At 28.6% G+C, this 57,671-nt stretch carries 53 protein-coding genes, 2 pseudogenes and 1 riboswitch (1 of these 56 running past the window's edge); of the genes and pseudogenes, 10 read left to right on the top strand and 45 right to left on the bottom strand.

Annotated elements, in window-relative coordinates; genetic code table 11:
• The 4 genes from pepF to KGF36_RS15870 all read right to left on the bottom strand — a co-directional run.
• Positions 1–1,059, bottom strand: the 5' portion of a protein-coding gene (gene pepF, locus KGF36_RS15885; protein ID WP_227850572.1) for an oligoendopeptidase F. It extends 726 nt beyond the left edge of the window; only the first 1,059 of its 1,785 coding nucleotides appear in the window; its start codon is at positions 1,057–1,059; its stop codon lies off the left edge, out of view.
• A gap of 66 nt (positions 1,060–1,125) precedes the next feature.
• Positions 1,126–1,791 carry an MgtC/SapB family protein gene (locus tag KGF36_RS15880; protein WP_227828304.1) on the bottom strand — a complete coding sequence of 222 codons (666 nt, stop codon included), beginning with the start codon at positions 1,789–1,791 and terminating at the stop codon, positions 1,126–1,128.
• 181 nt (positions 1,792–1,972) lie between these two features.
• Entirely contained in the window at positions 1,973–2,134 is a 162-nt protein-coding gene (locus KGF36_RS15875; RefSeq protein WP_021386276.1) for an aspartyl-phosphate phosphatase Spo0E family protein, read from the bottom strand.
• A gap of 77 nt (positions 2,135–2,211) precedes the next feature.
• Entirely contained in the window at positions 2,212–2,721 is a 510-nt protein-coding gene (locus tag KGF36_RS15870) for a Gx transporter family protein (protein WP_227828303.1), read from the bottom strand.
• A 206-nt stretch (positions 2,722–2,927) separates the two neighbouring features.
• Here KGF36_RS15870 and KGF36_RS15865 point away from each other — a divergent pair, with 206 nt between their 5' ends.
• Both KGF36_RS15865 and feoB read left to right on the top strand, forming a co-directional pair.
• On the top strand, positions 2,928–3,146 hold the full coding sequence (locus KGF36_RS15865; protein ID WP_227433680.1) for a FeoA family protein: 219 nt from the start codon (positions 2,928–2,930) through the stop codon (positions 3,144–3,146).
• Positions 3,147–3,163: 17 nt separating this feature from the next.
• Positions 3,164–5,110, top strand: a complete 1,947-nt coding sequence (gene feoB / locus KGF36_RS15860) for a ferrous iron transport protein B (RefSeq protein ID WP_227850573.1) — start codon at positions 3,164–3,166, stop codon at positions 5,108–5,110.
• A 252-nt stretch (positions 5,111–5,362) separates the two neighbouring features.
• On the opposite strand, the gene proC is transcribed toward feoB, so the two are convergent.
• The 5 genes from proC to KGF36_RS15835 form a co-directional block, all read right to left on the bottom strand.
• Complete coding sequence (gene proC / locus KGF36_RS15855; protein ID WP_227828301.1) at positions 5,363–6,166, bottom strand: pyrroline-5-carboxylate reductase; 804 nt, start codon at positions 6,164–6,166, stop codon at positions 5,363–5,365.
• Between the two features lie 306 nt (positions 6,167–6,472).
• Entirely contained in the window at positions 6,473–8,842 is a 2,370-nt protein-coding gene (gene hypD, locus KGF36_RS15850) for a trans-4-hydroxy-L-proline dehydratase (RefSeq protein WP_227828300.1), read from the bottom strand.
• A 4-nt stretch (positions 8,843–8,846) separates the two neighbouring features.
• On the bottom strand, positions 8,847–9,755 hold the full coding sequence (locus KGF36_RS15845) for a trans-4-hydroxy-L-proline dehydratase activase (protein ID WP_227828299.1): 909 nt from the start codon (positions 9,753–9,755) through the stop codon (positions 8,847–8,849).
• 346 nt (positions 9,756–10,101) lie between these two features.
• Positions 10,102–11,181: a serine protease HtrA gene (htrA, locus tag KGF36_RS15840; protein WP_227828298.1), complete on the bottom strand. Its 1,080-nt coding sequence runs from the start codon at positions 11,179–11,181 to the stop codon at positions 10,102–10,104.
• Between the two features lie 153 nt (positions 11,182–11,334).
• A complete protein-coding gene (locus tag KGF36_RS15835; protein WP_227828297.1) occupies positions 11,335–12,684 on the bottom strand; it encodes a glucose-6-phosphate isomerase in 1,350 nt (449 codons plus the stop codon).
• 453 nt (positions 12,685–13,137) lie between these two features.
• Between KGF36_RS15835 and KGF36_RS15830 the strand changes: the two genes are divergently transcribed.
• Positions 13,138–13,974 (top strand): alpha/beta fold hydrolase, encoded by an 837-nt coding sequence (locus KGF36_RS15830; protein ID WP_227854847.1) that lies wholly within the window; start codon positions 13,138–13,140, stop codon positions 13,972–13,974.
• Positions 13,975–14,154: 180 nt separating this feature from the next.
• On the opposite strand, the gene KGF36_RS15825 is transcribed toward KGF36_RS15830, so the two are convergent.
• The 12 genes from KGF36_RS15825 to KGF36_RS15770 form a co-directional block, all read right to left on the bottom strand.
• Positions 14,155–15,783 carry a Na/Pi cotransporter family protein gene (locus KGF36_RS15825; RefSeq protein ID WP_227828295.1) on the bottom strand — a complete coding sequence of 543 codons (1,629 nt, stop codon included), beginning with the start codon at positions 15,781–15,783 and terminating at the stop codon, positions 14,155–14,157.
• 123 nt (positions 15,784–15,906) lie between these two features.
• Positions 15,907–17,511 (bottom strand): FAD-dependent protein, encoded by a 1,605-nt coding sequence (locus KGF36_RS15820; RefSeq protein ID WP_227854846.1) that lies wholly within the window; start codon positions 17,509–17,511, stop codon positions 15,907–15,909.
• Between the two features lie 47 nt (positions 17,512–17,558).
• Positions 17,559–17,876, bottom strand: a complete 318-nt coding sequence (locus tag KGF36_RS15815) for a hypothetical protein (RefSeq protein WP_227828293.1) — start codon at positions 17,874–17,876, stop codon at positions 17,559–17,561.
• Positions 17,877–17,880: 4 nt separating this feature from the next.
• On the bottom strand, positions 17,881–18,246 hold the full coding sequence (locus tag KGF36_RS15810) for a hypothetical protein (protein WP_227828292.1): 366 nt from the start codon (positions 18,244–18,246) through the stop codon (positions 17,881–17,883).
• Between the two features lie 80 nt (positions 18,247–18,326).
• Positions 18,327–19,367, bottom strand: coding sequence for a YecA family protein (locus KGF36_RS15805; protein WP_227840313.1), 1,041 nt, complete (start codon positions 19,365–19,367; stop codon positions 18,327–18,329).
• Positions 19,368–19,619: 252 nt separating this feature from the next.
• Positions 19,620–20,204 (bottom strand): hypothetical protein, encoded by a 585-nt coding sequence (locus tag KGF36_RS15800; protein ID WP_227828290.1) that lies wholly within the window; start codon positions 20,202–20,204, stop codon positions 19,620–19,622.
• Between the two features lie 14 nt (positions 20,205–20,218).
• Positions 20,219–20,662, bottom strand: coding sequence for a hypothetical protein (locus tag KGF36_RS15795; RefSeq protein WP_227828289.1), 444 nt, complete (start codon positions 20,660–20,662; stop codon positions 20,219–20,221).
• Positions 20,663–21,535 (bottom strand): pilus assembly protein PilM, encoded by an 873-nt coding sequence (locus KGF36_RS15790; protein ID WP_227854845.1) that lies wholly within the window; start codon positions 21,533–21,535, stop codon positions 20,663–20,665.
• A 119-nt stretch (positions 21,536–21,654) separates the two neighbouring features.
• Positions 21,655–22,005 (bottom strand): type II secretion system protein, encoded by a 351-nt coding sequence (locus tag KGF36_RS15785; protein ID WP_227828287.1) that lies wholly within the window; start codon positions 22,003–22,005, stop codon positions 21,655–21,657.
• 52 nt (positions 22,006–22,057) lie between these two features.
• Positions 22,058–23,143 carry a type II secretion system F family protein gene (locus KGF36_RS15780; RefSeq protein ID WP_227828286.1) on the bottom strand — a complete coding sequence of 362 codons (1,086 nt, stop codon included), beginning with the start codon at positions 23,141–23,143 and terminating at the stop codon, positions 22,058–22,060.
• A gap of 151 nt (positions 23,144–23,294) precedes the next feature.
• Complete coding sequence (locus tag KGF36_RS15775; RefSeq protein ID WP_227854844.1) at positions 23,295–24,638, bottom strand: GspE/PulE family protein; 1,344 nt, start codon at positions 24,636–24,638, stop codon at positions 23,295–23,297.
• Positions 24,639–24,666: 28 nt separating this feature from the next.
• Positions 24,667–25,347, bottom strand: a complete 681-nt coding sequence (locus KGF36_RS15770) for a DUF881 domain-containing protein (protein ID WP_227828284.1) — start codon at positions 25,345–25,347, stop codon at positions 24,667–24,669.
• Between the two features lie 467 nt (positions 25,348–25,814).
• Here KGF36_RS15770 and KGF36_RS15765 point away from each other — a divergent pair, with 467 nt between their 5' ends.
• From KGF36_RS15765 to KGF36_RS15755, 3 genes are read left to right on the top strand one after another with little or no spacing between them, the layout of a single operon-like run.
• A complete protein-coding gene (locus tag KGF36_RS15765) occupies positions 25,815–26,198 on the top strand; it encodes a GntR family transcriptional regulator (protein ID WP_227850578.1) in 384 nt (127 codons plus the stop codon).
• A complete protein-coding gene (locus KGF36_RS15760; RefSeq protein ID WP_227828282.1) occupies positions 26,191–27,048 on the top strand; it encodes an ABC transporter ATP-binding protein in 858 nt (285 codons plus the stop codon). The genes KGF36_RS15765 and KGF36_RS15760 overlap by 8 nt, the downstream gene beginning before the upstream one ends.
• Entirely contained in the window at positions 27,045–27,398 is a 354-nt protein-coding gene (locus KGF36_RS15755) for an ABC-2 transporter permease (RefSeq protein ID WP_227854843.1), read from the top strand. The genes KGF36_RS15760 and KGF36_RS15755 overlap by 4 nt, the downstream gene beginning before the upstream one ends.
• A gap of 557 nt (positions 27,399–27,955) precedes the next feature.
• On the opposite strand, the gene KGF36_RS15750 is transcribed toward KGF36_RS15755, so the two are convergent.
• The 4 genes from KGF36_RS15750 to KGF36_RS15735 all read right to left on the bottom strand — a co-directional run bounded on the left by KGF36_RS15750 (position 27,956) and on the right by KGF36_RS15735 (position 31,762).
• A complete protein-coding gene (locus KGF36_RS15750) occupies positions 27,956–29,323 on the bottom strand; it encodes a bifunctional metallophosphatase/5'-nucleotidase (RefSeq protein ID WP_227828280.1) in 1,368 nt (455 codons plus the stop codon).
• A 265-nt stretch (positions 29,324–29,588) separates the two neighbouring features.
• Positions 29,589–30,005, bottom strand: a complete 417-nt coding sequence (locus tag KGF36_RS15745; protein ID WP_227854842.1) for a hypothetical protein — start codon at positions 30,003–30,005, stop codon at positions 29,589–29,591.
• A gap of 9 nt (positions 30,006–30,014) precedes the next feature.
• Entirely contained in the window at positions 30,015–30,371 is a 357-nt protein-coding gene (locus KGF36_RS15740) for an effector binding domain-containing protein (RefSeq protein ID WP_227854894.1), read from the bottom strand.
• Positions 30,372–30,682: 311 nt separating this feature from the next.
• Complete coding sequence (locus KGF36_RS15735) at positions 30,683–31,762, bottom strand: ATP-binding protein (RefSeq protein WP_227828278.1); 1,080 nt, start codon at positions 31,760–31,762, stop codon at positions 30,683–30,685.
• A 276-nt stretch (positions 31,763–32,038) separates the two neighbouring features.
• Positions 32,039–32,154: riboswitch (FMN riboswitch) on the top strand.
• Positions 32,155–32,340: 186 nt separating this feature from the next.
• Between KGF36_RS15735 and KGF36_RS15730 the strand changes: the two genes are divergently transcribed.
• The gene (locus tag KGF36_RS15730; RefSeq protein WP_227828277.1) at positions 32,341–33,714 is read left to right on the top strand and encodes an MFS transporter; all 1,374 of its coding nucleotides are present in this window, start codon (positions 32,341–32,343) and stop codon (positions 33,712–33,714) included.
• 184 nt (positions 33,715–33,898) lie between these two features.
• On the opposite strand, the gene yihA is transcribed toward KGF36_RS15730, so the two are convergent.
• Positions 33,899–34,510, bottom strand: a complete 612-nt coding sequence (gene yihA / locus KGF36_RS15725; RefSeq protein ID WP_009891775.1) for a ribosome biogenesis GTP-binding protein YihA/YsxC — start codon at positions 34,508–34,510, stop codon at positions 33,899–33,901.
• The gene (gene lon, locus KGF36_RS15720) at positions 34,500–36,863 is read right to left on the bottom strand and encodes an endopeptidase La (protein ID WP_227828276.1); all 2,364 of its coding nucleotides are present in this window, start codon (positions 36,861–36,863) and stop codon (positions 34,500–34,502) included. The genes yihA and lon overlap by 11 nt, the downstream gene beginning before the upstream one ends.
• Before the next feature lie 171 nt (positions 36,864–37,034).
• Here lon and KGF36_RS15715 point away from each other — a divergent pair, with 171 nt between their 5' ends.
• Positions 37,035–37,547, top strand: a complete 513-nt coding sequence (locus KGF36_RS15715) for a chromate transporter (RefSeq protein WP_227435756.1) — start codon at positions 37,035–37,037, stop codon at positions 37,545–37,547.
• Complete coding sequence (locus KGF36_RS15710; RefSeq protein WP_227842455.1) at positions 37,535–38,065, top strand: chromate transporter; 531 nt, start codon at positions 37,535–37,537, stop codon at positions 38,063–38,065. Before KGF36_RS15715 ends, KGF36_RS15710 begins: the two co-directional genes overlap by 13 nt.
• A gap of 60 nt (positions 38,066–38,125) precedes the next feature.
• Here KGF36_RS15710 and clpX read toward each other — a convergent pair whose 3' ends face one another.
• From clpX to KGF36_RS15660, 10 genes and pseudogenes are all read right to left on the bottom strand, one after another.
• Positions 38,126–39,376: an ATP-dependent Clp protease ATP-binding subunit ClpX gene (clpX, locus tag KGF36_RS15705; protein WP_227842457.1), complete on the bottom strand. Its 1,251-nt coding sequence runs from the start codon at positions 39,374–39,376 to the stop codon at positions 38,126–38,128.
• An 18-nt stretch (positions 39,377–39,394) separates the two neighbouring features.
• Positions 39,395–39,979, bottom strand: coding sequence for an ATP-dependent Clp endopeptidase proteolytic subunit ClpP (gene clpP, locus KGF36_RS15700; protein ID WP_227435751.1), 585 nt, complete (start codon positions 39,977–39,979; stop codon positions 39,395–39,397).
• A 150-nt stretch (positions 39,980–40,129) separates the two neighbouring features.
• Positions 40,130–41,416, bottom strand: a complete 1,287-nt coding sequence (tig, locus tag KGF36_RS15695; RefSeq protein ID WP_227828274.1) for a trigger factor — start codon at positions 41,414–41,416, stop codon at positions 40,130–40,132.
• A gap of 193 nt (positions 41,417–41,609) precedes the next feature.
• On the bottom strand, positions 41,610–42,080 hold the full coding sequence (locus tag KGF36_RS15690) for a metallophosphoesterase (protein ID WP_227828273.1): 471 nt from the start codon (positions 42,078–42,080) through the stop codon (positions 41,610–41,612).
• A complete protein-coding gene (gene rph, locus KGF36_RS15685) occupies positions 42,080–43,429 on the bottom strand; it encodes a ribonuclease PH (protein WP_227828272.1) in 1,350 nt (449 codons plus the stop codon). The genes KGF36_RS15690 and rph overlap by 1 nt, the downstream gene beginning before the upstream one ends.
• A 155-nt stretch (positions 43,430–43,584) precedes the next feature.
• A complete protein-coding gene (gene ligA, locus KGF36_RS15680) occupies positions 43,585–45,609 on the bottom strand; it encodes an NAD-dependent DNA ligase LigA (protein ID WP_227828271.1) in 2,025 nt (674 codons plus the stop codon).
• A 186-nt stretch (positions 45,610–45,795) separates the two neighbouring features.
• Positions 45,796–46,734: a phosphoglycerate dehydrogenase gene (locus KGF36_RS15675; protein WP_227828270.1), complete on the bottom strand. Its 939-nt coding sequence runs from the start codon at positions 46,732–46,734 to the stop codon at positions 45,796–45,798.
• Positions 46,735–46,930: 196 nt separating this feature from the next.
• Positions 46,931–47,194: pseudogene (locus KGF36_RS15670) on the bottom strand (RNA-guided endonuclease TnpB family protein); the annotation flags it as partial.
• A pseudogene (locus KGF36_RS15665) lies at positions 47,188–47,304 on the bottom strand (transposase); the annotation flags it as partial. The pseudogenes KGF36_RS15665 and KGF36_RS15670, both read right to left, overlap by 7 nt.
• A gap of 174 nt (positions 47,305–47,478) precedes the next feature.
• Entirely contained in the window at positions 47,479–47,901 is a 423-nt protein-coding gene (locus tag KGF36_RS15660) for a DUF3783 domain-containing protein (protein WP_227828269.1), read from the bottom strand.
• 193 nt (positions 47,902–48,094) lie between these two features.
• Here KGF36_RS15660 and KGF36_RS15655 point away from each other — a divergent pair, with 193 nt between their 5' ends.
• On the top strand, positions 48,095–49,378 hold the full coding sequence (locus tag KGF36_RS15655; protein ID WP_227828268.1) for a conjugated bile salt MFS transporter: 1,284 nt from the start codon (positions 48,095–48,097) through the stop codon (positions 49,376–49,378).
• An 83-nt stretch (positions 49,379–49,461) separates the two neighbouring features.
• Here KGF36_RS15655 and KGF36_RS15650 read toward each other — a convergent pair whose 3' ends face one another.
• The 8 genes from KGF36_RS15650 to KGF36_RS15615 form a co-directional block, all read right to left on the bottom strand.
• A complete protein-coding gene (locus KGF36_RS15650; RefSeq protein WP_227828267.1) occupies positions 49,462–49,977 on the bottom strand; it encodes a 4Fe-4S dicluster domain-containing protein in 516 nt (171 codons plus the stop codon).
• The gene (locus KGF36_RS15645; protein ID WP_227828266.1) at positions 49,977–51,353 is read right to left on the bottom strand and encodes a [FeFe] hydrogenase, group A; all 1,377 of its coding nucleotides are present in this window, start codon (positions 51,351–51,353) and stop codon (positions 49,977–49,979) included. Before KGF36_RS15645 ends, KGF36_RS15650 begins: the two co-directional genes overlap by 1 nt.
• A 20-nt stretch (positions 51,354–51,373) precedes the next feature.
• Positions 51,374–51,925 carry a 4Fe-4S dicluster domain-containing protein gene (locus KGF36_RS15640; protein WP_227828265.1) on the bottom strand — a complete coding sequence of 184 codons (552 nt, stop codon included), beginning with the start codon at positions 51,923–51,925 and terminating at the stop codon, positions 51,374–51,376.
• A 36-nt stretch (positions 51,926–51,961) separates the two neighbouring features.
• On the bottom strand, positions 51,962–52,135 hold the full coding sequence (locus KGF36_RS15635) for a hypothetical protein (RefSeq protein ID WP_227828264.1): 174 nt from the start codon (positions 52,133–52,135) through the stop codon (positions 51,962–51,964).
• 11 nt (positions 52,136–52,146) lie between these two features.
• A complete protein-coding gene (gene fdhD / locus KGF36_RS15630) occupies positions 52,147–52,980 on the bottom strand; it encodes a formate dehydrogenase accessory sulfurtransferase FdhD (RefSeq protein WP_227828263.1) in 834 nt (277 codons plus the stop codon).
• Positions 52,981–53,027: 47 nt separating this feature from the next.
• Entirely contained in the window at positions 53,028–55,172 is a 2,145-nt protein-coding gene (gene fdhF, locus KGF36_RS15625) for a formate dehydrogenase subunit alpha (protein ID WP_227828262.1), read from the bottom strand.
• Positions 55,173–55,416: 244 nt separating this feature from the next.
• Positions 55,417–56,475, bottom strand: a complete 1,059-nt coding sequence (locus KGF36_RS15620; RefSeq protein ID WP_227828261.1) for a lysylphosphatidylglycerol synthase transmembrane domain-containing protein — start codon at positions 56,473–56,475, stop codon at positions 55,417–55,419.
• Between the two features lie 196 nt (positions 56,476–56,671).
• Positions 56,672–57,331, bottom strand: coding sequence for a response regulator transcription factor (locus tag KGF36_RS15615; protein ID WP_227828260.1), 660 nt, complete (start codon positions 57,329–57,331; stop codon positions 56,672–56,674).
• Positions 57,332–57,671 lie beyond the last annotated feature (340 nt).

The raw sequence follows: 57,671 nt of genomic DNA, 5'->3' as shown, positions 1-57,671 counted from the left end.
ACCTTCATTATCATATACATCAATCCAACCTTCTTCAAATGCATTTTTTATAACTTTTAAGTATTCTTCGCCTAGAGGATTAAGTGCTTCTAATATAATACTCTGCGCTTTCTCATAAGGTATATCCATATCAAATTTATCAGTTAGAGGAACATATAAGTCATACATGTGTATTTCATTTAATCCTAAGAACTTCTTTTTAAGTTCAACATACTTATTCAAAATAGGAAGACTTTCATCTATTGCTGATATAAGGTTATTATAAACATCTAAGCTTACATCATCTGAAAATAGAGATGCTTCTATTGCTGAATTATATTTTCTAGTTTTTGCATAAAATATCTCTGACTTTATTCCACCATAAAGTGTTGAAGCAAATGTGTTTTTATATTTTCCATAAGTAGAAAATTCTCCTTCAAAGGCTTCTTTCCTAACTCTTCCATTTTTACTTTTTATAAATAAAGAATAGTTTGAATGAGAAAGTTTAACCTTATTACCTTTTTCATCTTCTATCTCAGGAAATTCCATATCTGCATATGCTAACATATCATATACACTTTCTGGAACTGTTGATAATTCAGATGTAGCTGCAAGTATTTCCTCTTCTCTTTCACTCAAAGTATGAGGTTTATCTCTCAATATATCTTTTATATATTTGGTATAAAATGATAACTTCTCATCCTTTAAATATTCATTTAATCTGTCTTCTTCTATAGACAGTATTTCTGGAACTATATAAGAAGTAGCCACTCCTAAATCAGTTGATAGCATTTCTGTCTTAGTGGCTCTTCCTTGATTATCATTGATTCTAGTATCTTCATGTTGTTTCATGTGAGTATATACATATAGATTTTGGATGATTCTAGATGCATTTTCAGAGATACTTAATACTTTGTATAAATTTTCTTTACTCTCAGAAAGTTTACCTTTGTATTCTTTTACTTCTTGAATAAGATTTTTTACTTTACTTATGTCTTTTTCAATGTCTTCTTTAGTAGAGTACATCTTATCTATTTTCCATTTGTATTTTTCTTCTATTGTACTTCTATCAGTTCCCATATTATACACCTCTATTTTAATTCATTTTTATATTTTATTTGCTTTACAAAATATATTGTATATATTTTAGTCCAAATAATCTACATTTATTACTCCTTCTATCATATTTATTTCTTTCATAACATCATGTAAGTGTATTCTCTTATCATAAGATATAAAAAAGTTAACTTTCCAATATTCTTCGCTACGACATTCTATTTCCATATTCCTTACAATAAGTTGATTTTTTTCAAATTTATCATATAAAAAAGGTATTGAATCTAAATTATTTATTTTTAATATCAATACATTTTTTTCTTGGCTAAATAGAAACGTATTTAGTATCCTAAGCACAAATAATGCTATCATTACAAACAACCATCCCAAAATTGCTAGCTCATAATAACCATAACCAACTGCTATACCAATACATGCAGTTGCCCACATACCTGCGGCTGTAGTAAGCCCCTTCACTCCACCTTTGTTCTTTAGAATTGCTCCTGCACCTAAAAAACCAATTCCTGACAGTACTTGAGCAGGCATTCTTGCTGGGTCAGCATTTGTATATAAACTATAGTCAGACAATAACTGGATTGAAGTTATTGAAGTAATACAAGAACCTATTGCTATTAATATATGTGTTCTAAATCCTGCAAACTGCCTTATCTTTTCTCTCTCTAGCCCTATTATGCCTCCTATAACTAATGCTAATAATAATCTTATTGCTATCTCCTTAGTTCCTATATCGCCCATAATATAAAACCTCCCGACCCAATTATAATTTATATCATATAAATAACTTCCACATCACACATCATATCATACAGATAATTTCTATATCAGAGATAATATCTTATATCTTAATATTATTATTAAGATATGAGAAATAGTAATATCTGTTAATTTTTAATACAAAAAAACCCACAACCGTGGGCTATTTGCTTAAGTACATGTATTTATTTATTAATATATCTATTTTCTTACTTGATTCTACGAGCTCTTCTTGAAATATTTCTGGATATTCTATGTATGTATTTATCTCTTCCCTAACTGCTTCAATTTCATTTTTTAACGTTTCTAATTCATTGTTCGCCATAATAATCACCACTATTACAAATTTGTATATTTTTATATACATTTTATCAAACAATATTATATTTTGTCAATATTATGTCAATAAAACTTACTATAAAAATGCTTTAATTTGGGTACTGTATACCTAGATACTAATCCTACAAACATACCCGTTACTAATGATGCCATTAACATAAATGGCAAGTATCCTATAGCAAGTATATTTTCTATTATTAAACTTGCAACTATTAATTGACCTATATTATGCCCTATTGCCCCTAAAATACTTATTCCTATCATTGATAATCCCTTTATTTTACTTGCTAAATACATAAATAAAAGGCTCAAATAAGCTCCTCCTATGCTAAATAAAAGATAAGATAGAGGACCTGCAAATATTGATGACAAAATTACCCTGATAGTAACAATTATAACAGTATCTCTGACACCTAACAACATTAATGAAATTAAAGTTATAATATTACTCAAACCCAATTTTGCTCCTGGAAATATAACTATAAGAGGATTTGGTATATATGTCTCTAACACATATAAGGCTAGACTGTATCCTATCATAAGACCTAAAAATGTCATTTTTCTAGTTTTCATTAAGTTAACTCCTCCAAATTTTATATATCATATTACATTATAATACAAAATATATAAAAACACCTAATTTAGACTAAAATATTCTATAATATATTTAAAATAAATATCAGTAATTTGAACTTGTAATTCCCCCTATAATCCTTGACTTTTTGTATCATACTTGTTACAATTTTAATGATAATGAATTTCATTAGGAGGTGTTAATAATGACTGTTTACGATTTGAAAATAGGAGAAAAAGGACTTATTAATAATATAGATGGAGATATTAAATTATCTAAAAGATTACTTGCACTTGGATGTATAAATAGTACTGAAATAGAAGTTAAAAAGGTTGCCCCATTTGGAGACCCAATTATAATTAGATTTAGAGGATTTGACCTAGCTATTAGAAAATCTGATGCTAAAAATATTTCTTTACAATAATAGAGGAGGAGCTACCCGTGATTAATGTAGCATTATTAGGAAACCCGAATGTTGGTAAGACTACTGTTTTTAACCTGCTTACAGGATCAAATCAGTATGTTGGTAACTGGCCTGGTGTTACTATTGAAAAAAAAGAAGGATTTATTGGGAAAGAAATAAAGGTTGTAGATTTACCTGGTATATATGCAATGGATACTTTCTCAAATGAAGAAAAGGTTTCTAAGTCATATTTAGAAAATGAAGATGTTGATGTAATAGTAAATGTAGTAGATGCTTCTAACTTATCTAGAAATCTCTACTTAACAACTCAACTTATGCAATTTAATAAACCTATAGTTATACTGCTTAACATGTTAGATATTGCAGAATCTAAAGGTGTTAATATAGACGATAAAAAATTAAGTGAAGAACTTGGAGTAATCGTTGTTCCAATCATCGCAAAAAAGAAAGATGGCGTAGAAAAAATAGAAGCAGAAATTAAAGATGCTACTAAAAAATCATTTAAATATCGAACAGACTTTGGAAGTGAAACAGAAACATATAAGAAGTTGGAATCTATCTTATCAAGATGTACAAAGACTACATATACACACAAAAAATCTATCAGTGATAAAATAGACAATATAGTTTTAAATCCTATATTAGCCTATCCTATATTTATTGGTGTATTGTTTCTTTTATTTAAGTTCACCTTTGATTGGGTTGGAGGTCCACTTCAAGAAGGCTTTGCAGGCCTTATAGAGGCTTATATCTCTACACCTGTTAGTGATATGTTAGCTAACTCTAGTCCATGGTTTAAATCACTTATTGTTGATGGTATAATTGGAGGTGTTGGTGGTACTTTACCATTCTTCCCTTTAATATTTACATTATTCTTTGGTATATCTCTATTTGAAGATAGTGGATATATGTCAAGAACAGCATTTTTGATGGATAAGGTTATGAGAAAGGTTGGTCTATCTGGTAAAGCTTTTATACCTATAGTTATGGGTATGGGATGTTCTTCTCCTGCTATAATGGCAACTAGAACACTAGAAAGTGAAAAAGACAGAAGAGTTACAGCTCTTATTGCACCACTTATGACTTGTGGAGCAAAGCTACCTATATATGCATTATTTGTAGCTATATTTTTCCCACACAATGCTGCTTTAGTAACTACATCATTATACTTAGTTGGTATAGTTATGGCAATTGTGGTTGCACTATTTTTAAATAAAACAGCTTTTAAGACAGAAGCTGAACCATTTATATTAGAGTTACCAGAATATAGAATACCTACTATAGATGCACTTATTAAAAATACTTGGAATAAATCAAAAGGATTTTTAATAAGAGTTGTTACTGTAATGTTTGCAATGTCAGTTGTTATTTGGGGACTTTCTTCATTTAATGTATTTGGATTTACAGAAGATATAAATGTAAGCTTTTTAGCTACTATAGGGCATATTATATCTCCTATATTTAAACCTCTTGGTTTTGATGACTGGAGAACTTCAGTTGCTATCTTAAGTGGTCTTGGAGCAAAAGAAATCGTGGTAAACTCTTTGAATATACTATATGGTAATTTGACTGTTGTATTGCCAACAATATTTAATGGCGTTACTGCATATACATTCTTAATATTTACAGCTCTATATACTCCATGTATAGCTGCTCTTGCAACTATGAAAAAAGAATATGGCAATAAGATGATGTTTGCATCATTTGCATATCAATTTATATTAGCATGGATAATGGCTTTTATAGTTAAAAGCATTGGTGGAGTACTATTTATGGGAAATTCAATAATGGAAGCTTTAGTTGGTGGAATAATCATAGTTCTTGCATTTTTAATTTTGTTTAATAAATTTAAATCTACAAAAAATGGAAGTAGCTGTAGTGGATGTTCTGGTTGCTCTGGATGTCCAGGTTCTAATTCTTGCTCAATAGATGAAGATGATAACAAAAAAAGTAGTATACATTAATATATAGATATCTTATATTTAAAAGTAAATAAATTATGGTATTATCTTCTAAAGGATAGATTCATAAGAAAATTTTTTGGAATAATTAACGGTATAGCATAATTAAGTGCTATACCGTTTTTATTTTAAAGTTATAAAATTTATAAAAAAGCTGTATTCTTCTAACTAATTTAGACTAACATTTTCATTTTCGTCTAGGCAAATTTCTATTGCTTCAAGCTAATGCGAAAAAACGTATATATCTAAAATCAATTATTTGCTCATATCTTTAGATTTATCTACACAAGCAACAATAGATTTTATAACTGCTGATCTAAATCCTTCTTCTTCTAACACTCTAACTGCTTCTATAGTAGTTCCTGCTGGAGAACAAACCATATCTTTTAATTCACCTGGATGTTTTCCAGTTTCAAGAACCATCTTAGCAGAGCCCATAACGGCTTGAGATGCAAATTTATAAGCTTGCTGTCTTGGCATACCAGCTAGTACTGCTGCGTCTGCAATAGCTTCTATAAACATAAATACATATGCAGGAGAAGAACCGCTAATACCTGTAACCGTATCCATTAAATATTCTGCTACTATTTCTGCTTCTCCAAATGATTCAAATAGAGCTTTAATCATATTCAATTCTTCATCAGTTACATTTGCATTTTTACAAAGAGCTGACATACCTTCTCCAACAAGTGCTGGAGTATTTGGCATTACTCTTACTATCTTTTTATCTGAACCTATAATGCTTTCAAGAGTTTCTATAGTTTTTCCTGCTGCTATTGATACTATTATTTTACTTGCATCTATTAATTCTTTAAGTGGAGCTAAAGCTTTTTCACATATATTAGGCTTAAGTGCTACTATCACTACATCTGAATTTGCAACAGCTACCTTTGAATCAGTTGTAGTATTTATTCCAAATTGTTCTTTTACTTTATCTAAAGCAACTTGACTTAAGTCTGATACAGTTATATCTTCTGCTTTTACTAATCCTGATTTTACTATACCACCTATCATTGCACTTCCCATATTTCCTGAACCAATAAATCCTAAAGTTTTCATATCAAATCTCCTCTTTTTCTATTAGTTTTTATTTTAAAGTAGCTAAATTTACAATATTTTAACTGCTTAAAATTATCTTAGTTATTATAAAATATAATTTTATTATGATTATTATAAATTACTTATTTAATATAGTTTATTAAATATAAATTTAACGATTTTTTCATTAAACTCAACGAGCTAACTTCCCATCCAGAAAGTTAGCTCAGAATTAATCTAAAATTTTTTAAAATGTTATCTAGTAATATATATACTATTATACCAGTTACATTTTTATATAGTAAGAAGTTTCATTTACAAACAATCCTAGAATGTTTGCTCAGTTCTACCTATTATCTCATCTTGTAATGTTCTACTTAAATTATTGAAATGGTCACTATATCCTGCAACTCTAACTATTAAGTCTTTGTAATCTTGAGGATTCTTTTGAGCCTCCAGTAATACATTTTTATCAAATACATTGAATTGTATATGATGTCCATCCATATTAAAGTATGCTCTTACCAGATTAGCCATATTGTCTAATCCTTTTTCACCTTGCACTACTGATGGCGCAAATCTTTGATTTAACAATGTTCCACCAGTTTTTATGTGGTCCATCTTAGCACAAGATTTTATAACTGCTGTAGGTCCATTAGTATCTCCACCTTTTTCTGGAGAGATTCCTTCTGAAACTGGTTTTGCACAAAGTCTACCATTTGCACTTGCTCCCATAATTTCTCCAAAGTATACATGGCAAGTAGTTGGCAACATATCTACTCTATATTCTCCACCACAAACAGTTGGTCTACCAGTTACTTCATTGTAATATGCATTAAATATTTCTTCCATTATTCCATCAGCATAATCATCATCATTTCCATACTTAGGAGTTTTATTTGCAACTATGTTAAGTATAGCTTCATATCCTTCAAAATTAGAATCAAGTGCCTTAAGTAATGTATCCATATCAAATTTTTTCTTGTCAAATACATTATATTTTATTGCTGTTAAACTATCTGTTATAGTTCCTATACCAACACCTTGTATATATCTAGTATTATATCTTGCTCCGCCTCTTTGATAGTCTTTGCCTTTTGCTATACAATCATCAACTATTGTAGACATAAGTGGACAAGGCATATGTTTTGCGCATATATTTTCTATTACAGCATTTCCTTGTATTTTTATATCAATCATATAATGTAACTGCTTTTTAAATGCATCAAATAATTCTTCATAAGATTTAAAATCTCTAGGGTCTCCAGTTTTAATACCTATTTGCTTTTTAGCAATTGGGTCATAACCGTTATTTAATGTTAATTCAAGTATTTTTGGAATGTTCATATATCCAGTTAAAACATATGCTTCCTTACCAAAACATCCAGTTTCAACACAACCACTAGTTCCTCCAAGTCTTGCATCTTCTATAGTTTTACCAGCTTCCATAAGCTCTTGAACTATTGCTTCAGTATTATAAAATGCTGGTTGACCCCATCCTTTTCTTGATATTTCACACGCTCTCTTTAAGAATTTTTGAGGAGTCTTTTTACTTATTTGAACATTTGAACTAGGTTGTATTAATTTCATTTCATCCATAACATCAAGTATTATATAACTAACTTCATTAACACCATCTTGACCATCTGGATTTATTCCACCAGTATTTATGTTTGCAAAGTCTGTATATGTGCTACTCTCTTTTAATGTTATACCAACTTTTGGTGGTGCTGGTTGATTGTTAAATTTAACCCATAAACATTCAAGTAATTCTTGTGCTTTTTCTCTATCTAATATTCCATTTTCTACATCTCTTTCATAGAAAGGATTTAAATGTTGGTCTAGTCTTCCTGGAGTAAATGCATCCCATATATTAAGCTCAGTAGTAACCCCTATATGAACAAACCAGTACATTTGTATAGCTTGATGATAAGTTTCTGGCTTATGAGCTGGTACAACATCACAAGTTTCAGCAATTAACAATAGGTCTTTTTTCTTAGCTTCATCAGTTTCTTCTTCTGCCATTTTTCTTGCCTTTTCAGCATATCTCTTTCCTAATATAACCATTGCATCACAAGCGATTGCCATAGCTTCTAAATCAGCTTTTTTGTTGTATGCATCTAAGTCATTAAGGAAATCTAATTCTTTTAGTCTTACTTCTATATCTTTCTTTAAATCTAAAAATCCTTTTTTATATATTGTATCTCCACAAACTGTGTGTCCTGGAGCTCTTTGTTCCATAAACTCTGTAAACATACCTGCTTCATATGCTGCTAACCATTCAGGTGTCATAGCATTTATTATCTTATCTCTTGTTTGTCTCTTTTTCCAGAAAGGTATTATTTCCTCTTGATGTATTTTTCTAGATTCTTCAGACACACTAAAATTTATTATGTCTCTATTATGCATTACTTCTAAATCTTCCATTGTATGACAACAAATTTCTGGATATGTTGGTGCTCCATTAGGTGAATCTCCTTTTTCGCCTACTATTAATTCTCCATCATTTATACTAAGAGTTCTATTTTCAATGTAATGTTTAAATGATAAAGCACGAAGTACAGGAATTTCTACACTTCCTTCATATTTTTTATAAGCTTCTGTCATAAGTACTGCTCTTTCAATAGATATGTGTGGTTCTGCATTAACACTTTCTTCTCTTAATTTTTTAGTTCTTTCAAAAGTTCCTCTTGACATTTTATTACCCCCCAATCTTAGTATTGAAATTACTTGCTTCAAACAGCCTTTTTATTTCTTCTAATTTTTCTTCAGTAGGTCTTTGTAACTCTTCTCCTTCATATTTTTTATAAATTTTATCATACTTATGTTTACCAATATTATGATATGGAAGAAGACTTACATCTTTTATATTCAAAGGCTTTAAAAATTCTATCATTTTTTTAACCTCTAAATTTTCATCATCTACATTTACTCCTACAATTAATGGTATTCTTATATTTATATTAGCACCTGATTCACTCAAAAGTTTAACATTTTTAAGTATTAAATCATTTGATTTTCCTGTAAATTTTATATGTTTTTCCTCATCAATAAGTTTAATATCGTATAAGAACAAATCTGCATATTTAGCAACTCTTTCATAATTTTCTGACTTTGCATATCCACAAGTATCAATTGCTACATGAATTCCCTTTGATTTACACATGTTTATTACTCCACAAATAAAATCCATGTCTTGAGCCATTACTTCTCCACCTGATAAAGTTACTCCTCCACCTGATTCTTCATAGAAAATTCTATCTTTTTCTATCTCTTTAACCAGTTCTTTAACAGAATACTCTTGACCAACTATTTCTCTAGCATTGTTTATACAATAATCTAAACAAGTTTCACAAAACTCACATTTATCTTGGTCTAGACATATTTTCGTTTCACCTTTGTAAATTGCTTTGTGAGGACATATATTTACACATGCTTCACATCTTGAACATCTCTCTTCATTATACAAAACTTGTTTTGTATATGTTTGACTTTCTGGATTATGACACCAAACACATTCAAGTGGGCATCCTTTAAAAAAAACTGTACTTCTTATCCCTGGACCATCATGTATACTACATTTTTGTAAATTTATAACTAATGGATTCATAATTTTTTCACCCCTAAAGAATATCCATTTCATTTTTTTCATCTTTATGTAATTCATCTTCATAGGTCATTTCTATGAAAAGCATTTCTACAATTACATAATACTATATTTGTTATTATTTTGTCTATATTTTTTTAGTAATATTAAAAATTTTTATTTTATTATGATATTTATATTGATTTTATAAATTAAATTTAAATATTTATTAATTTTATTTTTATAAGTAAATATAGATAATCTCTATAAACAATATGTTATTTTAATTAATTTAGATATATATACTATAAAAATTAAATAAAAATAGAGACTACACTTTACCATGTAGTCTCTGTTTCTCTAGTCACATTTAGAATTTTACATTTATTGTTACTGCTTTTCCGCCTCTATTTAATGTAAGTTTTGTGCTAGCACCTTTTGAGAAAGTATATAACTTTTTATTAAGGTCATTCATACCAGTTATATCTGCATCTCCTACTTTAGTTATAATATCCCCTACTTTTACTCCTGCTTTTTCTGCTGATGAACCAGATATCACTTCTGCAACATATACTCCTTTGTCAGTACTTAATTTTGTACCTGTAGCTGCTTCATAATTTGATACATCTGTTCCTTTTATACCTAAAGTTACTTTTTCATATTTTCCAGTTTTTATTACTTCTTCAACTATGCTTTTAGCTGTATTGATTGGTATCGCAAATCCTAACCCTTCTGCTTGAGAAGCTTTTGCTGTATTTATACCGATTACTTGACCTTTTTGATTTAACAATGGCCCTCCACTATTTCCTGCATTTATACTTGCATCAGTTTGTAATAATCCTGTCATATTAGTTTTTTCTGTTTGTATAGTTCTATCTAATCCACTTATTATCCCTTGAGTAACTGTCTTTTGGAAGTCTAGTCCAAGTGGGTTACCTATTGCTATTGATATATCTCCAACCTTTACTTTATCACTATCTGCAAATTCAGCTGGTGTTAATCCAGTTTTATCAACTTTAACTATAGCCAAATCAAGTTGTTGGTCAAACCATACCACTTTACCTGATGTTGTTGAACCATCATTAAATAAAACATTAACACTAGTTGCTTGACCATCTGATATAACATGAGAATTAGTAAGTATATATCCATTTGAATCTACTATAATCCCAGTTCCTACTCCTTGTGTTTCAGTTGGTATTGCAAACATATTACTAGTATCGACACTAGTTGTCGTAATACCTACAACAGATGGTGTTGCCTTTTCTGCAACTGCTTGATAAATATTTTGGCTCTTTCCATCATCATTTACAACTATAGGTGTAGAACTTCCTGTAGATTTACTACCTAAATTATCTTTAACTAAAATTATTGTTAGTAAACTACTAAGTATTGAACTTATTATAGCGACTAATATTACTAAACTTATACCTTTCTTTCTTCTTGACATCTCACACCACTCCCTATCTAATATAATATAAATTATCAAAATATATTTTTCCCAATTTTCCATAAAAAAATGAAATCATCTATTTTGAGTAAACTCTCTTTCGATGATTTCATTATATTATTCTAATCTTAATTAAACCTTAACTATCTAAAATTATTTAAGTCTTTTTTCTAATTCTTCTTTTTCCTTTTCATAACCTGGTTTTCCTAGCAAAGCAAACATATTTTTCTTGTATGCTTCTACTCCTGGTTGGTCAAATGGATTAACTCCTAGTAAATATCCACTTATTCCACAAGCTTTTTCAAAGAAATACACTAAGTATCCAAAATTATACTCATCTAATTGAGGTATATTTATTACTAAGTTAGGCACTTTTCCATCAGTATGTGCTAATAAAGTCCCTTCAAAAGCTTTATGATTTACAAAATCTACAGTTTTGCCTGCTAAATAATTTAAACCATCTAAATCTACTTCTTCTGAATTTATAGTTATATTTCTCTTAGAACTTTCAACATTAAGTACTGTTTCAAATAAAAGTCTTTTTCCATCTTGAATATATTGTCCCATAGAATGTAAATCTGTTGAAAAATCTACAGAAGCAGGGAATAAGCCTTTATTTTCTTTTCCTTCACTTTCTCCATAAAGTTGTTTCCACCACTCACTCACATAATGTAGTTGAGGTTCATAGTTAACCAATAACTCTACATCTTTTCCTTTTCTATGTAAAATTGTTCTAGCTACAGCATATTTATAACTGTCATTATTTTTTAAGTCAGAATTTTGAAATGCTTCACGAGCATCATTTGCACCATTCATCATGGCATCAATATCAAGTCCTGCAGCTGCAATAGGAAGTAATCCAACAGCTGTCAATACAGAAAAACGACCACCTACATCATCTGGTATTACAAAAGTCTCATACCCTTCTTCTGTAGCTAATTGTCTAAGTGCACCTTTACTTGAATCTGTTGTTGCATATATTCTCTTTCTAGCTTCTTCTTTTCCATATTTTTTTTCTAGATAATTTTTAAATATTCTAAAAGCAAGAGCTGGCTCTGTAGTAGTACCTGATTTAGATATTACATTTACAGAAACATCTTTACCTTCAATTACATCTAGTAAATCCATAATATATGTTGAACTTATATTATGACCTACAAAATATACTTCAGGAGCATTTCTTTGCTCTTTTTTAAGCCCATTTCTAAAAGAATGACTTACCATGTCTATAGCAGCTCTTGAACCCAAATAAGAGCCTCCTATACCGATTACTAAAAGAACCTCTGAGTCAGACTTTATCTTTTCAGCAGATTTTTTTATTCTAGCAAACTCTTCCTTATCATAATTTTTAGGAAGGTCTATCCATCCTAAAAAAGTATTTCCTAAACCAGTTTTATTATGTAACATATCATGTGCCACATCTACATACGGCTGCATGACATCTATTTCTTTTTGGCAAAAAAATTCCGTAGCTTTACTATAATCAAAATTTATTTTTCCCATTTAAATCCCTCTTTTCAGCATATGCGTTTTACAGAGATTATAACACAAAATCTAGGTGTTTTTTTAAAAAGTTTGCCACAAAATAATACATATATCCTCAAGCATTATTAGGAAATCGATTCTTCTAAATATTACAACTATTTGCCAATTATAAAATTTTAATTAAATAAAATTATACCAAATATAGGTTTTATCTCACTTTCAAACTTCCTTTTAGATGCACATGACTCCCAAATACTGGATGGATAAGGTATTTGTCATCTATTACAACATATTCTTTAAATGATTTTTAGATGTTATATCTTCAAATACCTATCTGGATTTCATAAAGAATTAAAATACACTACAGTAAGGATTGACAAAAAATAATGTTTTGTTTAAACTGATTGAAATATGCTTTATACATACTCAATAGGTAAATGTAAATAAACTTAAGTTGGAGGTACAGTTCTCATGAAAAAATTTATTGAAATAAATGGTAAGAAGAATTTTATATATTCATATGGTCAAGGTTCCATTACTTTAGTGCTTTTATCAGGTTCAGGCATACCTTTCCCAAATTTTGAATATATGTCTTTAGCAAAAACGTTAGCAAAAACCTATCGAGTGATTGGAATCGAAAAACTGGGCTACGGACATAGTGATTTATCTGAGAATAACCGAAATATAAATGTTGTTGTTCATGAGTACAGATGCATACTACAAGAGTTAGGAATAAAAACACCTATTGTACTAGTAGCACATAGTGTGGGATTTTTAGAGGCTCTCCGTTGGGGACAGCAAAATCCTTCTGAAATTGCTGGTATTATTGGTATTGATCCCGCAACACCAGAATGCTATAATAGAGACTTTAACATAGATGAAGCTACAAATAAACTAATAGAGCTATCAAATGATGAACACCTCAGAAAAGTAACAACCAACGCTTTAATAGAGCAATTAGTAGAAGAACATTGTATTCCATTAATAGAAAAGAAAGAGCTTGAAAACGTGTTATATCATAATCTTGCCAATCAAAATTGGATTAGTGAAGCCAAAAATTTAAGAAATACGATTGCTCTAATAGAAAGGGACAATCCATATTTACAGATTCCAATGCTTTTCTTTATATCAAATGGAGAAGGAACTGGGATAGAAAAACAGAGTTGGATAAACCATCCTTTACAATATTTAAATAATATTAAAATTGCTCAATATGAATTATTTGATTATCCACATAATCTATATAAATTTGTATATAAAGAAATTGCTGAAATATCAGAGAAATTTCTTTCAAAGTATTTAGTTTAGAAAACTAGAATCCTATTTACTTAGGTTGATTAAAATATGGTAAACAATAAACAGTTATACAATAAAGATGATTGGATTTTCAGTAATTAATCAATAAAAAATAAACTCTAAACTATCATCTAGAGTTTATTTTTTGTTTATTCTTTATTTTAATTCTTACATCATTTTAAGATATTATTTTTAATCCTTTCCTAACCTTTTAGCTATAACTTGTTGTGCTATGTTGACAGCATGGTCAGAAATTCTCTCTAGATTACTTATTACATCTAAATAGATAACACCATTCTCTATACTACATAAGTTATTATTCAATCTATACATATGATTAGCTCTACAAGATTTCTCCATTATATCAACTTGCTCTTCAATTTTTATAACTTTATAAGCCAAGTCTACATTATCAGTTCTCATTGATTCTAAGGCATAAGTATATGATGAAACGACTTTATTGTACATAATATCAAGTTCAGATTGTCCTTCTTTAGAGAAAGAAATATTTGAATCTATTGCAACTTGAGATAATTCAGCTATATTTTTAGCATGGTCACCAATTCTTTCTATATCATTAACTGTATTAAATAAGGTATCCACAACTTCTCTGGAATGATCATCTAAAGGTGCTTTTGAAAGTTTAAGCAAGTAATTTAAAATAGCTTTTTGTAAATCATTTATTAACTTTTCACGTCTGTATGTTTTATCTATTTTTTCAGTTGAATGTTCTACTAACGCTTCCATAGATGCATTTAAACTTTCCTTAGCTTTTTCTCCCATACGAAGTGCTTCTTTTATCGTATTAGCAAGAGCTATAGAAGGAGTTTCTATCATTCTATCATCTATATATTTAATAGTCTTAGCTTCATCTTCATCTGCGTCACCAGCTTTATCAGGAACAAGCTTAATTGCTAGTTTTATGATAATCTTTGTAAATGGTAGAAGTATTAAGACAGATATAATATTAAACAATGTGTGTGTATTAGCTATTTGTCTTGCAACATTACTTGGGTCCCAACTTGTAACTAAATTTACAATTGGTTTATTCAACAACACTAAGAATATTACTGTTCCCAAAACATTGAAGATTAAATGCATCATAGCTGCTCTTCGTGCATTTTTATTAGCACCAATACTTGATAACAATGAAGTTACACATGTACCAATATTTTGACCATAAAGAATTGGTAATGCTGCTGCCAATGGGATTAAACCTTCTGCTGCTAATGCAACCAACATACCCATAGATGCACTTGAACTCTGTATTATTGCTGTAATACCAAACCCTAATAATAATCCAAGTAGTGGATAATTACCAAATGTAACAAGTAAATCAGTGAATCCTTGATAGTCTTTTAATGGCTCAACTGCCATTTTCATAAAATCCATACCTGTAAATAATATCCCAAAACCTATAAGTATTTCAGCTATATTTTTTATTCTAGGTTTATTTCCAAATAAATAAAGTATAATACCTATACCTAATGCTACTGGAGCCATTCCAGTTAAATCAAAAGATACTAATTGGGCTGTAACAGTAGTACCTATATTAGCACCCATTATAACCCCTATTGCTTGTTTTAAAGTCATTATTCCTGCATTTACAAAACCAACAACCATTACAGTAGTAGCACTTGAACTTTGTATTACTGCTGTAACTCCTGTACCTACTAAAACTCCCATAAATAGATTACTAGTAAGTAATTTTATTATCTTTTTTAATTTTGTCCCAGCAGATTTTTGTAGACCTTCTCCCATAAGGTTCATACCATATAAGAACAGCCCTAATCCACCCATTAGACTTATTATAATGTTCAAATTATTTCCTCCTTGTAAAGAGATTACTATATTTAAAAATTTTATAACCTATTGTATTTTATCAAATTATAGGAGTAGTAATGTTAAATTCATGTTAAATATTAAAAAATCATTAAATTTATGTTAAATTTTTATGCTATTAGCATATTTTTGTATTATTTTTTCTGAACATTTTATACCATCGACTGCCGCTGTGACTATTCCACCTGCATATCCAGCACCTTCACCACAAGGATATAAATTTTTAACACTTATTGATTCCAAACTGTTTTCATCTCTTACTATTCTTATTGGTGATGATGACCTAGTTTCTACACCAGTTAAAACTGCATCATGCATTGCAAATCCATTTAATTTTTTATCAAGAGAGATAAATGTTTCTCTCATAGTTTCTATCACAAAACTAGGCAAACATTCATTCAAATTTGTAAGCTTATATCCAGGTTTATATGATGGTTCAACACTTCCTAAATTTTCAGAAATCTTATTATTAATAAAATCTCCAACAAGTTGAACTGGAGCATTGTAATTTTTACCACCTAATTCAAAAGCTAATTTCTCATATTTTTGCTGAAAATGAACTCCTGCTAGTGGATTATCACTATCAAAATCTTCAGGAAGTACATTTACTAGAAATGCGCTATTAGCGTTTATTTTATCTCTTGCATGTTCACTCATTCCATTTGTAACTATTTCAAAATCATTTGATGCAGATGCTATGACACTGCCTCCTGGGCACATACAAAAAGTATATGCTGTTCTTCCATTTGAGACATGCTCTATAAGTCTATAATCAGCAGCTCCTAATCGAGGATGATTATAAAATTCCTTATACTGTGCTTTATTTATCAGGTCTTGAGGATGTTCAATTCTAGCTCCTATTGCAAATGGTTTCTGAATTATTTTTACACCTCTTGAATGCAACATCTCATAAGTATCTCTTGCACTATGCCCAACAGCTAATATAACTGCATCTGTATCTATTTTTTCGCTATCATTTACAATTACAGATTGTATAGAATTATTTAATACAACTATATCTGTCACTTTTGAATCAAATTTAACTTGTCCACCTAGATTTATTATTTCATTTCTTATATTTTTAACTACACTTTTTAATATATCTGTACCAACATGTGGCTTATGTGAATATAATATTTCATCTGGTGCTCCAAACTGAACTAATTCTTCTAGCACTTTTCTACATCGTATATCTTTTATTCTAGTTGTGAGTTTCCCATCTGAAAAAGTTCCTGCTCCACCTTCTCCAAATTGAACATTTGAATTATTTTTAAACTTTCTAGTTGTCCAAAAATCACTTATATCCTTAGTTCTACTATCAACATCAAGACCTCTTTCAAGTAGAATTGGTTCATAACCCATTTGAGCCAAAATAAGCCCTGCAAATAAGCCAGCTGGTCCACTTCCAATTACTAAAGGTCTATTATTTAATTTTTTATTACCCATAGCTACATTTACATATTTTACATCTTTTATCTTTGTTACATCTTTTATTTTTGAGCTTAGTATTTTACTTTCATCTCTAACTTCTACATCTACAGAATAAACAAATTCCATCTTTCCTTTTTTTCTAGCGTCTATAGATTCTTTATATATGCTGTATTTTATTAAATTTTTTTCTTTTATTCTTAACTTCTTAAGTACAATATCTTTTAATAAAGATATATCTTTATCGATTCCAAGTTTTATATTAGATACCCTTAACATATTGTTTTCCTCTCTTAGATTGTAATATAAAAAAGCTAGGGTTACTCCTAGCTTTCTACAAATATAACTTCTATATTCTCTTTTACTAGATTTTCTACCCAAATCTCGTCTAGCACAAATTTCTTTATTTTGTCTACAATAAGTTCTTTATCCAAATCCTTTTTTAGATTTTTCACTAAAACCATCGCTTCAACCGATTTATTCAATCTTTCAACGTATAAAGAATTCACTTTAATTAATATAACCCTTAATTCACATATATATAACTCTTCACTACCTAAAGTGATTTCATCATCGTATTTATATATACTAAATTCATATATGTTTTCATATGGTGTTATATTTTCTATCCCAATAAACTCCATTAACTTATCCTCTTTTAGTTATAAGACCTCTTATAACTTTCATGTTATTAAATACTTTTTCTAAGAAGTTTTCTGCTTCTTCATTATCCAAAAGATTTATTTCAAGATTTTCATTTTCTACAATATCTTTAGATTTGCAGTACTCTTTAGCAACTTCTATTAGTTCATTTTTTCTATCCATAGGTAAATCGAACTCTTTATAGTCTATTATTATATATTGTTTAGTATCAGGTGATACACCATTATTATATCCTATTTCTATATGATAAATAACTGCATATATTTCTTCTCCGTCGTATACAGGTACTGCTGGGTTAGATTTTATAAAGTTTGTTGATACAGCAATTGCATTTCCTAAACTAAGACTCATTATTAATACCTCTTTCTACACATTATACATATATTATACTATAGATTCTTTATCTATGACTTAAAGCTTTTTATAATTAATTAAGATATTTTTAAATCTTTGTATCTTTTTCCTAATGTACTAGAGCTTATATCATATTTTTTTGATATTTGTACTTGAGTTATAGCTTGTCCTGCTTCTTTCTTAACATAGTATTCGACCGCAGCTGCCCAACCACTTTCAGCTCCTTTTATATTTTCATGACTTTTCTTATATTCATTCCAGAACTCTATACATGCATCTATATTTTCTTTTTCCACATTTTCTTTAAGAGTATCTAAAACCTTACATTCTACTTCAGCTAATTCACCTTCTGAATTAACTTTTTTATTATTATTCCTATCTCTTTCTCTTTTTAAATATTCAGCTATACTTGGGTCTAAAAGCTGTTGTATATATTTATATAATACATGTGTATGATAAATTAAGAACGTCTTCATATCTTTATATAAGTCTTCATATTGATTGAATAAATTCATAACATCATTTAAAATTATATCTTTAACTTCATTTGATATACTTATAGTTACATCTATTAATATATTAGTTCCTTCAACATCAATTATTCTAGCTATCATACAGCTTCCGATTTTAAAGCTTCTTAGAAGTTTTACATCTTCTGTGTAAAGTTCTTTCCCACTTAAACAATCTCTTAAAACTATTTTTCCTGTAGAAATTTCTTTTACTTCGTAAATGCTTACATAGGATTCAAACAAACTTTTTAATATTGCAATTTCTGATTGACTTAGGTTTGCACCATTCTCTTCAAGAAATCCAACCGTCATGACCTTTTTATTTTCCATTATGTGGTCTTGTATTAAATACGTATTAAAAAATCTTTCAAACTTTTCATTTACATTATCATTTTGCATTATATAAAACATTTCTTTAGCTTTTTCACATTCATCTTTGAATCTATCATGTCTTGAATAATCATATAATTTTGAATATAAATCTGTATATTGCTTTTGTGAAAGTTCAGTTTTTCTGCTTGCTCTTTCTGAAACAATATCTTTATTTAAACAACATTTCTTGTATTTTTTGCCACTTCCACAAGGGCATAGCTCATTTCTCCCTAACAATATGACTTCCACTCCCTTATTATTAAATTAAAGTACAATTTGTTATTATACCATTTTTTTATCAATCAATCTATAGTATAAGCAAATATTATCTCAAATTTACTTATATTTTGGTACAATATATTCACTTTAATTAGGATTTCGATAAAATCACTAACAATCCCTCTTACAGAAATGGATTATCGTAAAACTAATTCTTCTATAAAGTTTTATGAATTGATAATAGTTTTTTACTTTATCTATTCTTTTTTGTTATGTGACTCTAATTGTCATTTTACATTCTACAAGATTGCTTTTTTCTTGTTTATATTCATTTGAAAGATTTTTGACCTCAAGATTACTTGTTTTTAATTTATTAATTTCTATTTTTTCAATTTTATTATGTAACTTTAAGTTCTTCATTACACCTTCAAGTTTCAACACATTTTCAAGTTCCCCATTAACTTTTACTTCTAAATTAGTTTGTTTTTTATTGTAGTTGTCTAAGCTACTTTCTTGATTGATATATTCCACACTTACAATATCTCTCAATTCATTTTCTACTAATAATACTATATCTTTATTTGTTTTTTTATCTAAAAATGAATTATTAAAATTATTTTTTAATTCTGTATTGCTATCTAATTCAACATTTTTTACATATCTATTATCTTTATGCTTTTTATCCTTCATTTTATAATTATCTTGTCGTTTTATTTCATTCACTATATTTTGTTTTTCTTTCTTCAAATTAGTTAGGTTCTCTTCTAGAGGTCTGGACATTACATTAACTACTAATACAATAATTAATATTAGCAATATTTTTATCAGATTTTTTTCTCTCTTATTTAATTTCAAAATTAATCACCTGTCTAACTTTTTATTCTAAATTTATAACATTCTCCATCTCTTATAATGCTGTCTATGTAGTAATATTTTATGTAATTTATTTTTCTTAAATCATCTAAAATATCTAGATTATCACACACGCCTTCCATCTCCATTTTATTTTTATCTATAGATATTTTAGTAATGTTATCTGTTCCAACTATTTTATATATTTTTTTTATTTCATCAAGCTTTATTCTAGAAAACTTTTCTTTTGTTTTTTCCAGCTTTGGTACAGTATATTTCGATTCATTTATGGGTTTATTGTGACTTATATAATTTTCTAATTCATTTATAGATTTCATATACATAAACATTTTTAATGAAACACATGTTAAAATTAAGATTATCGTTATTTTATAGATTTTATTATATTGCTTAGTTTCTTTAAATCCATTTAAAAAATTTATTGTTTTATAAGCTTTCATTTAAATAATCATCCCTATACTACTTATATAAATTATACTAGTATCTCTTAAATCCTTATCAAAATTATTTTCCACCCTTACTTTATTTTTTAATTTCAATGGATTTACTTCAGCAATTTTTTCTGTGTCTTTAAGATACTCATCTATAAAACAATTTTCTATGCCATAATAGTAAATATATTTAAATCTACTTATTAATTTTTTTACTGAGTCATATGATTTTATTTCTTTTGATAATAGATATGTTTCTTCTATTTTTTTGTTTTTTGTTATGTTTATAATAAATTGATTCCTTTTACATTCTATAAATACTCCATCTTCTATAAAATTATCTATTAGATTTAAACTTATAAGTTTTTGTAGTATATCAAAATTTATGTTTATAGCTTTTGGGTTCATATTTAGATTTTCTGAAATGATTTTAATTACTTGTATAATATTTTTAGGAAAAAGAATTACTTGTATATTTAACTTATCATTACTAGAGTTTATAATTTTATATTTTATTGAATAGTTATTTATATTTATTGGAATATATTGGGTTATCTCAAATTCTATCATGTTTAATATATCTCTTTTTTTCTTAGTATTCAATATCTCAATATTTCTAATAACTATATCTTGAGTCTGAATATTAAAGTGCAAATTTTTGTATGATTTTTTTAGGTTATTTATATCATCTTTTACTAATTTAACTACGTTTTCTACATAACTAGTTTTTTCAATCTCATCACTGTCATTTTTAATATTAAAACCAATTTCTTTTATACTAGATTTATCGATAAAGATTTTTTTATAGTTTTTTCTTAAAAATACAGCCCTTATATAATCATCATTTATTTCTAAAGTCAAAAATTTTTTAATTATAACCATCTCCTTCTTAAGTAATAATAACTTGTATATTTTTTAATTAAACTTAATATATTTACATTTACAATTGAATACTAAAAATATCTTTATAATTTGATACTAAAAACGTATAAAAACAAATATTATCTTGGATAAAATTGTTTTGAATTTACATTTACACTTATATCTGTACCATTATCACTTATAACAAGTTCAAACTTACCTGATGTACTTTGAGGAACTGGAACAGTATTTAAATAACCTTTTTCTTTAAGTGATTCTACGCTTAGAGATTCTGCTATATTTTCATCATCATTAATAGCCATACTAGCTGCAGTTACTATATTAGCTGCATTTGTATAGTCTGCATTCATCTTGGCACTTTCTTGAACTTTACCATATTTAACTAATGCTATACTAGATATAACCCCTAAAATTGTTACTACTACAATCATTTCAACAAGTGTAAACCCTTTTCGTTTTTTATTTATCAATTAAATTTTCTCTCCTTTTTAAAAGTTTTATTTAGTAAAATTTATTTTTATATTAGAAACTAGTAATTGCATCAAACATAGGAATAACCATTGATAAAATAAAAACTCCAACAATCAATCCCATAAATACAATTATTACAGGCTCTACAAATTTCATTATTTGCTCTATTTTATTATTTAATTCATTTTCATAAAATCTGTTTATTACATCTAGACTCTTATCTAGCTTTCCACTTTCTTCACCTGTATTTGCCATTGAAACAAATAACTTAGGAAAAATATTTGCTAGATTCAAAGACTTACCTATACTATTTCCTTTTTTTATATAATTATTAGAAATCTCTAGTCTCTCATAAATGAATTCATTATCTATGACACTTGCTGACATGTCTATTGCATCCACTATTTGTATGCCACTACTAAGTAAAATAGACAACGCTCTTGAAAATCTGGTTGTAGCTACTAATTGATTAATGCCTTTTAAAAAAGGTATTTTGAATTTAAATGAATTAATTAATTTTTTTAGATTATTATTCATTATAAAAAAATAAATAGTTCCTATTAAAATCAATATAAAACTAAGTATTAAATAACCTAGATAATTTGTAACTATCATAGAAATTCCTATTAAAATCTTAGTTATGAAAGGTGGTTCAATCCCATTACTGGCAAAAACCACCTGAAAATTTGGTATCACAAATATAAAGATAAATATTATTGATATTATTGATAATATGATAAGTATCATTGGATAGATTAAAATAGTTATTATTTTTGTTTTTAATTTATATTCTTTATCATAATAATTAGATAAATCGCTCATTATTACATCTAAGTTTCCACTAGTTTCCCCTGCTTTTATCATGCTTATAAAAAATTTAGAAAATGTTCCTGTGATGTGAAATGATTCTGCTATAGAATTTCCATTTTGAATATGATTTGATACTGTATTAAACAAACTTTTTACTTTTTTGCTAGATTGTCCTTCAATAATTTGAAATATATTTGTAATTTCACATCCAGATTCTAGTAAAATACCTATCTCTTTGCAAATTACTCTAAGCTCTTTATTACTAATCTTGTTTAATACTAAATGAATCTTGTCTAAATTATAAAATATACTTTTAGATACTTTCATGTATTATAATTCCTTCCAAATTATATTAATTATAATTAAATAGGCTCGATATTTTCTAATTTAATATGTTAATTTTATTTTATCTAGATACAATTTACAATCGAGACTTTTAATTAAAATCGATTGTATGAAATTTGGTTACACTGTTTAACTAAATTATTTCATTTACCACTAAACATTCTTCTAATGTTGTTATTTTTTCATTTATTAGCCTTTTACAGCTATCTTCAAATGTTATCATTCCATTTTTTCGTGCTACTTCTTTAACAATACTAGAATCCTTCATATCCCTTATACATGTTTTTATATCATCATTAATTTCTAGAATTTCATAAATTGCTGTTCTCCCAAAATAACCTTTATCATTACATCTCTCACATCCTACAGCTACTTTAGTATTTACATCTCCACTAAAATTATCTTTTATCATAATCTCATGGCTACAATGATTACAAACTTTTCTAACCAACTTTTGAGATATCACACCTATAAGAGATGCATTTAAAAGGTATGGTGGAATTTGCATTTCCAATAGTCTAGCTATAGCAGATACTGCATCATTAGTATGCAAAGTGCTTATAACTAAATGTCCTGTTATAGCGGCTCTTACTGCTATCTTAGCTGTTTCTGCATCTCTTATTTCTCCAACCATTATTATATCTGGGTCTTGTCTTAATATAGCTCTAAGACCTACATCAAAACTCAACCCTACTTTTGAATTTACTTGTATCTGACTTATTCCATCCATCTTGTATTCTACTGGATTTTCTATAGTCATTATATTTTTATTTATACCCTTTAAATCATTTAGTAAGGAATATACTGTAGTAGTCTTTCCGCTCCCTGTAGGTCCTGTCACTAATAATATTCCAGCTCTTTTACTTATTATACGATTTATAGAGTTTATCGCTTCTTCTGAAAATCCAAGTTCTGATTTATCTTTTAAAAAAGTATCTCTATTAAGTATTCTCAAAACAATTTTTTCACCATATACAGTTGGGATTGATGAAACCCTAATGTCAATTAAGCTATCATCTAGCTTTATGTCTACTCTTCCATCTTGAGGAAGCCTTTTTTCTGTTATGTCCATTGAAGCCTTTAATTTAACAACTGTAGCTAATGCTGGATAAACATCTATTAAAAACTTTGATATTTCTTTTAACTCTCCATCAACTCTCATTCTAACTATCAAATGTTCTTTAAATGGTTCTATATGTATATCACTTGCGTTCTCTTTTATAGCTTTTTCTAGAAGATTTTCAAATAATCTTTTTGCATAATTTTCATCAAGTTCAAAGTTATTGTAATATTTTTCTATCTTCTCACTTATAAGTTCTCTTCTTTCTTTTTTTAATATAATTTCTTTCCCCGTTGCTAATCTCAAGTCTTGCAGTGCATATATATCTTCATCTTCTATTTCTACTACTAGATTGTCATCTTGAAATTCTACTGGAAATACATTATACTTTTTTGCAAGTTTTTCTGGTATTAACATTGGTAAACTGCTTTCCTCTAATATAATCTTAATCACCCTTTATATACTTTAATTTATTAGGTATTTTCAGTTTTTTCATAGAGATATTTTCTTCAGCTTTTATACTAACTTTCATTGGATAAGTACTTTGTACACTATCTAAATATTTACTACCTTTGTCTATGTAACTAGATAGTTTATCTTTATCACCAATACATTTTATTTCATAGGGTTGTGCTACTGGAACTCCATTTATATTTATATGGCTACCTGCAAGTACAACTTCTGAGTACTGATTAATTCTTTGACCATTTATTTCTATGTATTTTCCTCCATTTGCTTTTAATTCATTTATGACTTTTACTAAGATTTTATTGTAGTCTATGCTATTGGCAATGTTTCCTGTTTTTTCATCTATGGCATCTATACTTAATACTATTCCGCTACCGTTTACATCTGAATATGAAAGACTCTCCCTAAGACTTTCTATTTTAGAGATTTCATTAGAATTCTTTTGATTTTTCTTCATCGAATTAATTTCTTTATCTAATTTATCTTTCTCTTTTGCCAGTTCTTTTATAGATTTTCTTGTTATTCTTATTTCTTTTCTTATTGACTTATCCTTACTTGTATAAACTGTTTCTTCATTGCTATAATCTCTAAATATGGTTCCAACAAGCATACCTAAAATAGTACTTGCTAGTATTATAAACACATATTGTTTTTTCATACTGTATTACTCCTTACAAATTTATTTTTATATGATAATTTTCTTTAATTAAATATTAAACATTTACATATGCTTATTATATCAAAGTTATATGTTAAAATTCATCTTTAGTATATAATATCATACATTATACTTATGTCCCCACCCTACTAGCATTGAATATAAAGGATTCTGTTATAAACAGTAAAAAGTATATAATTTAATTAGATAACTTATACTTTTAATATCTGTTAAAGTATAATGTCTAGCTAAATAAATATAAACTAAGCTTAAAATGTATATTGATAATATTTTTGCTTACATACTTTATTTTCAGCTTACACACTTTAATTTAAAAACTTTTCAAAATAAGTACATACATATAGATTATTATTGTAAATGTGTATTGTAATTTTTTATATTGACAAAAAACATCCAACTGTTTATACTGTACTTGTATGAAAATATACAGTTAAAGAGGTGTTTTTTTGAATATAATTATTTCAAATGGTTCTAACTTACCCATTTATGAACAAATTAAAGAACAGATAAAAAAACAAATTCTTTCAGGAGAATTAAAAGAAAATGAAATTCTACCTTCACTTAGACAACTAGCAAGAGATTTAAAGATTAGCGTTTTGACTACTACTAGAGCATATAATGAACTTGAGCAAGAAGGTTTTATTATGAGCCGTCAAGGCAAGGGATTTTTTGTTATGTCAAGTAGTTCTGAACTTATTCGTGAACAGTTAATACAAGAAGTAGAATCAAATCTTAATAATGCAATACAAGCAGCACAAAGAGCGTCTATGACAGATAAAGAAATTATAAGTCTTTTGAGATTATTATTGGAGGTGGAAAAAGGTGAATAATTATTTGGAACTAAATGGTGTTAGTAAAAACTTTAATGATTTTAATCTAAAAAATATAAATTTTACCTTACCAATGGGATATATAATGGGATTAATTGGCCCAAATGGTGCAGGTAAAACAACAACTATACAATTAATTCTAAATATGTTAGAAAAAGATGAAGGAGAGATTTTAGTTTTTGATATGGACAATGTTAAAAATGAAAATCTTATTAAACAGAATATTGGTGTTGTATTTGATAATATATTTTATGCAGATAATTGGACAATAAGAGATACTGAAAAAGCTATATCTATCTTTTATAAAGACTGGAATCACGATATTTTTAAAAGTATGATAACCAGATTTAATTTACCTCTAAATAAAAAAATAAGTGAATTATCTAGAGGTATGCAAATGAAACTTATGTTATCATGTGCATTTTCTCATAATGCTAAGTTGCTTATACTTGATGAACCAACAAGTGGACTTGATGCAGTAACTCGTGATGAACTTTTGGAAATTCTACAGGACTACATAAAAGATGGAGATAGAAGTGTGTTATTTTCTACACATATTACTACTGATTTGGAAAAAGTTGCTGATTATATTACTTTTATAAATAATGGAGAATTATTTTATACTGGAAGTTTGCAAGATTTATTAGAAAAATTTAGATTAATTAAAGGAAGACCAAAAGATTTAACAGAAACACTTAAAAAAGATATTATTGGCCTACGTGAAACAGATATTGGATTTGATGGATTAATTCATACAAATGATACTATTAAATATAATAACTGTATCATAGATACTGCTACTATTGATGATATAGTTATAAAAGTTAGCAAGAGAGGTGTAGTAAGATGACCGATTCAATTAAATTTACTAAACTAGATATTTTTACAATGAAATCTTATTTTAATATGAATTTAGTTTTGTTACCTGTTATAATGCTTTTTTCATATATGGGCTCATCAACATTAACACTTTATATTACTTGTTCTTGGTTTGTTGCCCTTATGATTTCTAACGTTTTTGCCATAGAAGAAAAAAACAACTTAAGTCGCCTATATGGTACTCTTTCAATTAAATTAAGAGATATAGTTTTAGGTCGCTATATTTTCATTTTAATTAACTTTGTATTAACAGTATTTATAATTACTATACTTTCAATAGTCGTATTATTTTTTAAAAGTAAATCTATTGATATTCAATAAATTATACTAGGAATAAGTACCTCTTTTTTAGTTTTTTCTGCTATAATAGGAGTTCAAATACCTATCTTTTTTAAGATGGGATACCTAAAAGCAAGATTTTGGTCATTAATTCCATATATTATTGTATTGACATTAGTTTTAATGACCTCATTGATTGATAAAATATCATTTGTAATAGATTTTATAATATACAACCAAGGTATATTTTCTATTCTTGGGCTTATTGCTAGTTTTATTATTTTAGTAGTTTCTTATAAAATATCTTTCTTACTATACGAAAGTAGACGATAGTGTAAATATAAATTTATCAAAAGTTAAAATCTAAAATAGAAAAAGGAAATGAATTTTTACTAATTCATTTCCTTTTATTTATAAATTAAAATATTTCTCCAATATAATTATATAAAAATTTCAAACATTTATGTACATATATTTAAAAATAAATCTTCTGTACATTGTAAAAATTCAATCATAATAAAATTTCTAATTGAATCCTTACAAAAAGTAGTAAGAGAAGATTAAATATTTTATGTAAACATAGAATTTCTATGAGTTATTTATATATCCGTTTTGATATGTTCAAGATTCACTTTAAAAGTTTTTTCATCTTTTTGAACTTTAAAATTATCATTAGGTAAAACTGTTATAATACTATCTTTATATTCAGACTTATCAACCTTTAAACTTAATCCTGTCTTATTAGAGTCACCATATATATAACAAATAGGTTTTTTATTACTCATAAATACCATTTGTACTATATCCTCACTATCTGCTGGTATGATATTTCTCCATTTATATCCTACAGTTTTATATATTGTTTCAACAGGTGTATATGGTTCAAATATATATAGTTTATCCCATTTAAAAGGAAGCAATTTCCCTAAGCTAATTTCTTTAGTTTTGCTATCTAGACTGAAAATACTTCCAAAAAATTCACTAACTCTATCCATTTCTTGATTTTTTTCAAACGTGGATAACTCACTAGATTTATCAACAACATTCCATTTATCATTATTTTTTTCTAGTTTAAAGTTAATTTTAGAAACACATTCTCCATGTTTTCCTGGTTGTGTAACTATAACTTTTTCTCCTAAATTATTTTTATAGTCATGTTGTTTAATTTGAACATGTGTATGTCCAGCTACTATTGCATCAATACCATCAACATTTCGAGCCAATTCTTGTATTCTATTTCCTGGATTTTTAGGTTTTTTAGGTTTCTCACCTGAATGTACTACAGCAACTATAACATCTGCTTTATCTTTTTTCATTACATCGACCCATTTATTTGCATCATCTACTAAATCATTCATATATAGCTCACCATTATAACCTCCTTGGTCTTTTAACTCCAAAGATTTAGAATCCACACTCTCTCCAACTTCTTTTATTGTAAGACCTAAAATACCTAATTTAACATTACCTTTAGGGGTATTAATATTTTTTATTATATATGGCTTTGTGTAACTACTCCCATCTTTTTTATAAGTATTAGCTGATAATACATCAATACCTTGTTTATTAAAATCAGATATCATATTGTCTAAATAAAATTTAGAGTTAGATACAAATTCGTGATTTCCAAGAACTACAGAATCATATCCCAATTCTTTCATTTCTTTTGCAATAGGAGTTTCTATATACTTCTCGGTTTTATTATCAATATCTGTTCGTCTATCATCAAAATATTTTTCCATAGGTGAACCTATTGGCCCACTATCAAAGAAATCTCCCGCATCTACTAGAGTTATATTTTTATCTTTTTCTCGTTCTTCTTTTATATAAGAAGTTAACTCATAAGGTAGGTTTCCATGTAAATCGGTAGTTGCTAATACATTTATTTCTGTTGTTTGTTTTGAGGCACATCCAGACATTAGTAATACAGACAAAAAAGTAATACCTATAATTATTTTATTTTTCATAAATCCTCCAATTTTATTTTTTCTGAGTATAAATCTTAATTTCATTCTTTATTATATTTAATTTATAATACAAATCTAACATCAATAATAATACATTAATATACAAAAGTCATCTATATATTCCATAAAAACTTAGTTATATACTAGAATATACTCTTGTTTACATAAAAAAAGTCACTCATAATAGTAACTTTTTTAAATGCAACTTTAGATATTATCATCAAGGTCAATTATATAATTATTGCAACTTTCACAATAAAATATTTTACATCTCATTTAATTTTCTTTTTAAGTCTTCAACATATTGTATTTGTATTTTTTTTAAGTTCATAAAGAAATAAGATAAAACTTTTATAATAAGATTTTTAACATATATATTTTCTATAAACACTATTTTAGTTTTTCCATTCTCTTCAAAAAATTCGCCTTGCCAATTACCATAGAAAAATTTATTTTCCATATCAAATTTATAAAACTTATTTTTAGTTTTTTCTGTAACAGTAAATTTTGTGCTGTTTCCATCCTTATTGTACTCAATAAAAGTACTTCCGTCATCTAATATTTCAATTTTACTTATATCACTTCTCCATTTATAATCACGATTGTCTGTAACTATATTCCAAACTGTTTCCACGTCTGTATTAAAATAAGCTGTTATCTCAGATACTCTACATTTTTTCATAAACTCCTCCTATTTTTTTACCCATAGATTTTGAATAGAATTTGGCATGGCACCTGTACACTTGAAAATAGCCCATTTATGAGAAGGTATTGTAAATAAGGTAAATTTATCATTTTTAGGTTTTTCATCTGTCTCAACAGCTGCATAATAATTAAATAATTGTTTGTTTTGTGAAACTGCCATTTCATCTATTCCCAAAATACCACCTTTTGTAACAGTGTTTTCTTTCACATAAGAAATTAGCTCTCTATACAAACTACTATTAAACAAGTCTTGCCAAAACCTTGGTATTTGTTTTCTAAATACATCTTCATCTTTAGAAAATTGTTTCTTTAAAGCAATTACTGAAAATTCTCTCTTATCGATAATTTTGTAATCTAAAGTATTTCCTCCATCTAAAGATATTTTTAATGTTATCTTGCTAAATATTCATAATCTAACTTTTCTAAAATATTGTCTTCAATATAATCAATAGATTGTTGTAATCCCTCTAACCACTGCATTTCATATGTACCCCCATATTTTATAATAAATTCTCTAAATTTTCTTGTCTTTTTGTGCAAAGATTTATCTGTTTAAATTATAGCAAAAAACAGCAAACTACCATAGCTTCAAAGCTATAGCAGTTTGCTGTTGATTATATATACTAGTTAATATTAATTTTAAACAGACATATTTTATATATTTTCCTCATACTTTGAAATTCTCTTAACTAGTTCATCTCTCAATTTTCCTACTTCATCAAATCTCATGTTAGGACTATAGTAACTTTCTATAATATCATGTTTTGATTTAGCTCTCTTAAGATTTAAAACTGACCAACAAATTAAGTCATCTAAAACTTTTTCATCAAATTTAATGTCTTCTTCATACTTAAGTAATTTTTCTCTATTTAAAAATTGATTCAAATCAATTGTATCTTCATCTTTAAAAGTACTACTTATAGTTATTCCTATATCTAAATCAGTTAATAATATGGTTTCAATTTTTTCAGGAATAAGTGGATAGTGATAAACTTCTACATTCAAGCCTTTCTCAATGGCTTTTTTGTACACTTTACTCAAAAGTGTAGTTTTCCCAGCGCCTATTTCTCCTGATAAATAATAAACCTTACCTACATCCTTTAAAATATGTTCTGTATAATCTAAGCATCCTACAGGAGTTATACCTGATCCAAATAAATGCTTTTCTTTCTTTAACTTTCCTGTACTATCTACTCCATCAAATAATCTTTTTATGAATTCTTCTGTAACTAAATTTACTTTTCCATAATCCATACAGTCGGAATATTTTTCCTCGATATCTCTAAAAATTGGTTCTGCTGATTTTAAAAATTTGAATGCTCTTTTAAAAGCATTACTAATATCTTTATCATAGCTTGAAATTTCTTGTCTATTTTTTTCTAACTCCTCTGTATTCCAGTAATCGCCTAAGTTAATTATCTCGTCCAAAGCACCTGGGAGTTTAGGGTCTACAGTATGTGGAGCAGTTGCATCCATAAGTACCACGCCTAGTTTCTTTATAACTACACCATCCAACGAACTTGGGTCAGAAGGGCAATGATATAATTCAATATCATATCCTTTATGCAAAAACTCTTTATAAATTTTTTTCATTAGTGAGGATTTTCCTACTCCAGGTCCACCCTTTAAACAAAAAACTCTTTTTACATTTTCAGGAATTATATAGTCAAAAAAAGAATATGACCCTTGTGATGTGTTTCCACCTGGAAATGCCTTTTTTATCTTTCCTTCCATATTAGCGCCTCCTCATAATTTACCATACCTCTTAATTAAGATATTAATATTATACGAGTTTTGTTACAGCTTTATGCTTTTGCTAAATATAAAACTTATCATTCAGCAATGGCAATAACTTGTTTTACTTAATTTCAATCTATTACTATACTCTAATTTAGGTTTTGTCCAAAAGTATAATAAAACTGTCTATACTGTGGTGTAGTTGTCTGTATTGCTTAAATCTAATTGTCTCGACTGTTATTTTATGTTAAAATAAAATTAAAAAATACATCTGTTTTTCTTCAGAAATGGGTGAAATTCCCTATCGGCGGTAAAAGCCCGCGAGCCTTATGGCAGAATTTGGTCAAATTCCAAAGCCGACAGTAAAATCTGGATGGTAGAAGAAAATAGTATATGAGTACCTTTATGTAATTTTACATGAGTAATCTATACAAATCCTTCAACTACCGCATTTATTCATGAAAATAAACATATTCTAAGGTACCTAAGAAATAGGTGCTTTTTTGTTGTTTATTTTGTAACTATACTGTACTTATAAAACAAAATCTACTATGTAAAAGATTGGAGTGTTATCAGTGAAACAAAAATGGATAGTATTAATTATCATCTGTATTGGTATATTTATGTCTACTCTTGATGGAAGTATACTAAATATCGCAAATCCTACAATTGCTGCCGACTTTAAAATTAACATGTCGCAAATCCAATGGGTAGTTACAGCTTATATGTTGGTTGTAACAGCTACTATGTTGTTTTTTGGAAAGCTAGGTGATAAGGTAGGTTCAAATTATCTATATACGTTAGGATTTTTTATATTTACAATAGGTTCCTTTCTATGTAGTATATCTAATAACCTAGTAACATTGATTTTATCAAGAATATTTCAAGCAATTGGAGCAAGTATTTTAATGGCAACTGGACTTGGTATAGTTTCTAATGCATTTCCAGCAAATGAAAAGGGAAAGGCTATAGGAATTACTGGAGCAGTAGTTGGTATAGGAAATATGAGTGGTCCTGTAATTGGTGGAATACTTTTAGAACACTTTGGATGGCCTTCTATTTTCATCATCAATATACCTATTGGTATTATAGCAGTCTTTCTTGGGATAAAATTTCTACCAAAACCTATTTTAGATGAACAAAACAAAAGTTTCGATATTCCAGGTCTTCTATTATTTGCATCTTGTACCACACTTATATTGCTTGCAATGAATGGAGAAGGAAATACAAAATGGTATCTAGGAATAGTGGCAATTATAGCATTTTTATTGTTGGTATTGAGAGAAGTAAAATTTGAACAAAGTTTTATTGATTTACCTTTGTTTAAAAATAGAAATTTCACTGTAGGCAATATTATTGGAATAGCTTGTTATTTTCCTCAAATGGCAGTATCTTTCCTACTTCCTTTTTATCTAGAACAACTAAAAAATTTATCTCCTATGATGGCTGGCTCTGTCATGACTGTTCATCCACTTATTATGGTACTTATAGCTCCTATTGCAGGTTCTCTTTCTGACAAACATGGTGCAAAAAATATTCTGACTGTATCTTTTTCATTTATGACTATTGCTCTGGTTGGAATGGCACTTTTAAAAGCTGATTCTCCATTATATCTTTTGATTCTATGCTTAATTATTTTTGGCTTTGGATTAGGCTCTTTTAGCTCACCAAACAATAGTAGTATCTTGGCAGATGTTCCACCTCAAAAGCAAGGATATGGAGGAAGTTTTCTAGCAACTGTTCGTAATTTGTCATTTGCCCTTGGGACAGCATTTTTCAGTAGTTTCTTTGCACAAAGACTTATATATCATCAAAAGTCTACAAGTCATACACTGGCTTATGTCGCAGCTAGTAATCAATCTTACTGGATTGCAGCAGCAGTATGCTTTATAGGACTTATACTTACAATTTTCTTTATGAAAAAGACAGAAAAAACTACTTCTCAGTAAAGATTTATTGCTAATTATATAAATCACTAAATCTTTAAACAAACTAATTTACACTAATTTTATTAGTTTCTAACAATAATTACTTATATTTATTGTTTATAAACAACAAGGATGCCACAAAATCTCCATTAAAAACATTTTGAGGCATCCTTTATTTGATTTTAATATATATAAACACTTAAAATTAATCTACTGTTATTTCATATCCATGTTGATTGTATTGATTTACAATTTCTTCCCAAAGTTCTTCAACACCAGTCTTTTTTAATGAAGAAACAGGGATTACTTTTTCACTACTCTCCATTTGCAATTTCTTTCTTATAATACTTATATGCTTTTGATATTGTCCTCTAGATATTTTGTCTGCCTTAGTTGCAATAACTACACAGTTATATCCAAAATGTTTTATCCATTCGTACATAAGTTTATCATCTGCTGTAGGTTCATGTCTAATATCTACAAGTAGGAATATAGAGCATAGTTCTTGTCTACTTTCTAGATATCGTTCCATTATACCTCCCCATTTTTCTTTTTCAGATTTGGCTATTTTAGCATACCCATATCCTGGAAGGTCTACAAAATAAAATTCGTTATTTATAAGATAGAAATTTATAGTTCTAGTTTTTCCTGGTGTTTGACTAGTTCTAGCAAAGTTTCTTCTGTTAAGTAATGTATTTATTATTGATGATTTTCCAACATTTGACCTACCAGCTAGTGCTATCTCTGGTATGCCTTCTGCTGGATACTGTGATTTATTCACAGCACTCATAGTTATCTCTGAACTTCTAATTTTCATTTTTTTCACCACTCTTTAATAAAGCTTGTTCTAATACTTCATCCATATGCTCTACAAGTACAAACTCCATCTTCTCTTTTACATTTTCTGGTATATCATCTAAATCAGCTTCACACTCTTTAGGAATTAATACTTTTGTTATACCAGCTCTATGAGCTGCTAATAGTTTTTCCTTAACTCCTCCTACAGCTAACACTCTACCTCTTAAAGTTATTTCTCCTGTCATAGCTATATTACCTGGCACAGGTCTTTTAGTAAGTGCTGAAATTACTGCAAGTGCCATAGTTATACCAGCTGATGGCCCATCTTTTGGAACAGCACCTTCTGGAATGTGTATATGAATATCATTAGTTTTATAAAAATCAGGGTCTATATCAAACCTGTCCACTATTGATCTTATATAAGAAATACCTGTCTTAGCAGATTCTTTCATAACATCTCCTAGTTTTCCAGTTAATACAATTTCACCCTTTCCTTTAAGCACATTTACCTCTACTTCAAGGGTAACTCCACCAACTGCTGTCCATGCAAGTCCATTTACAAGCCCTATTTGAGGATTAATCTCTGCAAGTTGGTATTTAAACATATCTTTTCCAAGATATTTTTCTAAGTCAGACTTATTTACAACAACTTCTTCAAGTGTTGGGTCCTCAACATATTTTTTGGCAATTTTTCTACAAACTTTACCAATAGTTCTTTCTAATGTTCTTACTCCAGCTTCTCTTGTATAATGATTTATTATACTTCTTAAAGTTTCATCGTCCATTTTTATAAAATTCTCTTTTAAAGCATGCTCTTTAATTTGTTTTGGAAGTAAGTATTGTTTTGCTATATTTAATTTTTCTTCTTCTATATATCCAGATACCTCTATTACTTCCATTCTATCTAATAGTGGTCTTGGAATATTGCTTAAACTATTTGCTGTTGTAACAAATAGTATCTTTGATAAATCAAAAGGTATTTCTAAATAGTGGTCCACAAAATCCTTATTTTGCTCTGGGTCCAATACTTCTAGCATAGCTGAAGCTGGGTCACCTTTATAATCTGCTGCCATTTTATCTATCTCATCAAATAAAAACACAGGATTTTTAGTCTGAGCTTCTTTGACTCCATTAATTATTCTTCCTGGAATAGAACCTACATAAGTCCTTCTGTGTCCTCTTATTTCGGCTTCATCTCTAACTCCACCTAAAGATATTCTTACAAATTTTCTATTTAATGCTCTAGCTATTGATTTTACTATAGATGTTTTCCCTGTACCTGGAGGTCCAACTAGACATATTATAGGACCTTTAAGTGATTTAGCAAGAGTTCTTATGGCTAAATACTCTAATATTCTTTCTTTAACCTTCTCCAACCCATAATGGTCTTCATCTAATATAGCTTGTGCTTTAATTATATCTAGTTTATCCTTTGTTTCTTTATTCCATGGTAATGAGAATATAGTATCCAAATAATTTCTACTTACAGATACATCTGGAGACATTGAAGATATCTTTGAAAATTTATCAATTTCTTTTTCTATTTTCTCTTTAGTAGTTTTAGGTGCTTTTATTTTTTTAAGCTTTTCTCTATACTCATCTGCTTCAGAATTTATGTCTTCTTCCTCACCTAATTCCTTTTGTATAGCTTTTAATTGCTCTCTAAGATAGTATTCTTTTTGAACTTTATTCATTTGTTTTTTAACTCTTAAAGTTATCTTTTTTTCTATTTTTAATATATCTATCTCTTCTAGTAATATAGAATATATAAGTTCAAGTCTTTTCTTAATATCAAATTCTTCTAATATTTCCTGCTTCTGACTTGATTTTAGATAAATATTTGCAGCTATTGTATCTATAAATCTATCTACATCCTCTATATCAGCTAAAGATATTAATATTTCTGGTGATACTCTATTTCCAATGTTTATATACTCTTCAAAAGCATCAAATACATTTCTTACAAATGCTTCAATTTCAACTTCTGTTTCACTATCTAAATTATCACTATCAAAAACAATTTCTTCTATTACTGCTCTAAAGTATCCTTCTTCTTGCTCTATTTTTTTTACTCTACCTCTTGATACACCCTCAACCAAGACACGAACTGTATCTCCTGGTAATTTTATCATTTGTTTAACTTTACAAATTGTTCCTACATGATAAAAATCCTCTTCACCTGGTTCATCAACATCTGCTTCTTTTTGAGATGTTAAAAATATAAGCTCTTCATCCATCATAGCTTGGTCTAAAGCTTTAAGAGATATTTCTCTTCCTATATCAAAATTTAATATCATATATGGAAATATTGCTAATCCCCTCAAAGGGATTAATGGTAATTCATGATCTATTTTAGTATAATTTTGTTCCATCAACATTACTCCTTTTCTAGTCTAATTATTTTGCATTTTATATTATATATTTGCACATGTTAATTTTCAACATTAATGATAACTTCTTAGCATATTATATTATTATTTTATTATGATATAATATTAGTGTTAGTATACTTAGATGTTATTTATCTTTTGGAGGTTTCTATTATGTTGAAATTGTTTTTAACCTTTTTAAAAATTGGTGCGTTTACATTTGGTGGTGGATACGCTATGGTTCCTCTTATACAAGATGAACTTGTAAACAAACAAAAACTTTTAGAGCAGGAAGAATTTATCGATTATCTATCCATAGCTCAAAGTTATCCTGGAGTACTAGCAATTAATATCTCTGTATTATTAGGATATAAGCTTTATGGTATACCAGGAGTTCTTATATGTACCCTAGGCTCTGCTCTACCGTCATTTTGTATAGTCTTAGTGTTGTCATATTTATATTTTAAAAATTCCTCATCTAAAATTTTAGATGGATTTTTTAAAGGAGTTGCGCCTGTAGTAATAGCTCTTATATTGTATTCTTTTACGAGCATGTTTAAGAAACTGCCAAAGTCTAAAACTAACATACTACTATTAATTATAGCAGTTTTATCTGTTGGTGTATTCAATATAAGTCCTATTTATTTAATAATTGGAGGAGGTGTATATAGTCTATGTCAGAAATAACACTACTCTTCTTAATATTCCTTAAAATAGGAGCATTTAGTTTTGGTGGTGGGTATGCTATGCTACCATTTATTCAACAAGAATTTATATCTAAATACCACCTTATAACTAATCAAGAATTCTTAGATTTACTTGCTATATCGCAATCTACACCAGGTCCTGTAGCAATAAATAGTGCTACATTTGTAGGATTTAAAACTGCTGGTTTTTTTGGTTCTCTATCTGCAACTATCGGTGTTACAATATTTGCATTAGTAGGCTTAACCATTATATCAAAGTTATTTGCTAAGTTCAAAAATAATAAAAAAGTAGAAAATTTATTAATGGTACTTAGACCAATTACTTTAGGTTTTATACTGTCAGCCGCTTTTTCATCTGCAAAAGAAGTTAGTTGGGACTTATATGGAATAATCGCATTTGCAGTATCATTCTACCTTCTATATAAAGGGAAAATTGGCTCTATTGCAATTGTATTCGTCTTTGGTATTATAGGTATTCTACTCACATTTTTATCATAATAATACCTAATTTCATATTAGCATAAAAAAAGGAGCCTTTTAAAGCTCCTTTTCATCATCTTATGCACTTTCCTCTTGATCCTTAAGTACTATGATAGGATTTACTGAGTCTTCGTTCACAGATTTCTCTGTTACTATAACCTTCTTTATATTATCTCTAGATGGTACTTCAAACATAGTTTCCATCATTACACTTTCAACTATACTTCTAAGTCCTCTAGCTCCTGTATTTCTTTCTATAGCCTTTTTAGCTATTGCACGAAGAGCATCGTCTTCAAATTCTAGCTCAACATCATCTAACTCTAATAATTTCTTATATTGCTTTACTAGAGCATTTTTAGGTTGTTGTAGTATTTGCATTAATGCATCTTCATCCAGTAATTCTAAAGTAGCTAAAACTGGTATTCTTCCTATAAATTCAGGTATTATACCATACTTTAATAAATCCTCTGGAAGTACTTTTTCATATAACTTCCCTAAATCTAATTCTTTTTTACTTTCTATCTTAGCTCCAAACCCTAGTGTCTTATCTCCACCACGTTTTTGGATTATTCTTTCTAGCCCATCAAAAGCTCCACCTAATATAAATAATACATTAGTAGTATCTATCTTTAAAAATTCTTGATGAGGATGTTTTCTTCCTCCTTGTGGTGGGACATTTGCAACAGTGCCTTCTAATATTTTTAAAAGAGCTTGTTGAACACCCTCTCCACTAACATCTCTAGTTATAGATGGATTTTCAGATTTTCTTGCAATCTTATCTATCTCATCTATATATATTATACCTCTTTCAGCTTTTTCTATATCAAAATCAGCAGCTTGAATAAGTTTTAAAAGTATATTTTCAACATCTTCTCCAACATATCCAGCCTCTGTTAGTGATGTAGCATCTGCCATTGCAAAAGGTACATTTAAAGTTCTAGCTAAAGTCTGTGCTAATAACGTCTTACCAGAACCTGTAGGTCCTAATAAAAGTATATTACTCTTTTGGATTTCTATATCCTTGCTACTAGACTTTTTACTATATATTCTCTTGTAATGATTGTAAACCGCAACTGATAAAGCTTTTTTAGCTTTTTCTTGACCTATTACATAATCATTTAAGATATTCATCATTTCTTTTGGTTTTGGTAAAGATGTAGTATCTTCATCTATAGTATCTTCTATTTCTTCTTGAATAATTTCGTCACAAAGTTCAACACACTCATCACAAATGTATACATTTGGACCTGCAATTAATCTTCTTACTTGATCTTGATTTTTACCGCAGAATGAACACTTTAATTGTCGTTTCTCTTCGTATTTAGACATATTAACACCTCTCTCTATCTACGGTCTCTTTGTAAATACTTCATCTATTAAGCCATATTCCTTGGCTTCTGATGCACTCATGAAGTTATCACGTTCAGTATCCATTTTTATTTTCTCTAATGGCTGACCAGTTCTTTCAGATAATATTTCATTTAAAGTTTCTTTTATTTTTAAAATTCTCTTTGCGTGAATTTCTATATCTGTTGCTTGACCTTGAGCTCCACCTAATGGTTGATGTATCATTATCTCACTATTTGGTAGTGCTAGTCTTTTTCCTTTTGCTCCTGCTGCCAACAAGAATGCTCCCATAGAAGCAGCCATACCTATACATATAGTACTTACATCTGGTTTGATGTATTGCATAGTATCATATATAGCCATTCCAGAAGTTATACTTCCTCCTGGAGAATTTATATATAAATGTATATCTTTGTCTGGGTCTTCAGCTTCTAAGAATAATAGCTGTGCTACTATAAGCCCTGCTGTGGCATCATTAACTTGATCTCCTAAGAAGATTATTCTGTCCTTTAATAGTCTAGAGAAGATATCATAAGATCTTTCTCCTCTTCCTGTTTGTTCAACAACTACAGGTACTAATGCCATGGTTTCATACCCCCTTTATTCTATATAATTTACAGTAGCTTTTTTAAGCTACTGTAAATTATTTTACGCATTTAACTAAATTATATTTGCACAACATTATATACTAAACATTCTATAACGTCAACCATATTAGTTATAGCGGTTATTTTATTAAGCTATTGTTGCACTTTCAACTAATAAGTCTATTGTCTTTCTTATTTTTATTTGTCCTTTTATATCTTCCTTATCAGCATCTCTTAAAGTAGTTTCTATTTTTTCTACTTCCATATTGTAAGCAGAAGCCATTTTTTCTAATTCAGCTTTAAATTCTTCTTCTGTTGCTTCAATTCCTTCAGCTTTAGTTATTGCTTCCAATACTAGTGAAGATTTAACTAATTTTTTAGCATCTTCTTTTCTTTCTTCTCTTAATTCTTCCATAGTTCTACCAGTCATCTCTAGTAATTGTTGTAATCCAAATCCTTGATATTGTAATTGGTAGTTAAGTTCGTTTAACATATTATCTATTTGATGCTCTACCATAACTTCTGGTATTTCTATTTCTGTATTTTCAGCAACTTTTTCTACTACTGAATTTCTAATTTCTGCATCTGCTTTATTTTTTGCTTCTTCTTCTAATTTAGCTCTTACATCTGCTTTTAATTCATCTAAAGTATCAAATTCACTAGTATCTTTAGCAAATTCATCATCTAATGCAGATAATTCTTTTACTTTTACATCATTTACTTTTACATTAAATACAACTGGCTTTCCAGCTAAATCTTCTGAGTGGTATTCTTCTGGGAAAGTAACATTAACTTCAACTTCTTCTCCAGCTTTTTTACCTACTAATTGCTCTTCAAATCCTGGTATAAATGTGTTTGAACCTATAACTAAGTTATAATTTTCACCTTTACCACCATCAAAAGCTACACCATTGTCAAAACCTTCAAAGTCTATTATAGCTGTATCGCCATCTTCTAAAGCTTTGTCTTCAACACTTACTAATCTAGCATTTTTTTCAACCATTTCTTGTAATTTAGCTTCAACATTTTCATCACTTACAGTATTCTCAACCTTAGCTACTTCTATACCCTTATAGTTTCCTAATTCAAACTCTGGTTTAACTTCAACATTAAGAACCATAACTAATCCATTGTCTTTGCTTATTTCTTCTATATCTAAATCTGGATTGTCTATTGGATCTATATCTAATTCCTTGATAGCTTCTGGATAAACTTCTGGGAATAACACTTCTATAGCATCATTATAGAAGATACCTTTTCCATATTGAGTTTCTATAACAATTCTTGGAGCTTTACCTTTTCTGAATCCAGGTATATTATATTTGCCTTTGCTTTTATTATAAGCCTTATTTACTGCTGCTTCAAATTTATTGTTATCTACTGTTATTTTTAAAGTAACTTTATTACCCTCTTTTTTAATTAGTTCTGCTTTCATCCTTCTAATCCTCCTAGTGATATTTATGTAATACCCGATAATGGTATCATAATTCATTCTATTTATAATTCAACCACTTAATTATATCACATAAGTTTTTTTATTTACAAGTGTTCCATTAATATCGTTGTACTTATTTGATAAAATTTAATTTTTTGAGTGTTTTTTGCCATTTTTTTGGATAAATACACCTTTATATGCGTATTTCCTCTATATTTATGTCCTCTTCTTCTATCTCCATAATTACAAAACTCTTATACGATACTCCTCTTGGAAGTGAAGTACTTCCAGGATTTATGTAAAGCACACCATTTTTAATTTCTCTAAATGGAGTATGAGTATGACCAAATATAACTATGTCAGCATTAACCTCAGCAGCCTTATTTTCTAACATTTGTGTGCCATATTTTACACCATACTTATCTCCGTGGCATAAAAATATAGTTTTATTTGCTACTTCAAAGACAATTTCTTCTTCTATAGCATCAAAATCACAATTTCCTTTAACTGCAATAATTCCAACCTTAGTCATATTATGAAGATATCTTGAGTCTGTAAAGTTGTCTCCTGCATGAATTATTAAGTCACATTCTTCTAAATATGGTATTGTCTTTTCCATATTTTTAATCATCATATGTGTATCACTTATTATGCCTATTTTCATTACTTCACTACCCTTTTCATAAACTCTTGTTTCATAATTTTTAGTGCATTTGCTCTGTGGCTGATTGAATTTTTTATAACACTAGGTATTTCACCAAAGGTTTTATTATATCCTTTTACTATAAATAAGCTATCATATCCAAAGCCATTTTTGCCCTTTTCTTCAAAGCCTATCATTCCTTCACAAATTCCTCTCACTACAAATTCTTTTCCATCTGGAAAAACTACTGCTATTGCAGAGACAAATCTTGCATTTCTTTTACTCATTGGCACATTTTGCATGGCTTTTAATAGCTTTTCTCTATTTTCTTCATCTGTAGCATGCTCTCCTGCATATCTAGCTGAATAAACACCTGGTTTTTTTCCCAAAGCATCTACCTCTAAGCCAGAATCATCAGCTATAGCTATAAGTTTAGTTTTTCTAGCTATTGTTCTAGCCTTTATTAATGCATTATGCTCAAATGTTTTTCCATCCTCTACTATTTCTATACCTGCTAAATCAACATCTTTTAGAGAATACACCTCATATTCAAAATCCTTTAAGATTTCACCTATTTCTTCTAGCTTATGAGCATTATTAGTAGCAATCACTACTTCATTACCATAATCCATTCCTAATATCTCATCTGCTATTTCACCTAAAACTTCTCTTTGAAGTCTTATTAGTTCTTTATTCCCTTTTTCTCCTAACTCTAACAATAAATTTAAATCTTTTCTTGAAAAAGGTTTCTCTTCACCAGTACCCTGTACTTCTACAAACTCACACTTGTCAGTCATTATTATATTCATATCTACTTGTGCTTTAGAATCTTCTTCGTAACATAAATCTAGCATATGGGTTTCATTTACTATTCCAACACTAATTGCAGATACAAAATTTGTTATTGGCATTTCTTTTAATGTTTTTGCTTTATATAATTTATAGATTGCTTCAGCAACTGCTACAAACGCCCCCGTTATAGATGCAGTTCTAGTTCCACCATCAGCTTGAATCACATCACAATCTACCCAAATAGTTCTTTCTCCTAGTTTATTTAAGTCTATAACAGACCTTATTGCCCTTCCTATTAACCTCTGTATTTCTTGAGTTCTTCCGTCGATTTTTCCTCTAGATGCGTCCCTTATTTTTCTCTGTTGAGTTGCCCTTGGTAACATTGAATATTCAGCATTTATCCATCCAGTACCACTATTTCTCAAAAAAGGAGGTACTTTTTCTTCCACTGATGCAGTACATATAACCTTTGTCTCTCCCATTTCTATAAGAACAGAACCTTCTGCATACTTTGTATAATTTCTAGTAATATTTACAGGTCTTATCTGTTCATTAGTTCTATCATAACTTCTGATCATTTTTATATCCTTTCTTAATTCTTTATATTTTATAAATTTATTTTTATAAGTTTTAAGTTTATTAATCTTCTATAATGTCATTTTTCATAATCTGATAGCTTACTGAACTATTCTATCATTAATTATAGTAGTTTTCTACTAAATTAAATGACTTTTTAGCCCTCTAATACAGCTTTTACTTCATCTTTCGATGATAAAGTTAATAATTCTAAAAATCTCTCTTCATCTATAACTTTAATTCCTAAATCATTTGCTTTTGTAAGTTTAGAGCCAGCTTCTTCTCCAGCTAAAACAAAAGTTGTCGATTTACTTACACTAGATGTAGCTTTGCCACCTCTTTTTTCTATCATATCTTTTGCATCATTTCTTTTTAATGTAGGAAGTGTACCAGTCAATACTATTTTCATTCCTTCAAATATTCTTTCTACTGTTTCACCTGTATTCTCTAATGATTTTGTATTTACTCCTACACTTTTTAGTTTTTCTATGACATTTATATTTTTATCTTCCTTAAAAAACTCAACAACACTATTTGCCATTATACCCCCAAATTCTTCTAAATCTTCTAATTGCTCACTTGTTGCAGAAATCACATCATCTAAATCTTTAAATTTTGAGGCAAGTATCTTAGCTGCCTTAACACCTATAAATTTAATTCCCAAACCATTTATAAGTCTCCATAAATCATTTTCTTTTGACTTTTCTATTGAATTTATTAAATTATCAGCAGATTTTTCACCCATTCTTTCTAAATCAACTACATCTTCCTTTTTTATATAATATAAATCAGACACATCTTGAATTATTTTTTCATTTAGCAACAATGTAATTATAGATTCTCCTAAACCATCTATATTCATTGCATCTCTTGATACAAAATGTATAATCCCTCTTCTTATTTGAGCAGGACAAGACATATTTATACACTTTACAGCAGCTTCTCCTTCTAATCTTACTGTTGGTTCTGAACAAACAGGACATTTTTCTGGCATTTTAAAATCTACTTCTTCTCCAGTACGAGCTTCTTTTATAACTTCTAAAACTTGAGGTATTATATCTCCTGCTTTTTGAACCAATACTGTATCATTTATTTTTATGTCTTTCTCTTTTATATAGTCTTCATTATGAAGTGTTGCTCTACTTACGGTAGTCCCAGCAAGTCTAACTGGTTCAAGTACTGCTGATGGTGTTATTGTACCAGTTCTTCCAACTTCTACTATTATATCTACTATTTTAGTTTTTTTCTTTTCTGCTGGAAATTTATATGCAATTGCCCATCTTGGACTCTTTGCAGTATATCCCATCTCTTCCCTTTGTTTTATATTATTTACTTTTATTACCATTCCATCTATCTCGTATTCTAAATTACCTCTATTTTCTGTCCAATGTTCAATATGTTCAATAACTTCATCTATATTTTTACAAACTTTATAACTTTGACTTACTGAAAAACCTAGTTTTTCTAAATATTCTAAGGATTCACTATGACTCTCTAAAGTATAATCTTCTATATTTTCCATATTAAATACAAATATATCTAATGGTCTCTTTGCAGTTAATTTCGAGTCTAGTTGTCTTAATGAACCTGCTGCAAGATTTCTTGGGTTAGCAAATAGTGGTTGTTCCTGTTCTTCTTGTTGTTCATTCACTTTTCTAAAATTATCTTTTGATATATATACTTCTCCTCTAACTATTAACTCTTTTTTTTCATCTATTTTAAGAGGTATACTTTTGACAGTCATTAAATTTTGAGAAATGTCTTCTCCTACGACTCCATCACCTCTAGTTGCTCCTTTTTCAAATGCTCCATTATTATAGGTAAGACCTACTGAAAGCCCATCTATCTTAAATTCAACAACATATTCAACACTATCTCCCACATATTCCTGAACTCTCTTATCAAAATCTCTCAAATCTTGCTCTGAAAAAGCATTTGATAAACTCAGCATAGGAGTTTTATGTACAATTTGATTAAATTTATCTAATGGCTTACCTCCTACTCTATTTGTTGGAGAATCAATTCTCTTTAGTTCTGGATTTTGTTCTTCCAAAGATATTAGTTCTTTCATTAGCTTGTCATATTCATAGTCAGATATCTCTGGGCTATCTTGGTTATAATACCTTTCATTATGATAGTTTATTTGTTCTATAAGTTTATTAATTTCATTTTTAACGCTCACTCTTAGCACCTCTTCATATTTTTTAAATTGAATCATTTTAAAATTTCCCTATAATTAATTATTTCCTATTTATATATTTTTTAGTATATCACTTTTTTGACTTTAAATTTATTACAAAAAAAACTCTTATAGTATCTCTAATAACACTAATAAGAGTTTTTTATTTTCATTAGAATTTTTACATATTTAATAACCTTTTGATATATCAACAACATTATCTACAGGTTTATTTTCTATTATATAATGTTTTAAATTATTATAGACCATATTAAATGTTCTCTCTTTATTTTTATCAGACACCCAAGAGTTATGAGGAGTTACTATAACATTTTCACTTTCCCATAGTTTATTATCTTTACTTAAAGGCTCACTTTCAAATACATCTAATGCTACACCTCTAAACTTCTCTACACAATCTTCTAAATCTTTCTGATTAACTGTGTTTCCTCTACCTACATTAATAAATACAGAACCTTCTTTCATAAGGTTAAACATATCTTTATTTACTATTCCATCTGTACTCTTTGTAGAAGGCATTGCTACAACTAATATATCACATTCCTTAAATACAACATCCATATCTTCAGTAGAAAAACACTTGTCAAAGTATTTTTTGTTGCTTCCATCAGTATTGACTCCCCATATTTCTACACCAAAGGCCTTTAACCTTTTAGCTGCTTCTGATGATATAGTTCCTGTTCCAAGAAATCCAACCCTTTGACCATATAATTCTGATACAGAAAAATCCATTTTCCATTCTTTATTTTGCTGTTGTTTAAAAAATTTTGCACTATTTTTATAAATTTCTAAAATATACATAACGATGCTTTCACCAATAGGTATACTATACCCTCCCCTATTATTAGCTACCTTGATATCTCTTTTTAACACATCTTCTTTTGGGATTTGGTCTATACCTACACTTGTTGTTTGTATATATTTTAAATTTTCCATTTTAGAAATATCTAATCTGTCAAAAGGATTATATGTAACTAGCACATCTGCAGTGTTTACATCTTCATTATTTTCTATACTATCTTCGGAATAATGTATAACATCATATCCTAATTCATTTATTTTTTTAAATTTTTCTTCTCCATAATTTATTGTAAATAATACTTTCATTTTACTTTCCTCCATCCACTTGTATTAAGATTTTTATATCTTACAGTATAATATGATACTTAACACATATTAGGTGAACTACCATACACTTAACTACCTACGGTAATGTTTGAAGTGGTGGCTTCTTGGTCAAGATAACTATTGTTATCAGTATCTCCAAGCTATTAGGCTAGTTCCTAACCCTTATGATTACCATTTATATGGCTAAGTTTAGTAGATTGATACTTGCATTGATATCTCTATCGTGGAATGCTCCACACTCTGGACATTCCCATTCTCTTAGTCCTAAGTTCTTCACTAATGGATTTTTATATCCACATTTAGAACATAATTGACTAGATGCGAAATTCTTATCTGCTACTATTATTTCTCTACCATACCAATTAGCTTTATATTCTAACATTCTTCTGAACTCCGGCCAACTTGCTTCGCTTATAGCTTTCGCTAACTTATGATTTCTTTTAGTCTATCTGATATAGAGTTATCTATTACTTTTCTTCTATATTTTATACACATAACTAAGTGATAGTGTAACAAAAATACTGAATGATTATTACTATCTAATTTCATTGTAATTACTTCCTTTCAGTTTTTACTACTGATTTTATAATACAATACATTTTTGAAAATCAAGTAAAATAAATAACCTATCGGTTAGGTTTACATCCTCCACCTCCTATGGCGAGGAAAAGGAATTTCGCCATAGGAGGTTAAATTTATTAGAAGATGGTTCTAAAAACTAATTTACTTATGCTCAATTGTTTTTCCTGAAGACATAGCATTGCGTTCTTGAACTAAATTTTCTATTAAATTATTTAATGTCCAATCAATAGATGTCTCAGTTACCATTGCTGTAAAAGGTCTATTTATTCTTACTTTTTTCAATCCTTCTAAAAATGCATTTACTTGTGTACTGGAAATATTATTAAATATTACAGACTTACTTTTAATTCCATTATCACATTCACTTGATATATTCCCATCCAAAATGTCTCTTACTATGTTTTCACCATTTTTATCACTTAAAATGATATGGTCTCTTATTCCAGCAAAATTACTAACATTTTTAATTAATGATAATTCTTTTTTATTAAAATTTACAAACATAATACACTTCCTGCTGTGTATTTTATCTAGATTATTATTATTTATTTTTTCAAATGACATTTTATCCATCCTTTCATTTATCTATATATTTTAATTTACCCTATCTATTTAAAATAATCAATTTTTACAGATAATTTTTATATTAATACCCCAAATTACATATAACTAATTCAACTATCCAAAACTAATATATAAAATTAGAATAATTAGATTAATATTTACAAATTATAATCTAAAGGAGAGATATGATACCATGAAGACACTACTAAACAAGAATTTTAGCATTAAAAACTTTTCATCTGCTTGGATTATAGTACTTGGTTGTATGTTGATACAAGCTATACCATTTAGTATTGTAGCAAGTATACAGCCCCAGTTTATAAGTTATGTTGTAGAAGGAGAAGGTTTTAGCTTAGCATCTTTTTCTCTAATATTTACTTTTGGTACTATTGCTTCAGCAATTGCATCACCATTTATAGGTAAATTATTTTCTAAGGTCAATATTAAGATATTATATTTATTAGGCTGTATAATTTCTAGCATTGCTTTTGCTACATTTTCTATATGTACTGAACTATGGCAATTTTATACGGTATCATGCATTGTACAAATTGGAGCTACAATTATATCTGCGATAGGAATACCAATTTTAATAAGTGCTTGGTTTGATGAAAAAAGTAAAGGAAAAGCTATGGGATTTGCTTTTGCTGGTGGCTCTATTGGTAGTATATTTCTACAACAACTTGTAGTTCGCTCATTAGCATCTCAAGGATACAGCCGTTCTTATCTAATATTTGGGATTGTAGCACTAATAGTTGGTATACCTGTAACATTATTTATGCTTAAAATGCCTAAAGATACTAATGAGAAAATAAGCTCTAAAATAAAAAATGACAAAACATCTAATAAAAATTCCCCTTCAGTATGGGGTTATACATTAAAAGAAGCTAGAAAGAATAAATATTTTTGGATTATGACAATTGGATTTGCTTTTGTAGGTATATATGTTTCATCATTATCTGTACAATATCCAACCTACCTTAGAAATTATATAAATCCAATTTTAATAGGAACAGTAGGTTCTACTTTTGCCTTATTTGCTCTTATTGGTAATTTATTTGGAGGATTATTATTTGATAAATTTGGTCAGATAAAAACACTGATTATATCTTTTATATTTGTACTTATGGCTACTTTATCACTACTATTTGTTGATACATCTGCTAATCTTGCATTTGTATTTGCTATTTTAAAGGGTCTTTCTGTATTTGCTTATATGATTGGACCTGCTTATTTAACAGGCACTTTCTTTGGTCAAAAGGAGTTTGGCAGTATTTTTGGGATTGTTCAGTTAATTTTTGCAATTGGATTTGCACTTGGTTCAACATTATTTGGATTACTCGTTGATAATTTTGGTTATAAATTCTCTTGGTCTATTATAATTTTATCAGTTATAGTCGCTTATGCTTTACTTATCACAGCTTCTATGGGAATGGCAAAGCTAAATAAGGATAGGTTAGATAAGTTAGCACAATAATTAATTCTTAATTTCTATAAAAATTATACAAAAAAGATGGAGGCTCTAATAACAACTAGAACTCCATCTTTTTATTAATTATATTATAATATAGCTAACTTTCTTTTATTTTTAACAGTGTTATCTATATCCTCATCTTTAACTATAGTAAATGCTTTTGTTGGACATACATTTACACATGCTGGTCCTTCTGGTGAATCTATACAAAAATCACATTTGTTTGCTGTCATTCTTTCTCTAAAGCAAAGCTTTCCTTTATCTACATCTTTTAGTGTAACTATATCTATCGCTCCTATAGGACATGCCAGCATACAAGTCTTACATCCTATACAATTTTCTTCATTTATTTTTATTGTATTACCCACCCTAACTATACCTCCATTTGGACAGGCCTTTGCACAAGGAGCATCTTCACAATGTCTACATTGTATTGGAGCACTAACTTCCTTTGTTTTTATGACAGAAAGTTTTGGGTTAAAGTTTATCTCATCTGGACTTTTGTAAAAAATATCTTCATCTGAATGTGCAACCACACATCCTATCATACAAGTTCTACATCCTATGCACTTATCAGGGTCTGCTATAACAAAATAATTCATTACTTAGCCACTTCCTTTCCTATACAATATGTAGTGTGTAATAAATGATGAGATTTTTCTCCTAATGGCTCTACTAGATATTCATCATATAATTTTTTGATGTCAGGATTTTCATGAGATTTTCTAATTGCCAAGTGTTCGTCATGCACATATGTTGCTTTTGTTCTATTTTCATAGGCTAAGTCTTTATATTCTTCTAGTAAAATTTTTGGCTGACCTCCACCACTTACACATCCAACAGGACAAGTCATAACCTCTATAAAATCTATATCCAACTTTCCTTTTTCTAAATCTTCAAGTACTGGTATTACATTTTTCAGTCCACTTACTACACCAACTCTTAAGTCTAAATCTCCTACCTTAATAGTTGATTTTCTAAAACCACTTTCTCCTCTTACTTGTTTTACTTCTACATTAGGTATACTTTCTCCAGTTATAAGCTCATAACCTGTTCTTATAGCTGCTTCCATAACTCCACCAGTAACACCAAATATAGTTCCAGCTCCACTGTAACTACCTAAAGGGCTGTCAAACTTTTCTTCTCCTAAATTTTTAAAATCAATTCCCATGTCTTTTATTAGGTAAGCTAGCTCTCTAGTAGTTAACACTACATCTACATCTCTATATCCACTAGAATCCATCTCTTCTCTATCACATTCATACTTTTTACATGTACATGGCATTATAGAAACACTAAATATTTTAGATGCATCCACATTATTTATTTCTGCGCCATATGTCTTAAATATTGCACCACCCATCTGCTGAGGTGATTTACAAGAAGATAAGTGATTAGTTAATTTAGGATAATTTTTTTCTATAAATTTAACCCAAGCTGGACAACAAGATGTAAACATTGGAAGAGTTCCACCTTCTGTAACTCTCTTAATTAACTCACTACCTTCTTCCATTATAGTTAAATCCGCTGCGAAATTAGTATCATAAACTCTATCAAAATTTAATGCTCTAAGTGCTGCTGCCATTTTTCCAGCACCTAAATATCCTAGATAGTATCCAAAATCCTCTCCTAAAGCTACTCTAACTGCTGGTGCACATTGAACCATGGTAAATACATCTGGGTCACTCAAAGCTTTTTTTACCCTATCTACATCACATACATTATGTGCTGCGAATATAGGTTCATTTATTGATTCTGGTATTTTTCGTTCTTGTTTTTTATCTTTCAAAAACTCAAATCCTTCATCTATAACTGAAGCATAAGATTTACAAATTTGAACACATTGACCACACATAACACATCTATCTAAGTTTATTTCTTGTGGTTTTCCTTCTTCCCCCTCAATAGCATTTACTGGACATACCTTTGAACATTCTCTGCATCCAGTACATAAATCTTTATCTATATTTATTATCATAAACGTCACCCCTTTATCCTTTATTTATTTGTCAACAATAAGCTAAGTGCAGCTTGTCTATTCTTAGCTTTTTTGTCATCTATTGGAGTAACAAGTTTTAATGCATCTTGAGGACATGCGCTTATACAAGCTATTTTTTCGTTGTCTTTACATAAATCACACTTATATGCTATTTTTTTATTTTCTTCCAAAATTACTTGTTCTACTTCTTTCCCATCTTTATATTGTGGAAGTAAATCTATAGCTCCAAAAGGACATGCTAGGAGACAAGTTTTACACCCTATACATTTTTCTTCATTAACAAACATGACGTTGTTCTCTTTGTTTATAGCTTTTTGTGGACATGAATTTAGACAAGGAGCATCTTCACAGTGTCTACATTGTATTGGCATACAGAAAGTATCACCTTTTACTAAATAAAGTCTAGGTATAACTGGTATGTCAACTGTCCCAACCGTATATCCTACATTATTATGTTGGTTATGCATCGTAAAACAAGCTACTTCACAAGTTCTGCAACCAGTACATTTACTTGGGTCTGCTATTACAAAAGAGCCTATTTTATTATTCATATTATCCCACCTTTCAATTTGTATATTTCTAAGTCCCTAGTTATTTTTATTATATATATTTATATATTTTAGTGTTTTTTCAATACTTATATTTCGCTTGCAATTTTTACACAAATTATACTTATTGGCATATACTTTGTCAGTATCATCAATTACTACTCCACACACTTCACATCTTGAATATTTTTTCTCTTCTTTATTAGCACACATACGCTTCAGTCTCACTTTTTGATAACTCTCTGTGAATTTGCATAGATATTCATTCGTCTTCCTCTTACAAATCCAATAAGAGTTATATTTAATTTTTTAGAAAGCTCTATTGATAAATTAGTTGGTGCTGATTTTGATATTACAATAGGGATTTGAGTCATAGCTGCCTTTAGTATCATCTCTAAAGATATTCTCCCACTTACAACTACAGTCTTATTTTTTAATGATATTTCATTTAAAACACAAAATCCTATTGCTTTATCCATTGCGTTATGCCTTGCTACATCTTCACAGGTCACTATTTTTTTATCATTATCAAATATGGATACACTGTGTACTCCACCCGTATTTTTAAATAATTCTGACGAATTTAAGTTTTTATCCATTATACTGTAAATCTCATCATAATTTATTTTTATATTACTCTCTACAGGAGTACACCTTATATAGTCTAGTGAGTTTAAAAATATAATTTGTTCCTCTTCATCATCATGTTTCTCTTGAATAGTTACTTTTGTAACCCGTTCCTTATCATTTATTTCTATATCTAATATGTCTTTTTTATTTTCTATATATCCCTTTGTTCTCAAAAAACCAACTACAAGCTCTTTTAAATTATATGGTGTACATAAAAATGTATTTATGTATTTATCATTTAAAATAAAGCTAAGTGGATATTCTGCAATTATTTCTTCATATTCATTAGATAAATTATATTCATTTATTTTGCTTATTTCTAACTTAAAAGAATTCATGTATTTATAATCTACCAAACTATAACTGTTTTCAAAAACTTCATCTTTACTATTTTCTTGTGACTTAGTTTTTGAGTATATATTCTCCATAAGATATTTACCCTTTCGCCTTCTATAAACCCTCAATCTAATAACTACTAAACATTTGTGGCAGTCATTTTATCTTTAAGACTTTGATATTCTTCTCTTACACATTTCTCTGCTAACTCTTGGTCATCAAGTTTTTCAAGTTTAACAGCACAATACTTGTATTCTGGTGTTTTAGATATAGGGTCTAAATTTGCTATTGTAAGCTCGTTACAAGCTCCAACCCACCACTGATAAGTCATATATGTCGCTCCTTCTTTAACTCTATCAGTTACTGTTGCTCTTGTGATTACACTTCCCCTTCTTGAACTAATTCTAACTAATTCATCATCTTCAATTCCTAATCTATCTGCATCATTACAATTTATTTGAACACGGCCTGGCTCATCTTCTAATGAACTAAGTGTTCTACAGTTACCAGTCATAGTTCTTACTGAATAATGACCAACTTCTCTTACAGTACATAAACTAAATGGATATTCATCATCTTCAACTTCCATAGGAGGTCTCCATTCTGCAGCAAATAAATTACCTCTTCCATTAGGAGTAGAGAATTTTTGTCCTTCATATAGATACATAGTTCCTTTGTCTTCCATGCTTTCACTCTTACAAGGCCACTGAACAGAACCTTGAGCCTCTATTTTTTCATAAGTAGCGCCTAAGAAATTTGGACATAATGCTCTAAGTTCATCCCATATTTCTTTAGTATTTTTATAGTTCATAGGATATCCCATTGCTGTAGAAATTTCACTTATAATTTGCCAGTCTGGTTTTACATCTCCTTGTGGCTCTATAGCTTTTCTCATCAATTGGAATCCTCTATCTGCACATGTATATACTCCATCATGTTCGCCCCAAGAAGTAGCTGGAAGTATAACATCAGCATGAAGAGCTGTCTTATTCATAAATATATCTTGAACAACAACAAACTCTAACTCGTCTAAAGCCTCTCTAACTTCTGATGCATCTGGGTCACTTTGTACTGGGTCTTCCCCAAATATATAATAAGCTTTAAGCTTCTTCTCTTTTAACACTAAATTTGGAACTTGAGTTAAACTATATCCATTATTAGGAGATAACTTTACTCCCCAAGCATTTTCAAATTTTTCTCTTATCTTATCATCAGTTACATTTTGATAACCAGGATATACATTAGGAAGAGCTCCCATATCACAAGCTCCTTGAACATTATTTTGTCCACGTACAGGCCCTATTCCAACGCTTTCTCTACCAAAATTGCCTGTAAGTAGAGCAATTGAGGCAAGCCCTTTAACTACATCAACAGCTTGACCAAATTGACAGACACCCATTCCATAAAGTATCATGGCCTTCTTACCTTTTGCATATTCTCTCATAGCTCTTCTTATAAGCTCTTCTGGAATTCCTGTCATCTTCTCAGCATATTTAGCTGTATATGGTTTAACAATTTCTTTGTACTCATTAAATCCTTGTGTATGGTTTTGAACAAAGTCTTTATTGTAGAGACCTTCTTCTATTAAAACGTTTCCAAAAGCATTTACTAAAACCATATTTGTTCCACCCTTTATAGGTAGATGTATATCAGCAATTCTTGCAGACTCAGTTAATCTAGGGTCAGTAACAATTAACTTAGCTCCATTTTTCTTAGCTTTAATTATTCTATTTGCAACTATTGGATGTGAATCTGCTCCATTATATCCAAATATAAATAAAACATCTGCGTTTTCTATTTCTGGTATAGAATTAGACATTGCACCACTACCTAATGAGTAAGCCAGACCGGCTACAGATGGTGCATGTCAGACACGAGCACAATGGTCAACATTATTGGTTCCTATTGTAGCTCTCATAAATTTTTGCATTATATAGTTTGCTTCATTACCAGGTCCTCTTGCAGAACCAGTCCCCATAATAGAATCAGGACCATATTTTTCTTTAATTTCGTTTAATCTTGAAGCTGTATAACTTATAGCTTCATCCCATTCAACCTCTTCTAGCACACCTTGTTTTCTTATCATTGGTTTTTTTAGTCTAGGTGTTAAAATTTTAGGGTCATTTAGAAAATCCCATCCATAACGACCTTTTAAACATAAACTTCCTTGATTTGTTCTACCATCAGCTGGCTCTGCTCTTAATATCTTGTTATCTTTTACTACTAGATATAATTGGCATCCAGCTCCACAGTATGGACAAACTGTTAAAATTTTCTTCTCCATACATTTCCCCCCTTAGATTTATCCCCTGATGAGTAAAATTTACCTTAAAGATAATGAAGTATTTTTATAATATGCAAAATTTACAAATATTTTGCAATATTATCTATTAAATTCAACAATTTTCTCACAATTCCTTTTAAATTTCAAAAAAAATATGTCATAATAATTCTTATATTTTAATCATCTAATTAAAATATTATAGTTCTTATGACATATTTTTTAATATATGCTTATTTAGATTTATCTAATTTTCACTTAAAACGGCATTTCTACCAATTCTATTTTTCATTCTATAGTGAGTGATTACAGTAAAGATACCACTTCCAATCAGAATCAAATAGTACATAAATCCACCATATAAAAATACTGCATAACCCATTAGAGGTTGAGGGAATACTGATTTAAATATAGTGAAAAATGCTAATTCATTAGCTCCTACATTACCAGGTGTTGGTATTGGTGATATTGCCATATATAAAAAAGCTTGTAGTGTTAATATATAAATATAGCTATAACCTTGTAAATTAAATGCTTTATATATCCAAAAAGAAACACTAAAGTAAGCACTTAATTGAATAAAAGTCACTATAATAGTTAAAATCAATACTTTTTTATTTTTAGCAAAAAAACTTATTGCTTTACTATAATCATCTATAAAATTTTCTATAGAGTCTACTTTACTCTCTAGGAATCTTAAAAACTTAATTTTTGCTAAATACTTTATTGAAACTCTCATAAAATATTTTATTTTTTGAGGATTTAAAATAACTAAAATTATCATAATTAAAACAAATGAATTAATTGCTATTCCTAGAAACACTAAGGGCATGATTACTTTCATTTGTTTTTCTAGCATAGCTAGATTCATTAATACTAATATTGTGCAATAAACAGTAACTACTATTTGAAAAATAATAGACTTATTTGTAACAACTGCACTTGCTTTACTAAGTGGCATTTTGCATTTTTTAAGTACATATATCTGTACTGGTTGGCTTCCTGAAGCAAATGGAGTTATTAGATTATAATAAAATCCCATAATGGCTAGCTTGAAACCAATAAATCTAATATTGACTTTGTGAGTACTTTCTATAATTATCTTCATTACTAATCCTTCAAGCATTATGTGAGACATTATTGCCAGAGCCCCTACAAATAAAAACTTTTTATCTACCATAGTTATAACATTTGATAACATCTTAATATCTAATGTTTTAAATACCAAGTAAATTGTTATACCTATTAGTAAAAATAAAAATGTATACTGTAGTAAGCTCTTCCTAATATTTTTTAGTTTATCCATTAGAAAAACCATCCTTTGCTCAAGATTTATATTAAACACAATATTATTAGTATACACTACTAATATTAATATTTTATAACAAAATACCTTACAATTTTGTCATTTACAAAAAATATTAATCTATAAATTAAATTTTAATATATAGATTAATATTTTACAAACATTTTGTAGATATATACAGTATTTGCACTGAGTATTATACCCACTTATATCCTATCCCCCATACAGTCTCTATTGTATAAATATCATAAGATTTAAACTTGCTTCGTATATTTTTTATGTGTTCTGTAATAACACTTATATCACTTTCTCCATCAAATCCATATACATGCTCATATATTCTTTCTTTTGAAAAGACTTGTCCCTTATTTTTTGCTAGAAATTCACATATTAGATACTCACTCTTAGTAAAATTTATCTTATTATTATCAACAGAAATTTCTTTTCCCAAAAAATTAAATTGAACATTTGATATAGTTAATGAATTTTTTTTCTCTCTATTTTCTCTTCTCAAATGAGCATTTATTCTGGCTCTTAACTCACCTACACCAAAAGGCTTTGTAATATAATCATCAGCCCCTATACCAAGACCATACATAACATCACTTTCCATATTTTTAGCTGTCAAAAACAATATTGGGCAATCAACCTTATTTCTTATATTTTTACATACTTCAAAACCATCCATTTTAGGCATCATTACATCTAATATTATTAGATTAAAAGGATTATAGTCAATATCAAGAATATTTTCTACATCACTAATTACCTTTACTTCATGCCCATCTCTCTTTAATATATTTTCAATTAACTTTAACATATCTAATTCATCATCTACTACTAGTATCTTAGACACACTAACACCTCCATTACATGTTTAATTACACTTTAATTTATATATTTAATTATATCTTTATAAATTTATATAAAATCTCATACTATTATATTATAACTTACAACGATTAATTAATATTTTACAACAAAATCATTTTAACACTTCAAACATAAAAATTTTATATTTTAAACGCTTAATATTTATTTTACAATAAAATTGCCGAAAAGCCCCCTTCTTTAGATGTGAGGATGAAAGGCAAGGTCTTAATATAAATAAAAGTCAGGATAATACTTGCAACCTAACACTACGAATGATAGATTATGTGTAGGAGGTGTTAGTTTTTATGTATAAATCTAACGGA

Source organism: Clostridioides sp. ZZV14-6009 (assembly GCF_020658095.1).
Taxonomy (GTDB): Bacteria; Bacillota; Clostridia; order Peptostreptococcales; family Peptostreptococcaceae; genus Clostridioides.
The sequence above is the reverse complement of the archived record's forward strand: the minus strand, read 5'-3'. Positions and strand labels throughout refer to the sequence as shown.

Bases quoted from the DNA above. Each gene is read 5' to 3' on its own strand.
- KGF36_RS15880 (WP_227828304.1), bottom strand. From the start codon at position 1,791: ATGGGCGATATAGGAACTAAGGAGATAGCAATAAGATTATTATTAGCA.
- KGF36_RS15875 (WP_021386276.1), bottom strand. From the start codon at position 2,134: ATGGCGAACAATGAATTAGAAACGTTAAAAAATGAAATTGAAGCAGTT.
- KGF36_RS15870 (WP_227828303.1), bottom strand. From the start codon at position 2,721: ATGAAAACTAGAAAAATGACATTTTTAGGTCTTATGATAGGATACAGT.
- KGF36_RS15865 (WP_227433680.1), top strand. From the start codon at position 2,928: ATGACTGTTTACGATTTGAAAATAGGAGAAAAAGGACTTATTAATAAT.
- proC (WP_227828301.1), bottom strand. From the start codon at position 6,166: ATGAAAACTTTAGGATTTATTGGTTCAGGAAATATGGGAAGTGCAATG.
- hypD (WP_227828300.1), bottom strand. From the start codon at position 8,842: ATGTCAAGAGGAACTTTTGAAAGAACTAAAAAATTAAGAGAAGAAAGT.
- KGF36_RS15845 (WP_227828299.1), bottom strand. From the start codon at position 9,755: ATGAATCCATTAGTTATAAATTTACAAAAATGTAGTATACATGATGGT.
- htrA (WP_227828298.1), bottom strand. From the start codon at position 11,181: ATGTCAAGAAGAAAGAAAGGTATAAGTTTAGTAATATTAGTCGCTATA.
- KGF36_RS15835 (WP_227828297.1), bottom strand. From the start codon at position 12,684: ATGGGAAAAATAAATTTTGATTATAGTAAAGCTACGGAATTTTTTTGC.
- KGF36_RS15830 (WP_227854847.1), top strand. From the start codon at position 13,138: ATGAAAAAATTTATTGAAATAAATGGTAAGAAGAATTTTATATATTCA.
- KGF36_RS15820 (WP_227854846.1), bottom strand. From the start codon at position 17,511: ATGTTAAGGGTATCTAATATAAAACTTGGAATCGATAAAGATATATCT.
- KGF36_RS15815 (WP_227828293.1), bottom strand. From the start codon at position 17,876: ATGGAGTTTATTGGGATAGAAAATATAACACCATATGAAAACATATAT.
- KGF36_RS15810 (WP_227828292.1), bottom strand. From the start codon at position 18,246: ATGAGTCTTAGTTTAGGAAATGCAATTGCTGTATCAACAAACTTTATA.
- KGF36_RS15795 (WP_227828289.1), bottom strand. From the start codon at position 20,662: ATGAAAGCTTATAAAACAATAAATTTTTTAAATGGATTTAAAGAAACT.
- KGF36_RS15790 (WP_227854845.1), bottom strand. From the start codon at position 21,535: ATGGTTATAATTAAAAAATTTTTGACTTTAGAAATAAATGATGATTAT.
- KGF36_RS15780 (WP_227828286.1), bottom strand. From the start codon at position 23,143: ATGAAAGTATCTAAAAGTATATTTTATAATTTAGACAAGATTCATTTA.
- KGF36_RS15775 (WP_227854844.1), bottom strand. From the start codon at position 24,638: ATGTTAATACCAGAAAAACTTGCAAAAAAGTATAATGTATTTCCAGTA.
- KGF36_RS15770 (WP_227828284.1), bottom strand. From the start codon at position 25,347: ATGAAAAAACAATATGTGTTTATAATACTAGCAAGTACTATTTTAGGT.
- KGF36_RS15755 (WP_227854843.1), top strand. From the start codon at position 27,045: ATGACCGATTCAATTAAATTTACTAAACTAGATATTTTTACAATGAAA.
- KGF36_RS15750 (WP_227828280.1), bottom strand. From the start codon at position 29,323: ATGAAAAATAAAATAATTATAGGTATTACTTTTTTGTCTGTATTACTA.
- KGF36_RS15745 (WP_227854842.1), bottom strand. From the start codon at position 30,005: ATGAAAAAATGTAGAGTATCTGAGATAACAGCTTATTTTAATACAGAC.
- KGF36_RS15735 (WP_227828278.1), bottom strand. From the start codon at position 31,762: ATGGAAGGAAAGATAAAAAAGGCATTTCCAGGTGGAAACACATCACAA.
- yihA (WP_009891775.1), bottom strand. From the start codon at position 34,510: ATGAAAATTAGAAGTTCAGAGATAACTATGAGTGCTGTGAATAAATCA.
- lon (WP_227828276.1), bottom strand. From the start codon at position 36,863: ATGGAACAAAATTATACTAAAATAGATCATGAATTACCATTAATCCCT.
- KGF36_RS15715 (WP_227435756.1), top strand. From the start codon at position 37,035: ATGTTGAAATTGTTTTTAACCTTTTTAAAAATTGGTGCGTTTACATTT.
- KGF36_RS15710 (WP_227842455.1), top strand. From the start codon at position 37,535: ATGTCAGAAATAACACTACTCTTCTTAATATTCCTTAAAATAGGAGCA.
- clpX (WP_227842457.1), bottom strand. From the start codon at position 39,376: ATGTCTAAATACGAAGAGAAACGACAATTAAAGTGTTCATTCTGCGGT.
- clpP (WP_227435751.1), bottom strand. From the start codon at position 39,979: ATGGCATTAGTACCTGTAGTTGTTGAACAAACAGGAAGAGGAGAAAGA.
- tig (WP_227828274.1), bottom strand. From the start codon at position 41,416: ATGAAAGCAGAACTAATTAAAAAAGAGGGTAATAAAGTTACTTTAAAA.
- KGF36_RS15690 (WP_227828273.1), bottom strand. From the start codon at position 42,080: ATGAAAATAGGCATAATAAGTGATACACATATGATGATTAAAAATATG.
- rph (WP_227828272.1), bottom strand. From the start codon at position 43,429: ATGATCAGAAGTTATGATAGAACTAATGAACAGATAAGACCTGTAAAT.
- KGF36_RS15675 (WP_227828270.1), bottom strand. From the start codon at position 46,734: ATGAAAGTATTATTTACAATAAATTATGGAGAAGAAAAATTTAAAAAA.
- KGF36_RS15660 (WP_227828269.1), bottom strand. From the start codon at position 47,901: ATGTCATTTGAAAAAATAAATAATAATAATCTAGATAAAATACACAGC.
- KGF36_RS15655 (WP_227828268.1), top strand. From the start codon at position 48,095: ATGAAGACACTACTAAACAAGAATTTTAGCATTAAAAACTTTTCATCT.
- KGF36_RS15650 (WP_227828267.1), bottom strand. From the start codon at position 49,977: ATGAATTATTTTGTTATAGCAGACCCTGATAAGTGCATAGGATGTAGA.
- KGF36_RS15645 (WP_227828266.1), bottom strand. From the start codon at position 51,353: ATGATAATAAATATAGATAAAGATTTATGTACTGGATGCAGAGAATGT.
- KGF36_RS15640 (WP_227828265.1), bottom strand. From the start codon at position 51,925: ATGAATAATAAAATAGGCTCTTTTGTAATAGCAGACCCAAGTAAATGT.
- KGF36_RS15635 (WP_227828264.1), bottom strand. From the start codon at position 52,135: ATGTGTGCTAATAAAGAAGAGAAAAAATATTCAAGATGTGAAGTGTGT.
- fdhD (WP_227828263.1), bottom strand. From the start codon at position 52,980: ATGGAGAATATATACTCAAAAACTAAGTCACAAGAAAATAGTAAAGAT.
- KGF36_RS15620 (WP_227828261.1), bottom strand. From the start codon at position 56,475: ATGGATAAACTAAAAAATATTAGGAAGAGCTTACTACAGTATACATTT.